The sequence below is a fragment of the Tepidisphaeraceae bacterium genome (assembly GCA_035998445.1).
Taxonomy (GTDB): domain Bacteria; phylum Planctomycetota; class Phycisphaerae; order Tepidisphaerales; family Tepidisphaeraceae; genus DASYHQ01.
In genome coordinates, this window is sequence record DASYHQ010000055.1 from 1 (window position 1) to 56816 (window position 56816).

The following is a 56816-nucleotide window of genomic DNA, read 5'->3' on the forward strand; positions in this document are numbered from 1 at the left end:
CGACGCGATCGAGCCGGCCCCGTCGTTCGGCGGCAGCGTCGACCGCCAGTTCATCCTGGGCATGGGCAAGGTCGGCCAGACCGTCAAGATCCTGCTCGACATCGACAAGGTCCTCGGCGACGACGAGGTCGAGGCGCTGGCGCAACTCGCCACACCGGCGACCACCGCCGCGGCCGCGTAACGAACAACTAGAACCACTTAACTTCATCAATTTCGAGATCAACAAACGAAAAGGGAAACTCCTCATGGCACTTACCATTGGAAAACGCGTCATTGGCGGCTTCGGCCTTCTGCTGGCTCTCACGGGCGGCATCGGCGTCTTCTCGGTCATTCAACTTCGCGGAATCGATAAGAATGCACACTCGCTCGCCGAGGATGCGCTTCCGAGCGTCGTCGTCGCTTCGGCGATCGAGTCGACCTCGAAGGACGGATACGGCTACATGTTGAACCACATCATCTCCGACACGCCCGACGAGATGACGGAGTTCGAGAACCGCATAAAGGAATCTGGCGGTCAGGCGGTGGAGCAAACCCAGAAGTACAAGACGATGATTACCAGTGACGTCGACCGAAAGATCGTCGACGACATGGAAGCGGCGCAAAGCGCCTATCGCGAAAGCCGCGACCGCGTCATCGCGCTTAGCCGTGCGTTAAAGACCAAAGAGGCGTTCGATCTAGTCAAGAAGGAGACGCGCGGGCACTTCAACCGCTACCAGGAACAGGCTCAGAAGCTCGCGAAGTTCAACGTGGAGCTAGGTGACAAAGGTGGAGCGGAGATCATCGCCGCCAGCGCCAGCGCGATCAACGGTGTCATGATCGGTCTCGGCGTCGCCCTATTAGTTGGCGTGGTGGCCGCGGCACTCATCGTCCGCGGCGTCAACAAGGCCCTGACGCGCATCGCCAACACGCTGGGCGAGGGTTCAACGCAGGTCGCGTCGGCCTCCACGCAGGTGTCGGCCGGCAGCCAGTCGCTCGCCCAAGGCGCCAGCGAACAGGCCGCCGCCCTTGAGGAAAGCACCAGCGCCCTCGAGGAGATGTCCTCGATGACGAAGAAGAACTCTGAGACCGCGATTCAGGCCCGCGCCCTGGCCAACGACACGCAGGCTGCCGCCAGCAAGGGCAACGAGGCGATGGCCAAGATGTCGACCGCGATCAACGACATCCAGAAGAGCGCGACCGAGACGAGCAAGATCCTCAAGACGATCGACGAGATCGCCTTCCAGACCAACCTGCTCGCCCTGAATGCCGCAGTGGAAGCCGCCCGTGCCGGTGAGGCGGGCAAGGGCTTCGCCGTGGTCGCCGAGGAAGTTCGCAACCTGGCAATGCGTTCGGCCGAGGCGGCCAAGAACACCGCGACGATGATCGAGGGATCGGTCCAGAACGCCCGCAACGGTGTGGCGATCGTGACCGAGGTCGGCAGTTCGCTGGCCGAGATCACCGAGGCGTCGCAGAAGGTGAACAACTTGGTCGGTGAGATCGCCGCGGCGAGCCAGGAGCAGAGCCAGGGCATCGGTCAGATCAACACGGCCGTGTCGCAGATGGACAAGGTGACCCAGGAGTCCGCCGCCAACGCCGAGGAATCCGCCGCCGCCGCCGAGGAACTCAGCAGCCAGGCCGAGCAGCTGCAGGGTGTGGTGGGCGAATTGGTCGCGCTCGTCGGTGGTTCGGCCCAAGCGGCAAGCCGCGAGCCGGCCCGCAAGGTGAACAAAGCGAAGGCCCCCACCACCGCCCATAAGGCACCGGTGCGGATCAAGCCCAAGTCATCGTCCGCCGAAGCCGCCATCCCGTTCGGTGACGACGGCGACTTCAACGAGTTCAGCAAGGCCGCCTAACGCAGTCCGCTGGCCAACCGCAGCAGTTCGATCGGCGAGTGCTCGAAGGACAGGAGGTCCTTCAGCACTCGCCGATCTTGTTTCATGCGCGGCGCATTGGCACGGTGCGCCGTGGCCATTACGCCCAGTTGATGTTCACGATTTACGCGCGGCGGAAGCGGAACGGAACTGCCTGATGGACCTCGGATCAGAGCTGTCCGAGATCAAGCGGAACCGATCCGCTCGGGTCATCCGAGGTCCGGTTGAGCATGTCCGTAGATCATTTTTGGCGACCGACCCACGACGAACAGGTACGATGTTGCGCACAATTCTGAAGCCTTCCAAGAAACGAATAGCCCGCCATGGCTGCAATGCCGCAGGCGAATGATGCCCTGCACGACGGCCAAATATGCGTGCGTTAGCGAAGCAGTTCAGCGATGCTTCGATAGGAAGACAGGACAGCGCGGGCGGGAAATGAGTCGAAACTACTACGAATACTGTATATTTAGAGTACTCAAACGGAGAGGGGGAGATTCGAACTCCCGTAACCTTTCGGCTAACCGGTTTTCGAAACCGGCGCATTCAACCACTCTGCCACCTCTCCAAGTGGGACCGGAAGATTACAGGATTCCGGGTTGCCCGTCAAAACAGGTTCTTTTTCTGCGATCTCTGGCAGATGGACGCCGTGAAGGATCAATGTGAATCGACGGCCGCGGCCGGGCATTCTCGGAGGTTTGCTGGAGCTCTCACGTGGTGGAGACGCAGAAATAGCTGGAGGCGCTGTGTGAAATAAAGGCAGTTGTCGGTCGACTAGAAATGGCACGACCCGGCGTCGCGTGACACCGGGTCGTTTGAGAAGCGGGTGAAGGGGGTCGAACCCTCGACATTCACGTTGGCAACGTGACGCTCTACCACTGAGCTACACCCGCGGATGGTGAGGCGAGATATTATCGAGTTTGGCGGGCGCGTCAAGAGTGGGGACGCGGGCGGTCAAAATCGGGTCGAGGCTGACCTAATCGACAGCTTCGATCCCCAAGTCTTTCACTTTCTTGTTCAAGGTATTGCGATTGATCCCGAGGAAGTCGGCGGCCTTGGTTTTCACGCCGCCGCACTTGTTCAGGGCGCGGTCGATCAGAGCGTGCTCGATCTGGTCGATCACCAGTTGGTAGATCTCGCCCTCACGCATTTCGTAGTCGACGATGGACTGGTCGGCGAGGCGCTTGGTCAGGGTTTCGATCGACTCACTCGATTGGTTCGTCCGCCGTTGGGCGGCGAACATGCGAACGCTGAGCGGCAGCAGTTCCTCAATGAAGTCTTCGTTGTTGCTCAGGACGACGGCCCGCTCGATCGCGTTTTCCAGCTCGCGCACGTTGCCGGGCCACGGGTAGCGCAGCAGCACGTTCAGCATCTCGCGGCTGATGCGGCGCAACCGGCGGTCGTTGACGGCGTTGTACTTGTCCAGGAAGTAGTCGATCAGCCGGGGGATGTCCTCGCGGCGGTTGCGCAGCGGGGGCAGGTAGATGCTAACGACGTTCAGGCGGTAGAACAGGTCCTCGCGGAAGTTGTTCTTGGCCACCTCTTCCTGCAGATCGACGTTGGTCGCTGCGATCACGCGCACGTCGACCTTTACCACCTGCGTATCACCGACGCGTTCGAACTCGCGCTCCTGCAGCACGCGGAGCAGTTTTACCTGCAGTTGCGGCTCCATCGTGCCGATTTCATCGAGGAAGATCGTGCCACTGTCGGCGGCCTCGAAGCGGCCCATCTTGTCGCGAATGGCGCCGGTGAAGCTGCCCTTCACGTGGCCGAACAACTCGCTTTCCAGCAGCGTGCCCGTCAGTGCGCCGCAGTTGACGCGGACGAACGGCTTATCCTTGCGCGGGCTGTTGTAGTGGATCGCCTTGGCGATCATTTCCTTACCGGTGCCGGTCTCGCCCAGCAGCAGCACCGTCGCGCGACTGTTGGCGACCTGCCCCACCGTCGCGAAGACGTCGTGCATCGCCGGGCTGTCGCCGATGATGTTCTCAAAGCGATACCGGTCGCGTACCTGAGCCCGAAGTTGGGCATTTTCTTCCAGCAGCTCTTCCTTTTGCCGCATGACCATGCGGTTGATCTGGATGGCCTGGGCCAGGAAGGCCGCGATAATCTCAAGGAAGCCGCGATCACTGACCAGCTGCGCTTCGTCCACCAGTGGCTTGTCGACCGACAGGGCACCAGCGGTGCGGTTTTCAATCTTAATCGGGACGCACAGAAAGCTGACGGCCCCCGCCTGGTGGTTGTACCGCCCGGTACGGTTCAGGAAATCTGGTTCACTCCGAATGTCGGCGATCACTCGAGCCCGGCCGGTGGCGACGACGTTTCCGGTGATGCCTTCGCCCAGCGCATACTTGCCGCGTTCGATTTCGTCGGTGGTCATGCCGACTGCCGCCTCAGTGCGCAGGCGACCCGTCGATTCATCCAGCAGAACCAATGCACCGCGGTGCATATGTAGCTTATCGCTAATGATTTGCATAATCCGGCCGAACGCTTCTCGCAATTGAAGCGTGGACGACAGGATCTGCCCGATCTCGGTTAGAACAGCCAATTCCTGATCGGCGTGTCCTGCGGCTGCTTGCAAATTAGGCGTTTCGCCAGAAGGCATGTCGATACTGTAAGCAGGGCCCGCTGCGTTAGCAATCACCCCGTCATTTTTGCATACCCAATCTCCCGCGAGTGCGTTCGATATGAGTGAGACTGAAGCAACCCGCAATTTTCGCCGATAACGATTGTAGCGTACGCACCGGCAAGGAATTGGTTATGGGCGCATGTCTACTCTCAAGCACGCTCCGTCAACTGCGGGACAAGTCACTTCGTTGGCAGTTGGTGGGCCTATGCATGACCGGCACGGCCGCCTGCACGGTGGCCGCTGGCGTTGCGCTGAACTGGGCGCGCTCGCCGGGCGAAGGGACGGGGATCGAACTTCTGCACACGCGGGTCTTCCTGCTGATGCTCTCGCTGGGTGGCATCTGCGCGATCGCCGTCGCGATCGTCGCGGGCAAGATGCTTCGGCCACTTCACCAGATCCGCCAATCCATGTTAAACGTGATGGCCGGCCAGTACGACGTCGCGCCCAAGATCGCCCCCTTCGGGCGCGAGATGGTTCAGCTGGACGACGCGTTCCGCCAGATGGTCGGCTCGCTGCGCGATAAGCACGCCGTGGGCGACGACGCCAAGCTGGTGCTGGCCGCCCGCACGCAAACGGTCGATCGGTTGCTGGAGTTCTCACAGACGATCCAAGGCGCCGGCCGACCGGACCAGGTCTTCCAAACGCTGTCGTACTTCCTGCAGCAGGAGCTTTCACTGGCGGGGCTCATGGTGCTGGCGGTCGAGCCGGGCGCCACGCCGTCCACGCAGGTGAAGGCTTCGTACCCTACCGACCTGAACGTCTCAGAACGCATCATCGCCGACATCGATTCGACCGTCTGCCCCTGCCTGCGGCAGAACCTACCCCGGTTGTTCGCGTGCGAGAAGTCGCCCATCCGCTGCGCGATCGACAGCGTCCTGGCGCTGCCCCCGGCGCACCCGGCGTACTGCATTCCGTTCAACATCCGCAAGAGCCAGTGCGTCGCCCATATGTTGCTGCCGATCGGGCAGACGTGGACGGAGGACCGCAGGCAGCTGGCACAGACGTACATCAACACCGCCCATTCGGCGCTCGTGTCGCTCAACCTGCTGGCGGAAGCGGAAAAGCAGAGCATGACGGACGTGCTGACCGGCCTGTACAACCGCCGGTCGATGGAGAGCCTGCTGGAGCGCGAGGTCGCGTTGGCCGAGCGGCACCAGCACACGCTGTCGATCGTGATGATCGACATGGACAAGTTCAAGGAAGTGAACGACACGCACGGCCACGCCGCCGGCGACTACATGCTGAAGTCGTTCGCCGACTGCGTCCGCATCACGCTGCGCAAGACGGATCTCGCCTTCCGTTACGGCGGTGACGAGTTCTGCATCGCCCTACCGCAGACCCCGATCGAACAGGCCCAGCAGGTCGTGCAGAAGCTACGGCAGGCATACATGTCGGTCGACTTCAGCGACGCGATCGCCAAGCTTGAACACCAGCCCACCCTCAGCATCGGCGTCGCCGAGCGGGCCAAACCGTCGATCCTGACCCTGCAAGCCCTGTTGGCTGCTGCCGACACGGCGCTGTACGACGCGAAGAACAACAACCGCAACTGCATCAAGCTCTACACGCCGCCCAAAGCCGCGTGAGATCCGACGAGACATTCTTCTGTAGGACAGGCATTCCTGCCTGTCTCTCCCTCCGTCTTCTTTATTCTGTGGCACAGGCATTCTTGCATATGTCTCTTCTGTCTTTGCCATTCTCGGCGGCACCGACATTCTTGCATGCCAATCTTTATGCGTTGCGCTTCCACAAATGCAAAAGAGACGCGAAGTCGCGAAGGCGCGAAGCCCGACGCGAAGGAAGACGGAGAGAGTAACGCGAAACGGTATGGCGACGGCGGTCTGGGTAAGGCAAAACGCGATTTCGTGCACCATTGTGCACCATTTTGCACCATCGCGTGATGGCAACGGGGATTCACGACGTCACGCACGTCAGCTATTCGGTTGTCAAAGAGCACGCTATCCATCTCTACGCCCGCGCTGCGCAGTTGAGGGGGTTCTGGCGCAACGCTCTTCGGATTTCTTCGTGTCCTCCTTCGTGTCCTTCGCACCTTCGTGGCTCCCCGCGTTCGATCGCGGCTCCGCCGCGTGGCAGACACGAATGTCCGCCCCACCAATTGGAAAGACAGGATACAGAAGAGACACAGGCAAGAATGCCTGTGCCACAGAATATAGAATACGGGGGGAGAAGCGGACGGGGGGAGGAGACAGGCAGGAATGCCTGTCCTACAGAAGATCAATGCACACAGACTACAACAAGGCGCAGCCGGATCACGCAAGATCAATCGTCACCACTGCGGCCGCCGAGCACAGCGTCCACTACGGGCTTGATCGCCTCATAGTCAAACCCCCGCCGCTGGAGCATGCCGACGAGGCGGCGCTTGGCGACGATCGGGTCCAGCCGCGATAGTCGCGCAGCCTGCTTCTCCGCCAGCGCGCGGGCCTCGGCGACGGGGTCGGTAGCATCGTAGACCTCGTCCAATGCCGCCTTGGCGACGCTGCCCTTCACGCCGGCCCGCATCAGTTCCTGCATCGCGCGGCGTTTGCCGTGGTGCTTGTATTGAGCCGTCGTCGTGGCCTTCGATTTGGCGAAACGCGCATCGTCGATGTAGTTCAGCCGTTCGAGGTCAGTCAGCACCCCTTCAATGACGGCGTCGCCGTACTCGTGCCGGCCTAGCTTCTTCTTCAGTTCCGCCCGGCTGTGCAACCGCCCTTCCAGCAGGCGGATGGCGCGATCAAAGCATTCCTGCCGAACTTCCCCCCGCTCGATCTCCGCCACCTGCTCGGCCGACAGCGACAGCCCCTCGCGCAGCCGAAACGTCGCGACCACGTTCAGGTTCACGCCGAACGCGAACGCGCCATCCAGATAGATGTTCCGCCGATTCTGGCGGCGCTTTTGTTCGGAGATTTGGGTGATGACGGGCATGAGTGCGAATCGATCGTAGTTCGCAACTAAGGGGTGCTTACAACTTCCAGAAATTCCGTTGGCGAAAGTACGCGGAGTGGACCGCCTGCGAATCCATCTGGATCGCGCCTGATGACATGCGTTGCACCGAATCGCTCGCCAGCAAATGCTTGAATAGCGTCCTCGTAATCGACCAGAGGACTTGCGAACGCCTTAGTGAGAATGTCCCCATCAACCGCTGCGATCGGGAACGCCTTCAGCAGGATGTCGACCGCCTCGCGTGCGACGGCGCGATCGCGCGTCTTAGCAATGACGTAGTAAACATTGTTGACGCTTATCGCGGCGACGACACCGTCCGCCCGCCCGGTTTCCAACGCCGCCCAGACATTCACAGCGGGTTCCAAAAAGGGTTGGCGGCGCAGCAAGACGTCCAGTAGCACGTTCGTATCGAGGAGAACCCTCACTTGTTAGCCTCGTACTTATCGAAAAGTGCGTCGGCCAGTATTTCCTTGTAGTCACGGTCGTCCGCCGGTGTTGCACCCTTCAACAATCCTAGAGCGCTCCGGGTGATGGGCGGCAACTTGGTCTCGTCCAACGGCACGTCGCCATGCTCAACGGCGGCGACGAGCAATCGCCGTAACATCGCGTCGACCGTCGTGTTGCGGGCAAGCGCCAGGCGTTCGGCGCGACGGATCAGGTCTTCGTCGGCTTCAACTGTGACTCGTGCTACACCCATGTCAGTACCTCTCTTGCAGGGCCTACCGCTTCTTCTTCTTATTCCGGTCCTTCTTCTCCATGAACCCGCTCTTCTTCGTTCGCAGCGCCGGCGCCCCGCCACCGGCCAGGCCACCGAGGCCGCCGCCCATGATGCTCTTCATAGCGCGCATCTTGCCCATTGCGCCCATGCCGGCGAACGAGCGCATTACGTTGCGCGTCATCTCGAACTGCTTGATGAACTGGCTGACCTCGTGCGGCGCCACGCCCGCGCCCTGCGAGATGCGCCGGCGGCGGTTGCCGTCTAGCAGGTCGGTGTTGCGGCGTTCCTTCTTCGTCATCGAGTCGTAGATCGCCTGCATGCGACCCATCTGGTTCTCGATCAGGCCCTCGTTCTGCCCCAGCGTCTTCGAGAGCTGGTTCATGCCGGGAATCATGCCCATGACCTTGCCCATCGGGCCCAGCTTTTTCACCTGGGTCATCTGGGCCATGTAGTCTTCGAGCGTGAACGTGCCCTTCTCCATCTTTTCCTGGAGCTTGGCCGTCTGTTCCTCGTCGAACTTTTCCATCGCCTCGTTCACGAGGCCGACGATGTCGCCCATGCCGAGGATGCGCTGGGCCATGCCCTCGGCCCGAAACTCTTCGAGCCGATCGAGCTTCTCACCAATGCCGAGGAACTTCACCGGCTTGCCGGTGATGACTTTGGACGACAGCAACGCGCCGCCGCGCGTGTCGGAGTCGAACTTAGTCAAAATCAGGCCGTCGATCTCAAGCTGCTCGTTGAACCGCTTAGCGGATTCGACGGCGTCCTGGCCGGTCATGGCGTCTAAGACGAGGAAGACCTGGTGCGGGTTGAGCTGGGTGTTGACGTCCTTCAGCTCGGCCATCAGGGCGTCGTCGATCGCCAGTCGGCCGGCAGTATCGAGGATGACGATGTCGCGGCCGTTCTGCTTCGCGTACTGCACCGCGGCCTTACACACCGCGGTCGCGGCACCCTTGGCGACCTCGCCGTGCGGGGCGATCTTCGTGTTGTCGAGGTAGACCGGCACGCCCACCTGTTCGCCCACCACGCGCAGCTGTTCGACGGCGGCGGGCCGTTGCAGGTCGGCGGCGGCCAGCATGGGGTTCAGGCCCTTGCCCTTCAGGTAGAGCGCCAGTTTGCCGCAGGTGGTCGTCTTACCGCTACCCTGCAGCCCGCACATCATGATGACGGTGGGCCCGGGCGTAACGGTGTAGATCTTCGTGTCGACCGGGCCCATGAGGTTCACAAGCTCGTCGTAGACGATCTTCACCATCAGCTGGCCCGGCTGAAGGCTCTTGATGACCTCCTGCCCGGCCGCCTTCTCGGTGACGGCGGCGACGAAGTCGTTGACGACCTTGAAGTTCACGTCGGCTTCGAGCAGCGCGGTGCGCACGTCGGCGATGGCGTCGCGCACGTTTTCTTCGGAGATGCGACCCTTGCCGCTCAGGCTGCGCAGGGCGTCGGAAAGCTTGTCGGTTAATGCGTCGAACATAGGCGGATGATTATAGGTCGCGACGCCGTCGGAATACACACGCACGTCCGTCGCGCGACTGGCGCAACTTCGGCAGTGCACGATTGGCAGCGTTGTCGCGGTTCGGCTGTCGCACTTCGTGAAGCAAAGCGCGCAACCACCCCACCGCCGGCGCGAGCCAAGAGATTATCGGATGAAGCGTGCCCAGCCGTACTGGCACGAGCTTTGAGATGAGGAGAACGTCGCAGCAAAGGGGCTGCGACGAGTTGTACGAAAGGTGGAGCAATGCAGAACCTGATGAACCGTCCGACGAAGTCCAGCCACATCATCCTCCGCACCCTCGCCGCCCGCCCGGGCGAGCAACGCCCAACCGCCGCCGAGCGGGCCGCGGTGCGCCAGGCAGTTGAAGAGGGGAAGGACATTCCGGAACGCGCGGTCGATACGATCGTCGATCGGTTGATGAAGGAACTATCATGGTAGCACCACGCGATCGGGTAGCGCGGCCAATGGGTACGCGGCATCAGCAAATAATGCTTATGAATCGGGTGATTTTTCCGTTGTTGCGCCGCGTGAAAGTGGTTCAACTATATGGATGCGACACGCAAACAAACTTCTGGTGTTGATTGCGGCCATAGCGACTCCCTCCCTCGCCATCGCGGGCGAGCAGCCGACCACCCGACCCACTCAAGTCGTGACCTATTACGGGTACGGACATGACGCGGGCGTTCCGCTAAACGACATGTCCCCGCGCACGACAGACGTTGGCGCCGCCAGTCGCCAGTTTGGAGAGCCCAATCCGGACGCGACGCCCGAGCCGTTCACGGAGATAGATAAGCCCGTGTTTACCGTGCCGGGCGTTTACGGCAATTACATCAAGCCGCGGTATCGCAACTACAACCGGGCACTGTCGCCGAACTACGTCCGTCCCCAAAGCAACAATTTCGACGATGGCTCTGGCATGAGCGGCGCGCCGATGCGTTCGAACAACACCCCTGCCGGCGGCACCAACAAGGCCAGCGGTGGCAATTACATGAAACCGCAGCGATAGCTCGGTCTTCCAAAAGAGGTAGCGGCAAACGAAGAAGGCGACCCCGTACAGCGGGTCGCCTTCTTCGTTTACGTCTGCGTGCGGGGTTCATCCAACGAAAAAGATCAAGCCGCCATCGGAAGCGGATCGAACTCGACCGCCAGTCGATACCCGGCGCTGCTTGGTTCGCAGCGCAGCACCTTGCCGTACGCATCCCAGCCACGCTGAGCGCCATGGGGCGGGAAGAAGACGCTGAGGCGCTCTCCCTGCTGCACGGGCGTCTGGCTGATGGCAGATAGGCCGCCGAGCGACAGGTCGCGAAGGGCGAGGCTCAGGTGCGATTGCTGGCGGGCCTCGATCGAGTGGTCCAGACGACGCCCCTCGACACGCGTCCGCAACTCCCTACGTTGGAAGAGGCGGCGGTTGTCGTAGCTCTCCTGGGTATCCCAATCGGACATTCGCAGCATGGCAGCCATAGTTCGCTCCCGGTAAACCTCAGCCGATGTGGCCTACGTCCACCTTTCTCATCGGCATCGCGCACGGCAAGGTTTACCTGAATTGCCATCGGATTTACGGCGTCATTTACCGACACTAGTGATCGGACCCGGACCGCCCTACGATACAGTTCTATGTCCGCGTCTCCTGGATTTGTCTCGCTGGTCGGCGCCGGGCCCGGTGATCCCGGCCTGCTGACCGTTCGCGGCCAAACATTATTGGCCACCGCGGACGTCGTGATGTGCGATGCCCTGGCCAACCCACGGCTGCTGAGCCACTGCCGACCGGAAGCTGAAATCATCTTCGTCGGGAAACGGTCCGGCAAACACGGCATGACGCAGGACGCGATCAACGCCATCCTGGTCGACCGCGCCAAACTTGGCCGACGCGTGGTGCGGTTGAAGGGTGGCGACCCGTTCGTCTTCGGACGCGGCGGCGAAGAATGCCAAGTACTGGCAGCGGCGGGCATCCCGTTCGAAGTTGTGCCCGGCGTGACCGCGGGCATCGCCGTGGCGGCGTACGCGGGCATTCCGATCACCCACCGCGAATTCAACGGCAGCGTGACGTTCATCACCGGGCACGAAGGTCACCGCTGCGCGTCCACGGGTCTTGATGTGGATACGACCGACTGGGCGGCACTGGCCAAATTGCCCTGCATCGCGTTCTACATGGGCACGAAGGCGTTGCCGGACATCTGCGCGAAACTGGTCGCTGGCGGCATGCCACGCACCACCCCCGCCGCCACCGTGTCGCGAGGCACGACACCGCTGCAGCGCACGATCGTCGGTACCATCGCCGACCTGCCCGATCGCGTGGCGGCTGCGCACGTGGCGACGCCGGCGCTGACGATCATCGGCCGGGTCGTCGAGTTGCGCGAGCAACTGAGCTGGTTTGAGTCGCGTCCGCTGTTCGGGCAGACGATCGTGGTGACGCGGGCGCGCACGCAGCAAAGTACGCTCGTCGAACGGCTGGAAGCGCTCGGCGCGAACGTGTTGGAAGCCCCGACCATCGAAATCGCGCCGCTGTCTGACTTCGCGCCGCTCGACCGCGCGTTGCGGTCGCTGCGGCCGCAGGACAGTGCCGGTGGCCCTGGTTGGGTCATCTTCACAAGTGCCAACGCGATCGGCGTCGTCCGCGATCGACTACGTGCCATCGACCTCGACGCTCGCGCGTTCGCGGGCACGCACGTCGCCGCCGTAGGTGAAGCGACTGCCAACGCACTACGCGATGGCCTGGGCTTACGTGCCGACCTTGTCCCCTCCCGCGCCACCGCCGACGCGCTGGTAGACGAGTTGATCCAGCGCGATGCCGTCCGCGACCGCCGACTGCTGCTGTTGCGCGCCGACATCGCCCGGACCGACATCCCCGACCGCCTGCGCCACGCCGGCGGCATCGTTGACGACGTGGCCGTCTACCACACGCGCCCTGCCACCGCCCTGCCCGCCGGCGTCGTTGAGGCGATCGAATCGGGCCGCGTGGACTGGATCACGTTCACTAGCAGCAGCACCGCGACGAATCTATGTTCTTTGCTCGGGCCGCAGTACAGCGACCATTTGGCCAACGTGCGGATCGCGAGCATCGGTCCCGTTACGACCGAGACGCTGCACTGCCTGTCGCTCGAGCCCGCGGTGGTCGCGACCACCTTCAACATCGACGGATTGGTGGATGCGATCGTCACCCATAGTCGAGATCATTCGACCTAAACACCCGCGGGTGAGAAGGCCTCAGGCGATCATCAACACATGTCATCCCGAAGGGAGCGGAAGCGACTTGAGGATCTCGGACTAAGGACGGTTCTCGGCCTTGGGAGATGGGTCAGGTCGGCAAGCCTCCCATCGGGATGACAACGGGGCCATCCGAAAAGGCTCTGGCCCCCTAGCGTCAATCGGACTCGCTGTTTCGTTTCGGCACCTCCCCCTCTAGAATCCCCACCCACCAATGGCCAAGGAGCGCAACGATCTCGTCGACCGCCTGCTGTACGTGCTACTGCGCGCGGTCGCTGCGGCGCTCTACTGCTTCCCGGTGAACGCGAACCTGCGGTCCGCAAAGTTGCTCGGTTCGGCGTTGTATCGGTTGGACCGCAAGCACCGCGAACGGGCGCTTACCAATCTGAAGCGCAGCATGCCGGAACTGTCACCGCGGCAGCGCGAGGCGATGGCCGAGCGGTCGATGCAGGAAGTGTTCATGCTGTTCGTCGAGGTGCTGTTCACCACCCGGCTGATCCGCATCGACACCTGGCCGCGCTACATCACGCTGCACAATTTTGAGCCCGCGCTCGATTTGCTGCTGAAGCGCAAGCAGGGCCTGCTGCTGCTGACGGGCCACTACGGCAACTTTGAGATTCTTGGCTACCTGCTGGCCGTCCTAGGCTTTCCCACCGCCAGCGTCGCGCGACCGTTGGACAACAAATACATCAGCCGCTGGGTGTTCGGCGTGCGCGAGCGGCTCGGACAGCGCATCATCGTGAAAAAAGGGGCGACCGAGGACGTGGTCGACGAGATGGAGCGTCACGGGGCCGTCGGTTTCGTCGCCGACCAGAACGCCGGCGCCAAGGGTATCTTCGTCGACTTCTTCGGCCGAAAGGCCAGCACGTACAAGTCGATCGGCCTGGTCGCGATGCAGTACAACGTGCCGATCGTCATCGGTTACTCGCGCCGGGTAAATGAGAAGTTCCAGTTCGTCGTCGGCGTGCAGGACATCATCTACCCGGCCGACTGGGCCGACCAACCGGACCCGCTGCGCTACGTCACCCAGCGGTACACGAAGGCGATCGAAGACTTCATCCGCGTCGACCCCGGCCAATACTGGTGGGTCCACCGCCGTTGGAAAACGCGGCCGAAGGGGGAGATGCCGGAAGCGTTTGATTAGGTCCGGGATCAGATGCTTCCCGGGCTGGAGGCCCGGGTCACGTGATGCTTAGCATGGGGAGACGTCCTACCATAGTCGTACGGCATTCATCTTCATCCACCCGTACATCATGACGCTTCCAATCCTCAACGAGATCCTGAATCGCACGCGTGCAGGAGAAGCGCTCGCACTATGCGTGGTCGTCTCGACGCGCGGCAGCACACCACAGGGCGCCGGCGCGAAGATGCTCTGCCTGTTGAACGGCACCACCATCGGCACGCTGGGCGGCGGTTGCGTAGAGGCGGAGGTGCGCCGCAAGGCGATGGAGCTGCTGAACGGCGGGCAATCGCAGTTGCTGACCTTCCGGCTCGACTCCGACTACGGTTGGGACGACGGCCTGATCTGTGGCGGCACAATGGACATTCTCGTCCACCTCGTCCGCTCCCCCACCGATGCCGCCGTCTTCGCGCCGCTGGCCGATGCGCTGCAGCAGGGGCAGCCGGCGCAACTGGTCCTGCCATACGAGCGCAACGGCCAGGCGTCCAAGTACATCGAAGACCTCGGGCCGCCGCCTGTGCTCGTGATCGCCGGGGCGGGGCACGTCGGCCAAGCGCTGGCAACGCTGGCCTCGCAGGCGGGGTTCGACGTCGACGTGATCGACGACCGAACCGACTACGCCAACCGCGAGCGCTTCCCCACGGCTCGACAACTGATGTTGGGCGAGATCGAAACAAGTCTTCGCCAGTACCCCACTGACGCCGATACGTACATCGTCATCGTCACCCGCGGCCACCGCAACGATGGCAGGGCGCTGGAAGCCGTCGTTCGATCACCGGCGAAGTACGTCGGCCTGATCGGCTCGAAGAGCAAGATCAAGCTGATCTTCCGCGAAATGCTGGCCAACGGTGTGGCGCTCGACGACCTGCTTCGCGTCCACGCGCCGATCGGCCTGAACATCGGCTCTGTTACCGTCCCCGAAATCGCAATCAGCATCGCCGCCGAGTTGGTCGCGGTACGCCGCGGCGTGCAGGTGGCGGGGGCAATGCGAATGGCCCAGGCGGAACTACGGGTGTGGTTGAAGGGGTGAAGGCATGTCTCAGCCGCGCTGCATCTCGCCACGTAGCGAAAACTAGGTTCACCGCACTACCGCATATCGCCAGTTGTCATCCCGAAGGGAGCCTAAGGCGACCTGAGGGATCTCGACGCGCGGACGGTTCTCGGCCTTGGGAGATCCCTCAGGTCGCTTCCGCTCCCTTCGGGATGACAGTCGTTAGCATGAGGCACGCGACTGGCCCTGCCCCGCACGACCCTCAACCTTTCACCTTCTTTGAGCGCCCGCCCCTTGAACAATGGGGCACCGCATCTTAACATCCGCCGTACCTTCACATGTTGTTCCCGCCTGAAGGTTTGGCAATGGAGTGCCGCCGATGTCACAGAACACCCTGCAGCCGTGCGACGAGTCCACCGACCTGTTCGAACCCGCCAAGCCGCCGCGACGGTACGGTGAAACCGACCTGCACAAGACGCTGAAGAAGGAAGCCTGCCGGTGGCTGTACCGCATGGGCTACCGCTGCATTGCCGCCGAGGTGCGCCTGAAGCCGCTGGGCATCATCGACGCCGTCGGTACGGGCTGCTTTCGCCCGTACCACAACTACAACAATCAGCCGCGCGAGGTGCAGCAGGTCTGCTTCATCGAATGCAAAGCCAGCCGCAGCGACTTCCTGCGCGACATGAGCGACGACGGCCAGCTGAAGCTTTGCCTGATGGAACGCGACCGGAACCGTAAGGCCGAATCCAAACGCCGCAGCCGCAAGCCGCGCGTGTTACGGCAGACGGTCGGCCTGGGCAAGTTCGATTCCTGCCTCATGCAACCGATGGCGAACCTGCATTACGTGTTAGCACCGGTCGGTATGCTGCAGAAGAAAGACCTGCCCGCCCGCTGGGGCCTGCTGGGCTGCGGGCCGGGCGGCATCAACGTCGTCGTGCGGGCCGAGTGGCAGGAAGTCTCGCGGACCGAGTACGTCGAGTCCGCCATCGCCCGCACCCTCACCGGCGACATCTTCCGCGCCGACGACCGCGCCATCAGCTCCGTCAACCGCGCCCTGTTCGCCCAGCAGCAGACATTGGCCGAGCGCATCCGCAGCGTGCGCCCGCAGAGCATCCTGTCGCCCCTGCCGCATGGGCAGGTCGCGGTGGCGCGGCAATAAACATAACGGGCACCGCCGAAGCGAACCTCCCGCGGTGTAAAGGTTCCACCTCTTCTGTAGGACAGGCATTCCTGCCTGTCTCTCCCCCCGTCTGCTTCTCCCCCGTACTCGCGAGATCAAAATCCCAAGCCCCAATGCCAAACAAATGACCAATCACCGAATCCCAATCGGAAAGACTCCCTGCTCTGTGTTTGCCTCTGTGCTCTCTGTGTCCTCTGTGGTTCAACCGCTTCTTCGCGCCACCTATGCGTCTCCTTTGCGGCCTTCGCGTCCAGCCCTTCCGTGAATACGGGGGGAGAGGCGGACAGGGGGGAGACAGGCAGGAATGCCTGTCCTACAGAAGAGGAGTCTCGTGCGTTAATCACGCGATTTCGGTCTACTTCATCAACCCGCGCAACGTCTCCAGATTCACCGTGTCCCAGTCCCGGCCATCCTCATGCTTGGCTTTGGGCGTCTCCAGGATCTTCGGCACGTTCTTGAACGCCTTGTCGCGCACGAACGGCTCAAAGCCTTCCAACCCGATCTGACCATGACCGATGTGTTCATGGCGGTCCACCCGGCTGCCGAGTTCTCGCTTGGAATCATTCAAGTGCAATACGCGCACGCGCTCGACGCCAATCGACTTCTCCAGGTCCTTCCGAAACGCCTTGTACTTCGCTCCGCGGAAGTCGTAGCCGGCCGCGAACAGGTGGGCGGTGTCGAGGCAGACGCCAAGCTTCTCCGGGTGCTTCACGCCATCGAGGATGGTCGCCAAATGCTCGAGCGAGCACCCAAGGCAGCTGCCTTGGCCCGCAGTGATCTCCAGACAAGTGATGACGTTTGGCGCGTCGACTTCACCGAAGAGGATATTCAGCGCCGCCGCCACCCGCGCAAGGCCCGCCTCTTCACCACTGCCGACATGCGCGCCCGGGTGGGTGACGAGGAGCCCGATGCCAAGCTGTTCGCACCGCCGTAGTTCCTCACCGAACAAATCGATGCTCTTCCGCCAAAGCGTTTCGTCCGGCGACGCCAGGTTGATCAGATAACTATCGTGGCTGACCGTATGCTTGAACCCGGATTCCGACAAATGCGATTTCCATAGCGAGATCGCCTCGGCCTCCAGCGGTTTCACCTTCCACTGCTGTTGATTCTTCGTGAAGACTTGAACTGATTCCATGCCAAGCCGCTGGGCTTCCAGGATGGCCTTGTGCATGCCGCCGGCGATGGAGAGGTGGGAACCGAACATGCCGCGGGAGTCTACCTGTCGCCCAGGCGTTTGTCGCATCGGTGCCACGGTCAGCCGCCCGCCTACGGCTGTTGCTTTCCGCCTCCGGTTTCGTAACGTGGCCGACGTGATCGTCACGCACACCATCGCCGAATGCCGCGCGGCCCGCGCCCAGTTGGGGCGCGTCGCGTTCGTGCCCACCATGGGCGCGCTGCACGCCGGCCACATGTCGCTCGTGGAGACCGGCCGCCAGCACGCGCCGCACGTCGCCGTCAGCATCTTCGTCAACCCCACCCAGTTCGGCCCGCGCGAGGATTTCACCAAGTACCCGCGCCCCGTCTTCGAAGACCTGCAGAAGCTGGAAGAGGCCAACGTCGACCTCGTCTTCAACCCCGCGCCCGAGGAGATGTATCGCCCCGGCGTGCCAGACGTGCCAATCGACGTGCCGCAGCTCACCACCATGCTGGAGGGCAAGCACCGCCCGGGGCACTTCAAGGGCGTTTGCCAGGTGGTCGCCAAGCTGTTCAACATCGTGAAGCCCGACGTTGCGCTCTTCGGCCGCAAGGATTTTCAGCAGCTGCGCGTGTTGCAGGCGATGGTGGATGGGCTCGACTTTCCGATCGACGTCATCGGCTGCACCACGCTGCGTGATGCGGACGGCCTCGCCATGAGCAGCCGCAACCAGTACCTGTCGCCTGTCGACCGCGAGCGCGCCCTCTCCATCAGCCGCGCGTTGCGATTAGCCGAGGCGGAGTTCACCAACGGCGCTCGGCAACCCCAGCGGTTGCTGTCGCTGATGAAGCGCACGCTGCTCGAGAAGCATTTGCAGATCGACTACGTCGCCTGCGTCGATGCCGTCACGCTGAAGGATCTGCTCGAAAACATCAGCGCCCCCACCGTCATTGCCATCGCCGCCCGCGTGGGCAACACGCGGCTTATTGATAATGTGACGCTGACCCCCTAGCGTTCACCAACCTCTATGCTGCAGGAACTCTTCCGCATCCCCGGTCTCGACCTCCCGATCTTCAGCTATGGCCTGCTGATGGTCATCGGCTTCCTCTGCGCCACGCAACTGGCCAAGTTCCTCGCGCGCCGAACGGGGTTCAACGGTGAACTGTTCGTGAACGCGGGACTTATCGCGCTGCTCACCGGCGTGGTCGGGGCGCGCCTGTCGCACGTGCTGGAAAACCTGCCCACCTATACCGATGCCAGCCGATCGGTCTGGGCCAACTTCACCGATGCCATCAACATTCGCAGCGGAGGGCTGACTTACTACGGTGGCGTCCTGCTGGGGGTGCCCTGCACGATCGCCTATGGGCTGTGGAAGAAGCTGCCGATCCGCCACGGCATGGACATCATGGCGCCCGCCCTCATGATCGGCCTGGCCTTCGGCCGCATCGGTTGCTTCATGAATGGCTGTTGCTACGGCGCACAGTGCGAGTTGCCCTGGGCCGTCCACTTCCCCTATCACAGCAACGCGTACGTCGATCAGTTTAAAACCGACCAGCTGGCAGTGCCGTCGGAACTGCTCATCACCACGCCAAACGGCCCCATGCTGTCCCCGCCCGAGCGCGTGCAACGCGACCCACTCTTGCGCGAGCTGGCCCGGCAGCAGGTCGCAAACCCGGTTCACCCCGCGCAGCTCTACAGCGCCTTCACCGCGTTCCTGCTGGCGGGCGCACTGCTGGCGCTCTTCACCTTGCCACACGCGCAGGGCAGCATCTTTATGCTGATGCTGATCCTCGAAGGATCTTCGCGTTTTGTGTTGGAACTGCTGCGCGCCGAACCGGCCATCGCCGACACCACGTTTGGCGGCTTCAGCTTCAGCATGATCATCAGCCTTGGCCTGGTGATCGCCGGCATCATCGGCTGGCTCGCCTTCCGTAGAATGCCCCCACGTCAGGACGTCCTCACCTACTCGGCCCCCGCCACTGAAACCAACCACGCCCGCGCCCTTGCGCCACGCGCTTGATCCGAAGAAGAGTTGGGGGGCGCCCCCTGGCCGCCGCTAGCGATTGGCTTGACTCACTTCCTGCCCGCGTTATCGTGCCGGAACCAGCGCCGCTCGATCCCATTTCGATTATGACCACGCTCATCAAAAACGGTCGCATCGTCACCGCGGTTGACGACTACCTCGCCGACGTCTTCATCGACGGCGAGATCATCACCACTATCGGCCGCAACCTCGCCGTGCGGGCCGACAAGGTCATCGACGCCGCTGGCCTGCTCGTTATCCCCGGCGGCATCGATCCGCACGTTCACATGGAACTGCCCTTCGGCGGCACCGTCTCCTCCGACGATTTCACCACCGGCACCATCGCCGCGGCCTTCGGTGGCACCACGACGATCATCGACTTCGCGATTCAGTACAAAGGCAAGACGTTCCAGCAGACGATCGACGACTGGCACGCCAAGGCCGCCGGCCGGTGCGCCATCGATTACGGCTATCACCTGGCCGTCACCGAATATCGCCCCGATCAGGAGAAGGAGTTCGCCAAAGTCGTCGACCAAGGCATTCCGACGTTCAAGCTCTTCCTCGCCTATCCCGGCGTGTTCATGGTCGACGACGCCACCATGTTCCGCGTGATGCGCTCTGCCGGCGCCGCCGGTGGCCTTACGCTCGTTCATGCGGAGAACGGCGACGCCATCCACCTGAAGATCGCCGAGTTGCTGGCCGCCGGGAAGACCGAACCGAAGTATCACGCCCAGTCCCGCCCGCCCGTCATGCAGGCCGACGGCACCGCTCGCGCCCTCCGCGTCGCGGAATTCGCCAACGCCCCCGTCTTCATCGTCCACGTGAGTTGCGAAGCCAGCATGCGCGAGATCGTCCGCGCCCGCGACCGTGGCCTGCCCGCATACGGCGAGACCTGCACGCAATACCTCTTCTTAGATGATTCCTATTACGACCGCCCCAACTTCGAAGGCGCCAAGTACGTCTTCACGCCGCCCCTCGTCGGCAAGGAAAACATCGAACCCCTCTGGACCGCCCTAAAGCTCGGCTACCTTCAAGAAGTCTCCACCGACCACTGCCCCTTCCACTTCAAAACCCAAAAATCCCTCGGCCGCGACACCTTCACCAAGATCCCCAACGGCGGCCCCGGCGTCGAAGACCGCCTCGCCATGGTCTACCACGGCTCGGTCGTCCAGCGCGGCTTCTCGCTCAACAAGTTCGTCGACCTTACCAGCACCGCCAGCGCCAAGATGTTCGGCATGTTCCCCAAGAAGGGCACGATCGCCGTCGGCTCTGATGCCGACATCGTCCTCTTCGATCCCCACAAGCAACAGACCCGCAGCGCCGCCACCCACCACACCAACTGCGACTACAATCTGTTCGAAGGCATGACGATCCAAGGCGTCGTCGAAACGGTTCTATCCCGCGGCAAGACGATCATCGAGAACGGCCACTACACCGGCAGCAAGACCGACGGCCAATTCCTGAAGCGCGGCGCCTGCGCGCAGGCCTAGCGCGACTCACTCTACGAGTACCACGCGTTGCGCGCCGCCCCGTTCAATCGCCCAGTTTCACAGCCGTCGATCCGGCTGGCTGCAAAGGTTGTCGGAACCGGCTTGACCTTCCCCTGCCAAGCCTTACGTTGAGGGCCAATGCTGAAGCGGACAAAACTATCGTTGGGGGTGTTCGGGCTGGCCCTATTCCTGGCCGCGCCATTGCAGGCGGCCATCATGACGCTGACCTTCACCGGCCAGGTCACCGAAGGGAACAACCTCTACTCCGGGATCTCGGTCGGCACACCCTACACCGTCACCGCCGTCTACGACGACACCGCCGCGCCTGCCGCGATCGCGCCGGACATGGGCATGGGCTACTTCCAGCTCTCGTCGCTTCGCCTGCAGATCGCCTCGTTCGACGTGATTTCCACCGGCAGCGAGGTGCACCTGCTGGAGCGCAACGGCGATCGTGCCGCCTTCACCACGGGCAGCCGGCTGTTCAACTACAGCGTGGTCCTGTTCGACCCGACCGGCGAGATGTTCGACATCACCACGATCAACTCGCTCGCCTCGCTCGACGCCACCAAGACCGACCGCTTCCACCCCACGACGGCCTTCTTCATCGAAGGCTACAACGGCTACATCTACGGCAACCTGACCAACCTCACCGTCTCCGCCGTCCCCGAACCCACCATCGCCACCTCCCTCGCCCTGCTCGCCGGCGCCACGCTGCTTCGCCGCCGGTCGCGCTAGTCGGGTAGGGTGTGCGACCGTGCACGGTTGGTCCGCGTCATCATCTCACGCGAACCACCAAACGAGGAAACCGATCAGCGGCAGCGCTACGGTCTCCGGGAATTCTTTGAAGGTCATTTTAATATTCGAGAAGCCTTCCCGAATATCTTTGAGACCCTCTTTGATATTGCGGAAGCCCTCCCGAAATTCTTTCACGCCCTCTTTAATATCTTTGAAGCCTTCCCGAATATCTTTTAGACCTTCCAGGAATTCCGAGAAGCTCTCCCGAAATTCTTTGCAGCCTTCCTTTAATTCTTTTAGACCTTCATTAAATTCTTTACGAGGGTGATTCCTGCGACGCCCTCCCGCATCGTTCGACACCGCCCCATCATTGGTAACACCCCGCCCCCGTGCAGGTCCGCCAACTCAAGCCTCAGTTCGTAGGGTCCGCTGGTACTCCTGCGGACCGATTCATTCCCCCGACGGGAATGGTCCGCAGGAGTACCAGCGGACCCTACGAGACTGCTCGCCGTGCCTACACGAGATGGCCGTGGTTGGCCGAGAATCTGCGTCAGAATGCTTAATGCCCACGTCCTGGGCGCCACGGGTCGCAGCACGCCGAGACCCGTGCTTTGCCACGCAGAAGACACAGATCTGCGCGTAAGCCGACCTGTGGCACCCGGCCCGACGCCGCTTTCACCCACCCCACCGCCCACGCGGCCGCAAGTCCCGCGGACCACGACCCGATGCCCGTGGACCACGACCCAATGCCCGCGGGCATCAGGTCGATTATCGCGGGGTTTGCCCAAAATTCCGGGAGATGCAGCACCGCCGTTGCCGGGTGCCATGGCCACGCCTACGTTTCGCGTCAGTCAGACGAGGCCGTCCGGGCGTGGCCATGCCTGAGGTCAGCAGGAAAGAACATGGCCACGCGGGACCTTAACCCGACGCTCCTGCGACCCCCCACTGCGTGGCCATGCCACCCGCCGCCCATTCGCCCTCACCCCCACCGACCGCCCCGCCGCGCCGATCATCATGCCGCCCCCGCGCCGCCCGCACGATAGCATCCTGTCCAACTTAGCCCGCCCCCGCCCGTAACCCCCCGCTTGACCACCAATTACCGCGTGCGCCTAATAGTCGACGGCGGCACGATGATCGGCGCGCGCCGGTCAGATCAATCACTAGTTATCCGGCACCATGCTGACCGCATTGCACCAACTCGCGTTCCGGCTGTTCCCGGGCGGGTCTGAGATCACGCCTGACCAGATCCGTGTGCGCCAGCGCAGCGGATGGGTGACGATCCCGAAGGACCAAATACACGCGGTGAAAGCGCGGAACGTGAGCCACGTGATTGTCCGCCTGTTCAACGGACAGCGGCTGGTCCTAAACTTCTTTCGGTTCCCCGTTGACGAGTTCCTGCAGCTCTTGAGGGCGCTTCGCGATTCTCAACGAGCGAATGAAGTCGCACGGTCGGCGGAGGGTCGATAAAGGGGTCGGGGTCGATAAAGGGGTCGGGAGTCTTTGATTGTCGACAACAATGACTCCCGACCCCTTTAATCCTCGCTGGAGTTAAAGCTTCCGGTTGTTCAATTCGAACCGCAATTTGTGAGCGGCGTTAACGACATGGAGAAAGCGATGATAGTCGGCTCCGCGGATTTCGACCTCAAAATTGCCGTTTGTGCATGCATCGTGAAGGTCGGCCATCAACTGAATATATTCGGGTGACTTCTTCGCTGCGTATTTCGCCGAATACATTGACAACGCGCCGTTTAGATTTTGCGAGGTACTCTTGACCTTCTGAGCCAGCTTCTTCGCTTCAATACGATTTTCCGCAACGCCAGTCACGCCCTTCGAACAGTCGATTGACCAGTATTCCAGCGTCTCGTCAACAAGCCTGTGAATTTGGTCGGTCAGGTATTGGATCAGCGAAGCCTCGTTTGACTTTCTCACCCAGTATCGCTGGACAAGGATCCCGCCCAAAACTACGCCAGTGACCACCGGTGCCACATGCCATGCGAACGCCTCGATACTATTCAGCAGCCACCAGACGATCGACCAGCCCATACGGTCCTGCCTTCAATTCACTTTTCCCGTTTGGCACGCCGGATATAGCGCCAGATAAGTTCACGATGCATTTCAAAAGCCGTATCATCCAATACGATCTGGAGTTTCTTCTCGAGCTCGCTGGCGGTGAAGTACCCTTTGCGCACTAGGCCGCCAAATGCTTCTTCGAGAAATGATGAACCGTAGCCTTCGACTTCGTCTATTTTGACTCTTACGAGCTTGTAGTCCTGAATCGCGGGCCGCAACATGTCTTCACGGAATGCCTCTCCGCTGAAATCGTTATCTTCTCGGTAGCGACCGAGCGGGGTCTCTGAGAAATCCTTAGCAATGTTAATCGTCGTCATGTGATGGCAGCCTGACGGACCACTCGATCAATGTTCCATTGATGGACGTTGTGTGGTCACGAAAGACCCTCTCGTCTTTATGGCCTTTTCGATGGACCATCTGGTATACGCCGCGGTTGCTGTAGATTGACAGCCTACCCTCGTCGTATGCCCGAGCAAACAGTTCAAGTTCGACCAACCCTTTTCCACGCTCCGGACGGCCGGTGGAACTCTTCCCGTACCGCATGGCGGTCTTAATCTTGTACGAATCGGTCCAACCCAGCACGCGGTCACGGAATTGCGAGAAAAATCCCTTTCGCACCAGCGTGGCTGGGATACCGACGCCTTGGTCGAACGCAATAACTGTGAGTTGATTTGTGTTTTTAGAGTACGCTGCCGATAGCCACCACCGTTTTCTTGCCCGCACCTGACCTAGGGTGGGATACGCATGATCCGTTACGTTTGCGATGGCTTCGGACACGCCCGTAAACAGCGAGTGCTTCTCTATCTCTCGCCCAACAAGCGACTCGATTTGAATCCTTAGTTGTTTCGCGATCTTACCCTTGTCGCGCTCCTCTGAGAGCCCCGCGATGAACTTCAGGAAGACATTGCTCCCTGGTGCCTCGGGCGGAAGAGGTCGCTCTAGGTCTAACAACTCAAAGTACCCCATTTCGCACAACAACCGCTTTACGTCCTCATGCCACCTGTCCGGCTGTGCTCGTAATCTAAATCCGGTCGTCCGATTCCATTCATCGACCTCGCTCGCCAGTACGAGTGCCGCCGCCGGTGAAACGTGCGTGAGCTGATCAAAGTGGAGATACCGTATCTTTAACTTGGTGCGTGATGCGCGTCGAATAGGGAGCAATGCACTAGTTGACTCCTCGTAATTATCTTCGAAATCGAGTCGTGTCGGCAACTTTACGAATACCGCCTCGTTGGGTGCTTGCGCGATCAGCTTTCGGTTGAACCTATTTACCGCGCCGTAGCGAGCGGCAACAGTTGGATAAGAATAAGTTCGCTCTCTAGGGCGAAGGAAATCACGGCGCGCTTTACGCAACTGCCACTGCTTACGATGGTGGCGCCGTGCTCGATTGCCGGCTGATCTTCCCGCTTTTCTCTGACTCATGCGTCCCAAGATCGGAGAATTCCCCTGCCCCTCAGATTTGCCCCCGCGTGAATGCTTCTTGATGGTTGCGATCCTAATCAGCCTCTACCTGTGGTGCAAGTTTTGTAGGGTCCGCTGGTATGCCGGCGGACCATTCTCTTGGCAGACCACGGAAACGAAAAAGGTGACGTCCGTCATTACTCACGTTAGCAGCGCAGGTTCCTTCTCCCCTATTCCCAACCCTTCAATCTCCCCCAGCGTCTTCCCGGCAATTCCCTGCAGTTCGCCGTACATGCCGACGGTGGCTTCCATGACGCGGGTGATTTGTTCCTCGCGTTTGGACCACTGCTTGAGGATGACCTTTTTCTCCTTCGTGAGGTCGTCGCTCATGGCAGAAAAAGCCTCGACGATGGCCTGGACGCGGAGGCGGAACTTGGGGCCGGTGAGGTAGTGGTAGATCATCTCCATCTTGGTCTGCTGGCCCTCGCCGGCCTGGCGGGCGCAGTGGACCTCGATGAGCATGTGGCTGACGTCGTCCCCCGCCAACGGTTCAGATGGGACCGGTTGAATATAGCCGGGCGATTCGGTGGGGCAAGGGATTATCTTTTCGAGGAACCGCGTGCGTCGCCCGTGGACGGCCGACACGGGTTCGAGGGCGAACCGGCACCGCCCGTGGCGGACGTGACGCGGTGAATCTTGCCAAGGGCGACGCGTTTGTGGATGATCGTTCGTAACCACCGCCCCCGTTGTTTCCATTCAGATGATGTCCAGCAACACAACGCACGCTAGCCCGTCGCAGGCCGTCGCCGCCGACTTTGTCGAGTTGGGGGAGGACGTGTCGGGGTCGCCGTTGTGGAACAAGGATCTGGCCCCCACCACCCTTGCGCAGCGGACGTGGAGCACGTGGAACATCGCGGCGTTGTGGATCGGGATGAGCGTGGTCATCTCCACGTACACCATTGCCGGCGGGATGATCGCCGACGGCATGACGTGGTGGCAGGCGATGGGGACCGTGCTGCTGGGGAACGCGCTGGTGCTGATTCCCATGTGCCTCAACGCGCACGCGGGCACGAAGTATGGGCTGAGCTTTCCGGTGTTGCTCCGCAGCAGCTTCGGCACCGTGGGGGCCAACGTGCCGGCGATTATGCGGGCGATCGTGGCGTGCGGGTGGTTTGGGATTCAGACGTGGATCGGCGGGATGGCGATCGACGGTTGCCTGAGGGCGCTGTCGCCCGGGTGGGCGAGCCAGCCGGGGCACTTGTGGATCGCGTTCTTCGCGTTCTGGGCGATTCAGGTTTACTTCGTGGTGCGCGGGCTGGAGGGGATCAAGCGGCTGCAGAGCTTTTCGGCGCCGCTGCTGTTGTTGGGCGGCATCGCGCTGCTGTGGTGGGCGACGAGGGAGGCGGGCGGCATGGGCCGCGTGCTGAGCGAGAGCGACAGGCTGCACGTAAACGCCAAGCCGTTCTGGTCGATCTTTCCGGCCTACCTCACCGCAAGCGTGAGCTACTGGGCGACGCTGAGTTTGAACATCCCGGACTTCACGCGGTTCGCCAAGAGCCAGCGCAGCCAGATGGTCGGGCAGGCGCTGGGGCTGCCGTTGACGATGGCGGGGCTGGCGTTCATTGGCGTGGCGGTGACGAGCGCGACGATGATCATCTATGGCCGCGCGATCGCCGACCCGGTGGAGCTGTTGGGCGAGTTCAAGAGCTTGCCGGTGATCCTGTTCGCCACGGTGATCATCTTCCTGGCGCAGCTGAGCACGAACATGGCGGCCAACGTGGTGTCGCCGAGCAACGACTTTTCAAACCTGAACCCGCGGGTGATCTCGTACGTGACGGGCGGGTTGATTACGGCGGTGATCGGGGTGCTGATGATGCCGTGGAAGCTGTATGGCTCGCTGGGGGCGTACATCTTCACCTGGCTTGTGGGATACGGCGTGCTGATGGGGGCCATCGGCGGGATCATGATCTGCGACTACTGGATCATTCGAAAGCGCAAGCTCGACCTGGCGGAACTCTTCAACCCGCGCGGGCAATACAGCTATGGCGGCGGCGGGATCAACTGGCGCGCCATGGCGGCGCTGGCGATCGCGATCTCGCCGTGCGTGCCGGGCTTCATTCGCGCCGCCACCACGCCGGGCGGCAACGTGGCGGACGCGAACTTCTTCGATCGGCTGTATCATTACGCGTACTTCGTGACGTTCGGGCTCGGCATGCTCGTCTACGGTGTGCTGATGTGGGGCCAACGGCGAGGAACGCAGGAGAGTTAACCACGAAGACACGAAGGTATGGAAGCCGTATGGAGATTGCAGCTTCGTCATCCTGAGGTACTCCGAAGGATCTCTTTCGTCCTGAGGCGAGTACGGGGGGAGATCCTTCGGAGTACCTCAGGATGACGGGACTTGGCGTTTCGCACTTACGTGAAGACGCGGGACTGACGGAAATCGCTTCGCGCCTTCGTGCCTTCGTGGTTCGATTTGTTTTTCAGGACGTACGATATGCCCACACTCGAAACGACCGTCGATGGCATCAAGCTGCCCAACCCGTTCCTGATCGGTTCCGGCCCGCCTGGCACGAACGCGAACGTGGTGGGCAAGGCGCTGGAGGAGGGCTGGGGCGGGGTGATCATCAAGACGATCAGCCTGGACGCGTCGAAGGTGGTCAACGTCGCGCCGCGCTATGCGCGGCTGCGCACGGGGACGAAGGAAGTCATCGGCTGGCAGAACATCGAACTGATCAGCGACCGGCCGTTCGAGACCTGGATCGACGAGCTGAAGCTGCTGAAGGACAAGTACCCGGACGGCGTGGTGATCGCGTCGATCATGGAGGAGTATCACAAGGACCGCTGGATCGAAATCGTCGAGCGTGTGCAGGCGACCGGCGTGGCGGGGTTTGAGTTGAACTTTTCGTGCCCGCACGGCCTGCCCGAGCGCAAGATGGGGGCGGCCATGGGGCAGGACTGCAACATCATGGGCGAGGTGTGCGGCTGGGTGATGGAAGCGGCGAAGGTGCCCGTGTGGGCGAAGCTGACGCCGAACGTTACCAGCATCGCGCAGGGTGCGGAGGCGGCGCTGGCGGCGGGTTGCCAGGGTGTGGCGGCGATCAACACGATCCTGAGCGTGATGAGCGTCGACCTCGAGACGCTGCGCCCGGAGCCGACCGTGGAGGGCTACACCGTGCCGGGCGGTTACTCGTGCATCGCCATGCGGCCGATCGCGCTGCGCATGGTGAAGGAATGCGCCGAGGTGATCAGGGACAAGTTCCCCGGGCGCAGCCTGAGCGCCATTGGCGGGATTGAGACAGGTAAGGACGCGGCCCAGTTCATCCTTTTGGGTGGCGATACGGCCCAGGTCTGCACCGGTGTGATGAAGCACGGCTACGGCATGGTGCGGGCGATGAAGGACGATCTGCTGGCGTTCATGGCCAAGCACAACTTCGAGACGATCTCCGACTTCAAGGGGCACAGCCTGCAGTACTTCACCACGCACGCGGATCTGGTGAAGCGCCAGGCCGAGGCCAAGGCCGCCGCGGCCGCCAAGGTGAAGGGCATGGTCGTGAAGGACGCGGAATGGCAAGGGGACCAGTTCGTGAAGCAGAGCGACGCGCTGGCGCGGAATTAGCAGGCGTGGTGTTGCTACTCGTTCATATCGTTTAGCCGCGGGCTTGCCCGCGATGGGTATTTCGTTAGGTGTGTCCAGAAAAAGTTCATCGCGGGCAAGCCCGCGGCTAAACAAAAATTGAAGGGATTGTGCGCGCCCGGATTGACTGCAGACCTGATTACATTGACAGGAAATTAATCTCCCCGCCGCAGCAGCTGAATCTGTTCGGGGGTGAGGATCGCGCGAACGGATTCGACGTTGGCCGCGAGAGCAGTTTTGGTGGGCTCGAGGTTCTTCTGTTCCAGATTGCTTAGCACTTCCAGCAGTTTGGCCTTCGGTTCCTCTCGTTGCTCGGGCGGGGCTTTCTCGAACGCTTCGAAGGCGGCGCGGAGGGCGGCCTCGTCCTCGGGCGACATGGCCATGCCGCGCTGCGGGCGCACTTTGCGAAGCGACTCGATCTGCTCCGGCGTCAGCTTGAGACGCTTGGCCTGTTCTTCCCGACCGACGGCCGCGGTGGCCCGGAGGACGCTCAGCTGATCCGCGGGCATGAGTTGCGAGCGGTAGAAGACGACGAGGCTGTACGGATTGTTGTCGCGCCGGCGGGCGGCCATCTGAAGGGTGCCGGTGCGGGCCATGAAACCGTTGTTCGTCTGACGAACATCATTGTTCCACTCCGGGCGCGGTTGCGGTTGCTGGCGGTTCTGCTGGCCACCAGGCCTTCGCGGGGCCGGTTCGCTCAATGCGACGGTGACCACTTTGGGCGGCGCCGTGAAGTACCACCACACCAGTGCCCCGCCGCCTCCGACGCTGAGCAGCACAACCAGCGCGACAAGCCACGTGGGAAGGTCGCCAGTGTTGCGGCGCGCATTGGCGTTGTCGCCGTGCTGATAGTTGGTGTCGCTCATTGTTCGTTAAAAGGCCCAGGGATTGAACGCCTGATCTTCCGCTTTCGACTTCACCAGTTCGACGTGGCCATCGAAAAAGAGGTAGTTCGACCCCTTGCCCCGGCCGTGCCGCTCCTGCTCGACGACGCGCTCGAATTCGGTCTTTGTCGGGTCCAGCGTGCTGGACCCAGCATCGTAGATGCCGATCTCCATGTAGTAGTCGGCCGCGACCGTGGTCTTCTCACCGGCGACGATCAGCTCGGTCGGGCCCTTCGAGCCTGCCTTGCCGCCGAAGCGCAGCAACTTCTCCTGGTTCTGCACCAGCAGTTTGTTGACGATGTATGAATGGGCGCCGCGCGGTTCAAGGTCGGCTTGGCAGACCATTACTGAAGGCGTCCAAGGCTTGATGTCCGAATCGATGTAGTCGCCGTCCGCCAACTGGGGCGCGTAGGTCGGCGTGGGATCGAGCGGCGGGTGCGAGAACTTGAACACGTGCATCGGCCAACGCTCGTGGGGTTGAACGTTCGAACCGAGCGACTTGTACTCGGTGCCGGTCCATTCCCCCACCGGGAAGATCCACCCACGGTACTGGTCGCCGTACATGATCAGGTTCATGCCCAGCTGCCGCAGGTTCGAGGCGCACGCGACGGCGTTGGCAGTCTGCTTGGCGCGGGTGAGCGCGGGCAGCAGCATCGAGATCAGCAGCGCGATGATCCCGATGACCACGAGCAGTTCAACGAGCGAGAAGCCCTTACGGCGAGCAATCTTGCGATTCATATACGTCATCCTTTAGAAGCCGCCAACCCTTGGTGGCTCCGTCAATTCATACAGCCGTCCGGCACCACCGTTGCAAGGAAACCGCGGCCACCGGTGCGATCGTTCCGCTGGAAACGGATGCGTGCCGAGCGCAAACGCGCACCCGTCGTGCAGCTCTTCCGCGGTGCCTACGGATTGCTTAACGGCTCTTTGGCCAAAATCTTCCGAAATTCTTCCCGGAAATCGAATTTTGGCACCCAATCGAGCTTTTCCTTCGCTTTTGTCGTCAAAACCGGACTTCTGAACGCCGGCCAATCCGTGGGCACCGTCGGCCAGTCGGGGCGGAAGCGACGCAGCAAATCGGAAAGCGGTTCGTTGATGAGCAGGTCGTCGGCGACCAGATGGTAGGTCTCGCATCCCGGCAGAGCCCGCTCGATGGCCTGCGCGTAGGCGGTGGCGGCGTCGGTTGCGTGCAGGTAGGTGCCGAGCTCGTTCGGCATCTCGGTCGCGGGCCTGTCGATGTGCATCGCCCACGACTCGTGAAACCGCCGGAACACCATGGGCAAGCGGAAGATGGATACCGACAGACCGAACTGCGCGCTCACCCACTGGGCGTACATCTCGTTGGCGACCTTGCTCAGCGCGTAGTGGTTCTGCGGCTGGGTCGGGTGCGTCTCGTCCATCGGCAGGAACTTCGGCGCCAAGTTGGGCCAGCCCCACGTGCCGTATACCTGGCACGAACTGGTGTAGACCACGTGCCGCAGCTTCAGGTCGGCCACCGTCTGCAGCACGACCGAACCGATGCGGGTATTTGTGTAGAAGAGCTCGTCCTGGCTGATCGGCGCGCCGGGATTGGGAATCTCACCCAGATGGCAGACGGCGTCGACGGTCTCCAGGATCGGTTGAATCAGCTCGCGCTGGCGCAAATCGACGTAGACGAACCGCGCCCCCTCCACCGGATGCCGTGGCCCCCGGCGATCCAGGTTCAACACCTGGTGGCCCCGCGCGATCAATTCACGACAGACGGATGTCCCGATCTGCCCACTGCCACCGGTCACCGCCACCCGCAATCCGTTGCTCATATGGGCGGGGATTGTAGCGGCGCGACCGCCGGATGCGAGGGCGGCACTTTCCCTGAGGGCTCGGCCACAATTTCCCGCCGCTTCCGCGTCACCCGCACGGCGCCGGGGAAGTCCGCTCGCCGGCCTGAGGCAGCGTCGTCCATCATCTGCAGCAATCGCGCCGCCACCCGGTCGTTCAAATCGTCCACCGGCACGCCCGCACTCGCCAGCCACGTTCGGGCCGCCTGCTCGCGCACGAGGGGTGGAAGTCCGTCCAACCCGTCGATCGGCAACGAAGTGGGCAGCGCCGGCGTTGTACGCTGTAGCCAGTCGCTCAGGCCGTCGCACGTGTGGCCCAGCGCCAGAAGCGCGTCGATCAGCGCCGGATCGGCGTTCAGCAAGTTCCGCACGCGGTTCCGCCGATAGCACGGCGACGCGTTGCTCGCATCCTCTCGCCAAGGTTGCCCCAGTTGCGCCAGATACGCCCGCAGCGACTGAGGTGGTACCGCGAGCAGTGGGCGAAGCAGCGTTAAGTCGCCATTTGCGCTAACGGCCGCCATCCCGCGCAGTCCGGCGGGCCCGGCGCCGCGCATCAGGCGCAGGAGGAGCGTCTCAGCCTGATCGAGCCGATGATGTGCGAGGATCACACCATGCAGCTTGTTCTCGCGCACCACATCCCGAAAAAGCATCAGCCGCGCCGCCCGGAACATCGCGCTTCGGTTGGCCGGCAGTGGTGAAATGCGCGGCAGCACGCGATGCAGCCGGTCGACCGTCACCGGCAGCTGCAACTGTTTCACCAGTGCATCGACAAACGCCGCGTCGGCATCAGAGTGTTCGCCGCGCGTTTCGTGGTTCAGGTGCACAACGTGCAGGCGAAGGTCTGGCCGATGCGCGTGCAGCAACCGCAGCAGCGCCACACTGTCGGCCCCCCCGCTCACCCCCACCGCCCAGGCGCCGGCGGGCACCGATTCGATTGAAGATTGCAACGCCGGCTGGGTCATCCGGTAGTATTGTAACGAAGCCAACGCGTCCGTGGATCTTCATCCGCGACGTTTGTCGGCCGGTTGCAAACAGATGATGCGTACCACCCCATATTCGCTCCCGCACGTTACGCTGCTGCTAGCCTGCGTTGCATCTGGCATCGCGCTCGCAGCCAAGCCCACCACGGCGCCGGCCGACGACGCGATCGACTTCATCCTGAACGCCAGCGCCCCCACCACCGCCCCCGCTGTGCCGACCACGACGACCACCGCGCCCGCTTCACCGTTCACCGCCACGGCCGACGCCGCCGCGCGCAAGGGCACGTTTACGTTCAGCGATGGCAAGATTATCAGTGGCACGGTTACGACCACGCTCGACAAGCCGCTGCGCATCTGGGTGCCGGCGGATAAGGAGTTCGTCGACGTCTCGTTCGAGAACGTCCGCTCGGCCGAGGCGCAGGTGCTGTGGGAGCGCGACCAGCGCGAGTACCAGTTCCTGACGAGCGGGTCGGACATCAAAACCTACACCGGCCGCACGTATCCGGCGCGCGAGACGGCGTACGCCTTTACACTGAGCGACGGCCGCACGATAACCGGCAGCATCGTCGCGCCGTTCGACGTGCGAACCGCCGACGGTGGCGACAAGCTGATCGTGCTGGGCAAGCGCGACAAGGGGCCGGTGGGCGCGACGCTGAACGATCTGGTCTACGTGACGAAGCTCGAGTTTCACCATTAACCTCCCTCGCCAGCCGGAAGGATCTCCTAATCGAATGCAAGTTGAATTCCCTGCCGAGATCCCTGCGGTCCCGACGTCGTCAGACCGTTCGCGCGCAAATCGGTCGAGCGCCCGCTGGGCGCTGGCGCGGCGCGTCGCGACGTTGCTGCTGATGGCGTTCATCGTGGTGGCTTCGGTTTACGCCGGCTTCAAGCTTCGCCGCTGGACGTGGGAGATGACCGACCCGATCCACTTCCGGGGCGACATCAACCGCGGCTACAACTGGGGCCGCGAGGCAGCCACGAACGGCTACGTGAACCTGTACGAGAAGATGAGCGTGCAGGAGGCCCACTGGGGCAACTGGCTCGACTACGCGCCGCTTCGCCTTGCGGTGATGACCGGCTGGGGCCATTGGACCAAGAGCAGGTTCCCCGAAGCCACGCGCTGGCAGGACGACTGGGAATTCAACAAGTTCGTCCTGCTGTTCAACACCGGCATGGAACTGCTTGGCGCGATCTGCGCGTTCCTGCTGGTGCGACTTTGGCTCGTGCGGGCGCACGGGTCGGCCAAGCCCTTCACCGGCTGGGGCGCGGGTCTGGCGGCAGGCCTGTTGTTCTGGTTCAACCCCGCCACGATCCTCAGCGCACACGGTTGGCCGACGTGGGACATGTGGATCATGCCGATGTACCTGCTGGCGATCCTGCTGGCCAGCCACAACTGGTGGTTCGCTGCGGGCGTGACGGTGGCGGCGGGCGCGCTGTTCAAGGGACAGCAGTTGACGGTCGCGCCGATCTTCCTCATCTGGCCGCTGATCATGTGGCGGTTCGACGCGATGGCAAAGTGGGCCGCCGGGCTCGTCTTCGGCATCGGCCTGCTGGCTTCCCCCTGGCTGGTGACGTACGTGCCCGCCGACGCGCTGGCCGCGATGCGTGCAGAGCAGGCAACGTATCGCGAGCCATGGGTGGTCTCGGATCTCAAGCTGCCCGACCGCCTCGTTGACGTGCCGGCGATCGCGTGGGTGATCGGCATCGCAATCGCCGCGACCGTCCTGCCGTTGCTGATGGCTCGCTTGCGTCGAGGGCGGTCGGACGGGCTTATCGACGGGCCCGACGGGCCCGACGGGCCCGATGATGCCGCCGACGTGCCAAATCGTTTCCGTTCTCCGCCCACCGCACTTCGGCTGGCAGCGGCGCGGTTTGAGGACAGTGGCGTGTGGCGCTACGTGGCGCTTGCCGTGGTGGCGGTGATCGCGGTGCTGTCGTTCGCGCTGATCCGGGCCGGCGGGGCGTCGCCCGCGGTGTGGTTCTGGCATGCGATGTTCGGCGTCGCGTGCATCACCAGCCTTGCGGTGGCAGTGGCAATCTCACCGCACGCCGCGATGTGGCCCGTGCGCGCCGGTGGCGCGTTGGTGGCGGTCGGCGTCGTCGTGTGGCCGTGGCTACGGGGTGACCACGGCGCGGCCTGGACCGACGGCCTGCTGCTCGCGACGCTGTTCGCGGTCGTGCTGCTGATCATCCGGCTGCGAAACGTCGGCATTCTGGCGGCGGCAGGCGTCGGAGCGTCGCTGTTGCTTTGCTCGACGCTGTTTAACGGTAGCGACGCGTGGTGGATCTGCGGGTGGAAGTACGGCACGTTTCACTGGCCATGGATGATCATGGGCCTGACCAGCAACCTGCCGGGCCTGCTCGCCGAGCGATTCAACTGGCCCAAGCAGGACACCACGACCGTTGTGTTCCAGTTGCCGGCCGAACTGCTGCTGGGGTACCCGAAGTTCGCGATCGACGTAACGATCAAGCAGTTCCTGGCCGCCCTTTATGCCGTCACACTGCTGCTGTCGGCGATCGGCGTCGGCCTGCAGGCGCGGCGGCGCGACCCGCGCATTCTGATCGCGTTCACGGCGCCATGGCTGATGTTCTTCTGCTTCCCGGTGCAGATCCACGAGCGCTACCTGCTGTACGCCGCCGGCGTCGGCGCGATTACCATCGGCGCGGGCGTGGGGCCGGCGTTGCTGACGGTGCTGCTGAGCATCTTCACGTGGATCATGACGATGCACGTGATGCTCGGCGGTGGTCGTGGGCGCGGCGTCAACGAGTTTGGCCGGCTGCTCGCCGAGACCTACCCGTCGCTGTTCTCGCCGACCGCTGGCCGCACGCTGCACAGCTTCATCCGCGGCACCCACCCCGACATCGCCTGGGCCATCCTGCTGATCGCCGGGATCTTCCTCTACCTGTCGCTGATGCCCTCGCGCCCGCGCGTGCGCCGCGACGGACTGATTCAGCCGGTGGAGTAAAGGTGGCCTTCTTCCCGTAGCATGGGCGTCTCGCCCATGCCTGTGGATTGGAATGAGGGTCGTGATTAGTGGCAAGCAGCGCTGATTAAGCGATCAGCCACTAATCCAATCTTTTGGCCTCACTCAATGCATGGGCGAGACGCCCATGCCACGGGAAGAACCCATTGCCACGATGTCGGCAACAGCTAACATCGGGTGCCTATGCGATATCTCGCCTCGTTGATGCTGGCCGTCTGTTGGGCGCTGTGGTTCGGGGGCATCATCATGCTGCTGATCGGCGTGATGGCGGTGTTCAAGGAGTTCCCACCCGAGCAGCGCACCACCGCCAGCAAGGCGACGGCGGCCATGTTCCGGGCGTACGGGTTTTACGAGCTGGCCGTCGCCAGTGGCGCGCTGATCGCGGCCGTCGTGCTGCGCCTCATTCAGCCGGCGAAGCTGCGGACGGCAATATTCGTACTGCTGGCGCTGGCGGCGCTGTTGGCGGCGGTCACGACCGGCATCGTCACGCCGAACATGGAAAAGCTGCGAATGGCCGGCGAAGGCACGACCGACGCGTTCCGCTCGCTGCACGGTCAGGCGATGATGCTGTTTTCAAGCCGCACGCTGTTGCTGCTGGTTGCAGGTGTGCTGCTGCCACTGGCGATTCAGCGGGAACCGCGCGACGCGTCAAACAGCGCCAGCAGTTGATCGGCCGCGATTTCCTCCGGCCGGCGCTTGGGGTCGAGCCCGACTTTCGCCAGCAGCTCATCCGCAGGCAGATCCGCATTCAGCAGCGCATTCCGCAGCGTCTTCCTGCGGGCGGCGAAGACCTGCTGTACGAAACGGCTGAACGCATTGCCGTTCTCGCCCAGCCGATCGCGCCGCACGAGCCGCACGAGCGCCGAATCGATCTTCGGCGCCGGCCAGAACGCCTGCGGCGGCAGCGTGCGCAGCACCTCGACGTCCGACAGCATGTTCACCACCACCGACAACGGCCCGTACGCTTCATCGTTGGCCACCGCGCGCAGTCGGTCAGCGACCTCTTTTTGCACCGTGAACGCCAGCGACGCCACCCCCACCAGCAGCAGTTCAATCACCAGCGGCGACGCGATGTTGTACGGTAAGTTCGCCACCAGCCGAACCACCTGCCCATTTGCCTGAGCCGCGCGAATGACCACCAGCAGATCGTCGTTCAACGCGTGCTTGCCCGCCAGCGCGTCGCCTTCGATTAAACGAAACGTTGCGCGGTCGGCGTAACGCTCGCGCAACATACCCGCCAGGTCGCGATCGATCTCGACGGCCACCACCTGCCCCGCGCGGGCGAGCAGTTCATCGGTAAGCGTGCCAGTGCCGGGGCCGACCTCGATCACCACGTCGTTCGGTCCGATCATGCCGGCATCGGCGATGAGGCGAACGAGGTTCTGGTCGATCATGAAGTTCTGACCGAACCGGTGCCGTGGGTGCGAGCCGGCCTGCGCGAGAAGCGATTGGATATCTTGCTTTGATTGGGCCACAGGGGAAGGAATCTAACCGGGAACCCCGCGCGACGCGATGCGCGAAACCCAAGCCCTTACCGGACTGGCCACTCCAGTGGCCAGTACGAATGACGGAAGAGCTTCGATGGTAGCGCTCACCTCGAACGTTTGGAATCACGTGCCAATGCGACGATATCGCGAGAGCACAAACTGGTACGCGCCATAGGCAATCAGGCCCAGCGCCACCAGGCCCAAGAGCCACGGGCCGAACGGTTGGCGTTCGAGCGTCGCCAGCGCGCCGCCCAAACCCTTGGCTTCGCTTGCGTCATACTGCCACGCAGCCACGATCAGCAGCGAGCCGATGATCGAGAAGACCACGCCGCGCGCGGCCAGTCCGAATCGGCTCACCTTGCGGACGATATCGCGCGTCCCGTTGCTCAGGTCGTCCAGGACCATCTGATCGCTCAGCTTCGCTTTCCAAGCGCGGACGAATTGAGCGATCCCGTACACGATGATCCCCACACCGATGGCCGCGATCAGCCACCGACCAAGCGGATACTCCATGATGGTTGCGGTCCACGATTGCGCGCCTGAGTCCTCTCCACCACCGCTCGACCGCCCCACCAGCATTCGCGCAGCGGCCAGAAAGAGCGACGCGTGGATCACGCCACTGATGAAGAACCCGGCCCGCTTCAGCATGGCCTTGCGGTCGTTCCCTTCTTGCTCGGGATCTTCAACGGCCCGCACGAACTGGAAGATCGAGTACCCGATCAACCCCACCGCCACGACGCCCAGAAGAAATTTGCCGAACGGCTGTTCGATCAGTGTCTGCAGCGCCCCCCGCGAACCGGTCGCCCGACCACCAACTCCCAACGCACTCGCAGCGGCAAGCAAACCCACCACGACGTAGAGCGTCCCTTTGGCCGCGTATCCGATGCGTGCGAGCTTGGCGAGGAACGGACGAGCGTGATGCCGGGCATCACGCGCGTGCGACGCGATTTGCGATGGAATCGTGGACATCGGCGTCCTCCTTAAACGTAGACGTGAGGGAACCAGTCGCTGCACGCAACCCATGCATTTTGCGTGCCAACGCGGTTCAGCCTGCCCAGGAGGTCATCTTGCTGATGTACTTTGATCGACCGCGACAGTTCAGGAACGCCTTCGTCGCAACTGACGCAGCCGAGCCTGCTAGGGATTTGTGGCCCCCGTGTAGCTCCCAGCCAGGATGATGGTGCCCGTCACCTCGTCTACCACCGTAAACAAAAATGGGCGATTGGCGGTGAAATTGACCGGTTGGCCGATCGCGCCGACGTCGTACATCGCCCCTTCAGAGGTCGCATGGCCTGCGCCAGCCTCGTTGATTGAGAGGCTGCATCCTTGTGCGAAGGTGACCTGTCCCGATTCGTCACTGCCCTTCATCGCGGCGCGGGGCGACCGCACGACGAAGCGCGGCAGCGCGAGCGTGACGGCCTTCACGGGGTAGGTCGCCACCCAGCGCTCTCGAACGGCCTCGTTGTCGCTCTCCGGTGACGCCGCCTCCCACGCCGCCAGCGCTTCCTTGGACGCGGTCGCCTCCTTCATCCACTGCTGCAACCGCTCGGCAGACAGCGTCGCGCGCAGCTTCGTCAGGTCGCCACCGGCCAGCGGCATCATCACGACCAGCTTGTAGTGCGGCTCTGAATCATCATCCACCGCAGCGGTGAACGGGACGGCGGTCAGCTCGACATCCGCATTCTTCAGGTACGGCAGGTTCGCAAGGCGGTGCATAAAGGGCAGCTCAACCGTTGTGCCGTCGGCATTGGTGAACGGCGCGGGCTTGGTTTGGGCCGGGTCGAAGCGGTCCGCCCAGGCGGCGCGGAAGATGACGCCGTCGGTCACCAGCGTTGTGGGAAGGCCGGCCAACCGGCCCGGCTGCGACACCTCGTCGCGCGTGTTCTGCAACACCCAGCTATCCACCTCACCGGCGGCCACACCTCTATTGCTAAGGTCCAGCGGACGCGCCATGACGCCAAGCAACTTCTCGAGTCGGGCAGCCTGAGCCTTGTCCACGATGCGTGGGTTCACCGACGACCAGAACGCCGTCGCCAACTGCAGTTGCGGCATGCGATCCGCCTGCCCGTCGAGCGCCAGGAAATCGCAAAGCACCTTTAACGGGGCTGGCTCGACCGGCCCCTTCTTGTCCAGGCGCTGCGCGATCTCGGCCGCCTTTGCGTAGCCGATGGGTGAGAAGACCGTCCCAGCTTCCGCCCCTGACTGCGCCGCCCACAGCCCCACGCCAATGCGGTTCGCGTGCACGGCCGAGTTAGTCAGCGTCGGCTTTCCGCTTGGCGACAGCGTGGCACTGGCGAGTCGCGCGCCCGGCCCCTTGCTTGGCTTGGCTTCATCGGAGAAGACGCTCTGCCCCAACGACAACGAGGCGGAGAGTCCAAGGACCGCACAAGCCACGGCAGTTCGAATCATGGTGAGGACTCCAGAGGTGCAAAATTGGACGGTGGTCGACCGGCGCCGCGCCACCCTCCAAACATACCTCACGGAATCGTCGCCCGCTTTACGATTCACGCCATCGGTCTGCCCATTTCGCGTCCGGCGGATCAGCGGGTATCATTTGCGGTTAACGATGAAATCTCACGAGGTCATTCGGCAGGCGGTGGACGAACCGGGGGTAAAGGCAGTGGCGGCGGCACTGAAGGTGTCGGCGGCGCTCGTCTATAAGTGGTGCGAGGCACCGGCGGCCAGTGACGACCCGGACCAGTCCGGCGCGCGCAACCCGCTCGACCGCGTCCGCGACATGTACCACCTGACCAAGGACATCCGCCTGATCCGCTGGCTCTGCAACGAGGCCGGTGGCTTCTACGTCGCCAACCCGGTGCCGCAGACCGCCCCGGACATCGACGCCGCCATCTTCGGCGAGACGCGCGGCATGGTCCGCGACTTCTCGGAACTGCTCGATGTCGTCACCAGTTCAATCGAGCACGACTCCCACATCGACGCGAAGGAAGCCGACGAGATCCGCCAGAAGTGGGAAGACCTGAAGGCCTGCGTCGAACGGTTCGTCATCAGCTCTGAAAAGGGACACTACCGCACCGAGCGCTAGTCGGCCCTGCAGTTGGGCGGAAATGCTCGTGCGCCAGCAGCCGTAGATGTAATATCGACGGCGCGCTTGTTGATCAGTTTCTATCGACCGGAACGCTCGGGTCTTCCATGGGCGCGTCGGTCTCGCGCGGTTTCGATGGCGCGTCGACCGCGGCCTTCATCATTTGACCGTGCAGCAGCGTCAGCACCTCGCGCATCGAGCGATGCCGGTCGGCCCGAATGTCGACCGCCAGCGCGTTCAACACCGTGGCCTGACGGGTGATGCCACCCACTCGGCCTTCGATCGCGCCGGAGTTCTCGGCGTTCGATAGCGTCCCGATCACCACCTGCCAGCCGTCGGCTGCGCGGCGAAGCACGACGGGGGGCTCATTGGGTTGGCCGAGGGTCGCGGTGTCGCCGGTGATCTGCTCGTTGGCGGACTCGATGCGGTCCAGGGCGGCGGCGTGGACGGTGTCGGGGTTGTTTAGGGCAAGGTCGGCCTCGGCCTTTCCGAATTGCACTTCCGCCGCCTGCCGAAAGCTTGCCAGTGCGACGGCCAGTTCGATCGTCGCGTCGACCATCCGCCGATCGACTTCCGACCCGTTGAAGATCAAGCCGCGCAACGCATCGGCATCCCCCTGATGCAGCGCCACCGCAAACGAGCGAACCGTCGACCGCGGCGACGAACGGTCGACCGCGACCGGAGCGGTCGTCGCGGCTTGCGTCGCAGGTTGGGTTGCGGCGGATTGCGCGACCGCAGTCGAACCGGCGATTCCCACCGTAAGAAAAACGGCGCAGGGGCGAGCGATAAGCGATAAAAGGCGTCCGCGGAATGTCATTGGCTTACCTTGGTTTGTAGCGGATCGGGTGGGAACGGTCCACATGGATTATCCGCTCGCTGCGCGCATCGCGTGGCGGCCGCCACCGACGTGGCGACCCCCGGGTGCCGAGCATTGGCCGCCCCCTCGCGCGAGGGCATCGTCGGAGGTAGTTGTGTCGGGACGGCAGGCACAGTATGATTCCCTGCCCGTTTTGTGCGGGTCTGAATCTTGCTGAATAGAGGTTGATATGTCGCTGGATCGTAGTTTGAAGAGCGCCAGCTCGCTGGTTCGTCACCGTAACGTGCTGAGCCGCGCCGAGCGCCTGGACATCCTGAAGGACGCGGAGAAGTGGGACGAGAGCAAGCCGGTCTACGGCCTGCCCAAGGTCGGCCACCGCAAGCAGACGGTCGGTAAGGCCGTGAAGAAGGAAGCAGAGGGCGATGAGGCCGCAGCCCCCGCCAAGGGTGGCAAGGGTGGCAAGGCCGCTCCCGCCGCCGCTGCGGCACCTGCTGCTGGCGCCAAGGGCGCCGCTGCTGCCCCCGCGAAGAAGGGCAAGTAGGTCGATCGGGTTATGGGGTTGAGCGTGGTGTGCGCGATGCTGCCCGGTTGCTTGCCATAAAAGTGGCAGGTCCGGTCGATGCGACACGACCGTTCGACTTGTTCACCCGTCTCCGTCTATCTCGCTAGCGCCATTCGCCGACGCCGGGCTTGCCGCTTCAGCGGTGAGCATCTTCGAGGTCACCCGACCTCCCCGCGTCGCGTGATCCGCCAGCGTACATAAGGCGCGAGGACCGACGATTGAATTAGACAGAGGACCGTCCCCATGCTTGGCATCGCCAGCGTGGGGACGGTCCTCTGTCGTCAATGGTTGGTTCCTCGCGAACGTCTATGCGTTCCCCAGCCGACTTTGTCTCTCGCCGCGCGATGGGTGTCGATGCCTCGGGCATCCGCAAGGTCTTCGACCTCGCCGCCAAGATGAAGGACCCGATCAACCTCTCGATCGGCCTGCCCGACTTCGACGTCCCCGAGATCGCCAAAGACGCCGCCATCGAGGCCATCCGCAGCGGCCAGAACCGCTACACGCAGACCCAGGGCATCGCCCCACTGCGCGATCGGTTGCGGGCCGACCTGTCGACCGAGTTTGGCCGGGATGTGGGGGACGTGCTGATCACCAGTGGCGTGTCGGGTGGCCTGCTGCTGGCGATGCTGGCCATCGTAGACCCCGGCGACGAGGTCGTCTTCCTCGACCCCTACTTCGTCATGTACAAGCACCTGGTGACGATGGCCGGCGGCAAGTCGGTGGTCGTCAACAGCTACCCGAGCTTTACGTTCCCCGCCGACGAGGTTGAAAAGACCATCACGCCGCGCACGAAGGTGTTGATCCTGAACTCACCCAGCAACCCGACCGGCACGGTGATGAGCGAGACCGACGTGCGGGCCGCCGTCGAGATCGCGCGCCGGCACGACTTGCTGCTGCTGTCCGACGAGATCTACGAGCCCTTCCTGTACGACCAGACGCGCGGCCTGCCCAGCCCGGCGAAGTCGTACGAGAACACGCTGGTGCTGCGCGGCTTTTCCAAGAGCCACGCGATGACCGGCTGGCGCCTCGGTTACGCCGCCGGGCCGGAACAGATCATCTCGCAGATGACCAAGCTGCAGCAGTACACGTTCGTCTGCCCGCCCAGCCCCTTGCAGTGGGCGGCACTGAAGGCGATGGACGTGGACATGAAGCCGCACGTCGACGCTTACCGGCACAAGCGCGACATCGCCTACGACATGCTCTCGGGCAAGTTCGAGGTCGAACGGCCGGGCGGCGCATTCTACATCTTCCCCAAAGCCCCCGCCGGTGTGACCGCCAGCGAGTTCGTCGCCAAGGCAATCGAGAACAACGTCCTGATCATCCCCGGCAACGTTTTCAGCGACCGCGACACCCACTTCCGCATCAGCTACGCGACGACGGACGATCGGCTGAAACAGGGCTGCGAGATCCTGCGCAGCCTGGCTTGAAGCTGACTCCTGGGTGTTTCGCGGGCTCCGACCGTGGCATGGGCGTCTCGCCCATGCGTGTCATGAAGCCAAGCGATTGACTTGGTTCATTGCCGCGCTGTCGAAGCAGACCCCACCAATAGAGTCGCTTGTTCCCACCGCATGCGCGGGCGAGACGCCCATGCCACGGGAAGACAGCCCAAAGACTGGCGGACTAAACATGTCGCTTCGCGCGCAAATGTCATCCCGATGGGAGCCTCAGGCGACCTGAGGGATCTCGAATCACGGGCGGTTCTGGGCCGCGAGAGATGGGTCAGGTCGGCAAGCCTCCCATCGGGATGACACGTCCCTCGATAACGAAGGGGGTTCGTCCGGTGGCCTTGAGGCCTCCATCGGGATGACACCGGTAAATGATCCCGCTAGGGGTTCGGTCCGCTGGCTTCCCTCAAGGGCAGCCGCTCGCCCAGTAGGTCGCATCTACCCCACCGTGCCCATCCGCTTCCAGTTCGGTTGAAAAGCGACGTTCGGGGGTGGAATTTCCCCGGCGTATGCCCGTATCATGGATGTTCGCCTAATGGCGAGAGGCACGGCTGGCGCAACGACTTGCCGTGCGGGACTTAAGGAAGACCAATCTATGTCCGAGCAACGCCCCGATCGTCAACAGCCACCGCGCAAGCCGGGTCGTCCCGGCACCACCCCCGCCGGACTTAAGTTCCGCGGGCTCTTTGGGTGGTTCCTGTTCATCGCGCTGGGCATCATGTTCGTGGTCCTCGTCAACAAGAGCGACAACAAGCACAAGGCCGTCGACCTCAGCCAGTTCAATCAAGCGTTGGTCAGCGGCAACGTGAAGGTCGTCGAGATCGAAGGCGACATCGTCCGCGGTCAGTTCGTCACGCCGATCAAGGTGCAGTTGGCCGGCTCGACGCAGATCGAAGACGTCGAGTTCTTCCAGACCGCAGTGCCGCAGGGCGTCTCGACGTCGTGGCAGTTCTCGCAGTACATCTTGGACAAGGCCGGAGCGGCGACGCAGGTGAAGGCGCGGAACCCCGACACGTTCCTCGTGAACCTGCTCATCAACATGATCCCCTGGCTGTTGATCCTGCTCTTTATCTGGTTCTTCGTCTTCCGCCAGTTGCGCAGCAACGGTGGCGCCGGTGGAATGCTCGGCAACTTCGGGCGCAGCAAGCACAAGATCACCAGCAAGGAACACACGAACGTCACCTTCGACGACGTGGCCGGCATTGAGGAGGCCAAGGACGAGGTGATGGAGATCGTCGAGTTCCTGAAGAACCCGAAGAAGTTCCAGCGTCTCGGTGGCCGCATCCCGCGCGGCGTCATGCTCGTAGGCGAGCCCGGCACCGGTAAAACCCTGCTCGCCAAGGCGATCGCCGGCGAGGCGGACGTGCCGTTCTTCAGCATCAGTGGTTCGGACTTCGTCGAGATGTTCGTCGGCGTGGGCGCCAGCCGCGTGCGCGACTTGTTCAAGCAGGCGAAAGACAACTCGCCGTGCATCATCTTCCTGGACGAAATCGACGCCGTCGGCCGTCGCCGTGGCAGTGGGTTTAGCAGCGGTGGTCACGATGAGCGCGAGCAGACGCTGAACGCGATCCTCGTCGAGATGGACGGCTTCGATACGAACGATCAGGTCATCCTCGTCGCCAGCACCAACCGCGTGGACGTGCTCGACCCCGCCCTCACTCGCCCAGGTCGTTTCGACCGCCAGGTGACGGTTCCACTGCCCGACGTGAAGGGCCGCCTGGAAATCCTGAAGGTTCACAGCCGCAAGGTAAAGCTTGGGCCGCAGACCGATCTGGCCCGCTTGGCCAAGGCCACGCCCGGCTTCAGTGGCGCGGACCTGGCCGCCATCATCAACGAAGCCGCGCTGGGCGCGACGCTAGCGGGCAAGGAATACATCGAGCAGGACGACATGGAAGAGGCCCGCGACAAGGTGCGCTGGGGCCGGGCCAAGAAGAGCCGCGTGATCGACGAGAAGGACAAGGTCGCCACCGCGTATCACGAGGCCGGCCACGCCGTCATCCAGCATTTGCTGCGTCCGGATTCCGATCCGATTCACAAGGTCACGATCATCCCGCGCGGCAACTACGGTGGCGCGACGATGGCGCTGCCCGAGAAGGACCGCACCAGCTACAGCAAGAAGTGGTGCCTTGCCTTCATGAAGGTCTGCTTCGCCGGCCGCATTGCCGAGCAGCTATTCTGTGGCGACATCAACACCGGCGCAATCGGTGACATTCGCCAGGCCACCGGCGTCGCCCGCCGAATGGTGCGTGACTGGGGCATGAACGACCGCCTGGGCTTCGTCTACTACGGTGACGACGACAGCAAGCCGTCCATGTTCGGTGAGTTCGGCGGCAACCGTGAGTACAGCGAAGAGGTCGCCAAGCAGATTGACGAAGAGGTCAAGAAATTGATCGACACGCTGTACGAAGAGACGCGCGTGATGATCGAAGCGAATCGCGACCGCGTCGACGCGTTGGCCAAGGCGTTGGTCCGCTACGAGACGCTGGACACGAACGACGTCGACCGCATCATGCGTGGCGACAACCTGACCAAGCCGACCGTCTCCGATTTGCTCGAGATGGAAGGCCGCCGCGGCACAGTGATTCAACCCGGCCCCACCGACGCCGCCCCGGACATCAACCCGGGCTTGGGTGGCGGTCCGCTGCCGAGCCCTGGTTGATAGCAGGTTGGCAACTCTTGAATGACAGGTACTGGGACGAACGGCAACGTTCGTCCCTTTTTCGTTAGCGAGGCTCGCCACCGACCAGTTGTCATCCCGAAGGGAGCGGTAGCGACCTGAGGGATCCCCACGGCCGCGAACCGTCCGAAGTTCGAGCTCCCTCAGGTCGCCTGAGGCTCCCTTCGGGATGACAACCGGGCGCGAGGGGACAGACAGAGTTTCGTCCGCCAGCTTTAAGTCTGCGTTCGAAGTGACAGTCTGCTTGAGCCTCGCAGCCGCCGGACCTCCGAAGGCCTCCCTCGACTCCCACATCCCACGACTCGCGCAGATGATTCCGCCCCCGTTTTCGCTACAATGCGGTTGCGCTCAAGAGAAAAGGAAGACTGCATTGGCCCAGGCCGACATCATCATCGCAGACGACAAGCTGCTGCCGCAGGCGGTGGAGCTTTACAACTCCGTGTTTCGCCCGAAGCGCGAGTTGGACTTCTTCAAACGGCGGTTCATGGGTCGCTACAACCCGCTGACGCTGATTGCCCGCGTCGACGATCGGCCGGTGGGGTTCTGGATCGGCTTTGAGCTGAAGCCGGGCATGTTTTATCACTGGCTGGGCGCCGTCGCGCCCGACTTCCGCCGAAAGGGCATCGGCCGGCAGTTGCAGGAAGCGCAGCAGGCGTGGGCGAAGGATCACGGGTACGAGTACGTGCGCTGCGAGTGCATGAACCATCAGCGGGAGTTCACGCACTTCGCGATAACGATGGGGTACGACATCGTCGGCGTACGGTGGGACTCGACGCACGCCGACAATTTGATCGTCTTCGAGAAGAACCTAATCGAGTAGCGACGCCTGCTCGGCATGCAACGTCGCCGCGGGTGCCTCGACCGGTTGCGCAGCGACCATCGGTCGGTCGGACGACGGGCGGAGGTGACGCTCGACCTCGGCCTCACCCGACCGGGCCATCGCCATGGCGTAGACGCTGCCAACGATGGCGAGCACGGTCAGGGGAAACAACAGTTCGCGAAGCCGATCCATCATGGTCAATCCGATCTTAACGAAACGTTAACACGCGTGTAAGGTTGAAACCGGACGCATTTCCATCCTGGCTGCGCTGTTCGAACGGCCCGCGTCGCCCACTGGTGATGGGCGTGCTGAACGTGACGCCCGACAGCTTCAGCGACGGGGGCCGCTACGCCGACCCTACGATCGCCATCGCCACCGCGGCGCAGATGGTCACCGACGGCGCCGATCTGATCGACATCGGTGGCGAGTCGACGCGGCCGGGCTCACAGCCCGTGCCCGCAGCCGAGCAGATCCGCCGGGTGACACCGGTCATCGCCGGCATTATGGCGGCCGGTCTGCCTGTCACCCTCTCTATCGACACAACGCGGGCCGAGGTTGGGCAGGCGGCGCTGGACGCCGGCGCGACGGTGCTGAACGACATCTCCGCCGGTCTGGACGACCCCCAAATGCTGCATTTGGCGGCCAAGCGGCGGGTGCCGATCGTCCTGATGCACATGAAGGGCACCCCCGCCGACATGCAGGCGTCACCGAGTTATTCGGACGTGGTGGCGGAGGTTTCGCAGTTCCTGCTCGCCCGCGCCACCGCGGCCATCCACGCGGGTGTGCCGGTCGAGCATGTGCTGCTCGACCCCGGCATTGGGTTCGGGAAGACGATGACGCACAACCTGCAGCTACTGGCGGCGCTGCCAAGGCTTGCGGCGTTGGGCCATCCGTTACTGGTCGGCACGAGCCGGAAGAAATTTATCGGGACGTTGACCGGTGACGACCACCCCGCCGACCGCGTCTTCGGCACCGCGGCGTCGGTCGGTTGGGCCATTGCCAACGGTGCCGCGGTCGTCCGCGTGCACGACGTCGGCGCGATGGTGAAGGTCGTACGTGTCGTGCGCGCGATCCTCGATCCGGCGCAGGCGGATCAAATCGTTGATAATCGATAAGACCGTGACGCCATCGATTTCGAATCGAAGACCACGGGCAAGCCCGTGGCCATGTGGGGGAAACGGGCGTTGCGCCGGTTCAAACGTCTTACCGCGTGGCGTTATCTCGCGTTGCTGGCTATGATTCCGCACGATTTCGGCGTCACTTTGCCGATCATAAATTTGCGACGGGCGCCTTGCGTGGCGCCGGCCGTCCTCTGATCGTCTGCCCGGGTGCAATGAAAGAGCTGTTCCGCAACCTCGAGAACTACATCCGCTCCGTCGGCTACTACGGCTGGGGCGCGGTCTTCATCGAACTGCTGCTGATCGGCACGGTCGTCTACTACATCCTGCGCTTCCTGCGGGGCACGCGCGGGGCGCGCATGCTCAAGGGCATCGCCCTGCTGCTGATCGTCCTCTTCGTCGTCGTGCGGCTCGGCGACCAGCGGTTCGGCCTGGAACGGCTCGACTTCCTCTTCCGCCAGTTCCTGGGCATCGCCTCGATCGCGGTCATCGTCGTCTTCCAACCCGAACTCCGCCGGGCGCTCATGCGCCTCGGCGAGACGCGCCTGTTCCGCGGTTTCAGCAAGCAGTTGGACGAGGAGATCGAAGCGCTCGTAGAATCGGCGACGTTCCTCAGCAAGCGCAAGATCGGGGCCCTGGTCGCGATCGAGCGCGACGTCGGCCTCGGTGGTATAGCCGAGAGCGGCACGAAGCTGAACGCCGATTTGTCGTCGGACCTGTTGAACACGATCTTCTGGCCCAACAGCCCGCTGCACGACCTGGGCGTCATCGTCAGCCAGGGTCGCATCGCGTACGCGGGCGTGCAGTTCCCGTTGGCCGAGTCGGGCGATCTGGAAAAGGACCTCGGCAGCCGCCACCGCGCCGCGGTGGGCATGAGCCAGGAAAGCGACGCGGTCATCATGATCGTCTCCGAAGAGTCGGGCGACATCAGCATTGCCGAGCGCGGCATCCTGTTCCGCAAGCTCACGGTCGACGCGCTGCGTGGCATGCTGACCGACCTGCTCGGCCGGGCCGTCACGAGCGACGATCCGCAGTTGAAGACCGCCAACGAGGCTTCGCACGAGGATTGAGACGACTTAGAATCGGATTTGCGGTAACGACGTTCCTGTCATCCCCATGGCCAAGCAAGACCTCCCATCCTCTGCCGTCAGCTTCGCCCGTCGAGCGCGGCGAAGCGCGCGCTCGTGGGCGCGCACGCGGTTCACGCGCGAGCAGGTCTGGAGCACCACCAAGAGCCTGGCGTGGATCACGCCGCTCACGATCCTGATCTGGGTGTACGCCGAGCGCGAGCAGGTGCGCCCCCCGGTCAAGCAGGCCATCCCGTTCCAGATCCGCACGTCCGACGCACGGCAGGTCGTCACCGTGCTGCGCCCCGAAGGTGAACAGACGATCTTGGCCGAGCTGCAAGGCCCGCAGCAGGCGATTGAAAACGTCGTGCGCAACCTGGTGCCCAGCGACGCCGGCCCCGGCCCGGTCATCGTGCTGCCAAGCACCCTGCTCGGGCAGCGTGAGATCCCGACGTCGCTCATCCGCGAGTCCGACTTCTTCCAGAACAGCGGCGTGCTGATCTCCAACGAGTCACCCCTGACGCTGCTGGTGCGTGTGGACAAACTGGTGGACGTGGAACTGGAGGTCCGCCCACCGGAAGGCATGGACAACTTCATCACGCCACCGAAGTTTGAGCCGCGCTACGTGAGGGTGACGCTGCCGCAATCGGTGAAGGACCAAGCCGCCGCCGACAACCCCCTGACCGCCGTCGCCGAACTGGGACGGTTCGACGCCATCCGCACGCCCGGCGCCAAGACGTTGACGGACGTGCCGGTTTCCATCGTGGGCATGCGCGACGTGCCGAGCATCACCATCGACCCCCAGCGCGTCACGGCCCACGTGAACGTGCGCAACGCGGAACGCGAGTTCAAGATTTCGTCGGTGCCGGTCTGGGCGCTCTACCCGCCGGTACTTCAGGGTAAGTACGTCGCCCGCATTTCGCCGGACTTCGAGTTCATTCGGGACGTGGTGGTGACGGGCCCGGAAGACATCATCAAAGCGATCGAAGCCAACAACACCGACCTTCGCCCCAAGGCGATCCTCGACGTGCTGCCGGAAGACATCAACAAGGACGTCATCGAACGCGAGGTGCGCTTCGACATGCCGCCCGGCGTGAACGTTCAGAACAAGCAGCAGAAGGTGACCTTCAGGTTAGAACCCATCCCCGTCGTGCCGTAGCTTAGCCATCTCGCAGCCAAGTCGCAGAGCTCCCCTCCGGTCCCTCTCCCGGTACTCCGGGAGAGGTTAGGTGAGGTTGATTTCGAACTGCAGAGGGCCCACGAATAGGCACGCCTCTTAGCTTCCACGGCCGATCGGTATACAATCGGGGGACATGGACGACGCTCAGACCTACGTGCAAACTCTCGGAAAGTCCGCCCGCCGGGCCGCGGCGCAGTTGGCGACGCTGAACGGCGACGCGAAGGTCGCCGCCCTTACCGCGATGGCGGCGGCGCTGCGCGCGTCGAAGGCAGCGCTGATCGAGGCCAACGCCAAGGACTTCGCCGCCGCCGAGGCCGCCGATCTGGCGCCGGCGCTGGTGAAGCGCCTGCTGCTGGACGACAAGAAGGTCGAATCGATGGCCAAGGGCGTCGAGGAGATCGCCGCCCAGGTCGATCCGGTCGGGCAGGTGATTGAGGGGTTCAACCGGCCCAACGGGCTGCGCATCACGAAGGTGCGCGTGCCACTGGGCGTCGTGCTGTTCTTCTACGAAAGCCGCCCAAACGTGACGAGCGACGCGGCCGCCCTTTGCATCAAGAGCGGCAACGCGATCATCCTGCGTGGTGGCAAAGAGGCGTTCCACTCGAACAAGGCGATCACCGCCATCATCGCTGCCGCGCTCGATAAGGCCGGCATCGATCCGGCGGCCGTCCAACTGGTGGAATCGACCGACCGCGCGCTCGTGCCGCAGCTATTGAAGCTCGACAAGTACATCGACCTGGTCATCCCACGCGGCGGTGAGAACCTCATACGCGCCGTCGTAAAAGATTCGACCATTCCCGTGCTGAAGCACTACACCGGCAACTGCCACATTTACGTCGACATCGCCGCCCGGCAGTCCGAAAAGCTCGTGCGCGACGTTTGCGTGAACTCCAAGACCAGCTACCCCGGTGGCGCGGTCTGCAACGCCGTCGAGCACCTGCTGTTCCACAAGGACGTCGCTGCCGAACTACTGCCGAAGGTCTGCGCGGACCTGGCCGCCAAAGGCGTTGAAGTGCGCGGCGACGACCGCTCGCGGCAACTCTGGAAGGACGCCAAGCCCACGACCAGCGAGGACTGGGACACGGAATACCTGGCGTTCATCGTCAGCACAAAGATCGTCGACAGCATGGACGACGCCATCGCCCACATCAACGAGCACGGCAGCCACCACACCGATGCCATCCTCACCACCGACCTGTCGGCCGCCCAGCGGTTCGTCCAGCAGGTCGACAGCGCCAGCGTCATGGTCAACGCCAGCACCCGCTTCGCCGACGGTGGCGAGTACGGCCTGGGCGCCGAAATCGGCATCAGCACCGACAAACTCCACGCCCGCGGCCCGATGGGCGCCAACGACCTGACGACCTACAAGTGGGTCGTCACCGGCGAAGGTCATGTGCGGTAAGAGACTCATCCCTGGTGTGAGTCATCCCGTTCAAACACCGTCATCCTAACGAACACGGCCGCGTCCGGTCTTCACCGTAGCATGGGCGTCTCGCCCATGGTGTCGGTACACCGACACGTCGGATGGTACACCATCCGAAACAGCAATCGCGCCAGCGAAGGATTTGCCAGCACCAATGGACTTGAAGATCGCTAGCGCTCGTTCCTCGGACGGCGTACCGTCCGACACCGCGGGGTACCGCGGCTCCATGGGCGGGACGCCCATGCTACGGTCGGAGCGGACCCGGCACCGTTCTTAACACCCTCTTAGGATGACGATCAGTGGCAGGGTCGCGTCAATCTCATTCGATCGCATGGGTTTCTCGGCCCCAGATGACCGAGCAGAACCACAAAGCCGCAAAGACACGAAGGATGCACGAAGGTCATCTTTGAGATTCGGTGCCTGGGGTTTGTTTGGCATTGGGGCTTGGGATTCCGAGTCTCCCTCCCTTCCTGTCACCGATCTGAAATTTTGTTGACATAGGTAATCTGCGCCATATCCTATCCCTGTCACTTGAGGTGATTTTCATTGCCGAGAGTGACAATGGGCTGGCCGGCCACTGCAGGGATGCAAGAAGTGGCTGGTTTATATTCGAATGGGCTTCGGGGCGGTGACCGCCTTGCTCGGCTCCCCCTCCCCGAAAATTGACTGGCTTGCATTGTCGACCGATCGCAGCGGGCAACACTGCGATCATCGCTACGGCGCGGCGTGCGGGTTCGTCGGGGCATTTCGTATCATGGCACGAAATCCAATTCTGGATCTTCCCTTAAGCGACGTCATGCGATCGGAGATCGCGCTGCCGTTGCAACACGTTTTGAACCTCTACACGGTCGGCAACTTCCTCAACGCGTGGCGCAACCCGCGTAACCACGCCGGCATCGAGCGCGTCTTCGACACGCCGCACCAGGCCCGGCACGCCGTCGCCGTGTGCGCCGCGTGGCTCGGCATCAACACGCACGCGTCGGTCGAATCCGTCCCCGCGTGGTGGGTGCAGGACACGACCGCCCCCGCGACCGGCAACGGCCTGAGCGCCTAAAGGCTGGCGGACGAAACCCACGCTGCGTTGATCAGGGACGTGTCATCCCGACGGGAGGATTGCCGACCTGAGGGATCTCCCCCGGCCGAGAACTGCCATCGATTGAGATCCCTCTGGTCGCCTGAGGCTCCGATCGGGATGACAAGTGCGCGGGAGGCGACAGAGTTTCGTCCGCCAGCCCAAGGTTCTCGATCCCCAAACTGACCGATCGTCCGCATCCTGTGATTCTACGGGACCGCCACCCCTGCGCCCCGCCGTCGCTCTTCTGTAGGACAGGCATTCCTGCCTGTCTTTCCCCCGTCTGCTTCTCCCCCCGTATTCTTTTTTCTTCTGTGGCACAGGCATTCTTGCCTGTGTCTCTTTCTGTCTCTCCTTTTCGTGGGACGGACATTCTTGTCCGCCAAGCCGCGGAGCCGCGACGGTGAAGAGGCAGAGACGCGAAGGCGCGAAGGACACGAAGGCGGACGCGAAGAAATGCGGATGGTGTTGCGCCGAACCCGGGTCTTCTGCGCAGCGCATCCGTGGAGATGGATAGCGTGTTCTTTGACAACCGAATAGCCGACGCGCGTTACATGTCGCACCCCATTCTCCCCACCCGATGTTGCACAATGGTGCATAATGGTGCCCGGTTTCGCGTTTTGCCTTACCCAAACCGCCGTCATGACACGGGGGCCCCTGATTTTTTCGCCCTACTTCGCGTCCTGCTTCGCGCCTTCGCGTCTCTGTTGCATTTATGAAAGCGCAACGCGTAAAGAGAAACAGACAAGAATGTCCATCCCGCCGGGAAAGGGAAGGCAGAAGAGACACAGGCAAGAATGCCTTTGGCACGGAATACGGGGGAGAGGAAGACTGGGGGAGAGACAGGCAGGAATGCCTGTCCTACAGAAGAGGATAGGAGAAAGAGAAGCGCCGCCGCGCGATACTCGGTCGCGAGAGTTACTGACCGTCACCGAACCGGCGGACGAGGTCCACGAACATCCGCATCCCGACTTCCACCGCGCCATCCGCGAAGTTGAAGTGCTCGTTGTGCAGCGGATATGACACCTTCGCCTCGACGGCTTCAACACCGATCAGAAAGAAACAGCCGGGCACTTGCTGCAGGTAGTACGCGAAGTCCTCACCGCCCATGCTCGGCCGGCCGACGGGCAGGAAGTGAGCGGCGCCAACCGTCGTTCGCGCGACGCGTGCGACGTAGTCGGCCATCTGCGGGTCGTTGATCGTGGGTGGGTAACCTTCGGCCCATTCGAACTGCAGCGTGCAGTCGTTGGCGGCGGCGATGTGGTGACAGCGGCGTTGGATCGATCGCGCGATCGCAACGCGCTGCTCGGGCAACAGCGTGCGGGCGGTGCCTTGGATGGTGGCGCTATCCGGGATGATGTTCGTGGCGCTACCTGCGCGGATGACGCCGACGGTAACCACTGCCGACGCACCCGGGTCGGTCTCACGGCTGACGAACTGCTGGAGGTTCAGAACCGCCTCGCACGCGGTGACGATCGGGTCGCGACCGAGGTGTGGAAACGCGCCGTGACACCCCCGGCCGACGAACGTCGCGCGGAAGTTGTCCGTCGCCGCCAGCAACGGGCCCGGCTTCGTCGCGACCGTACCCACCGGCAGCCCCGGCCAACCGTGCAGCCCGAAGATTGCGGTCACCTTCGGGCCGATGCGACCGTCCAACACACCTGCATCGCAAAGCACCTCACCCCCACCGCCGCCCTCTTCGGCCGGTTGAAAGATGAGCTTCACGCAGACCGGCAGTTCGTGCTCGCGCGACTTCAGGACGGCAGCCGCGCCGAGCAGCGTCGCGGTGTGACCATCGTGCCCGCAGGCGTGCATTCGCCCCTCGTGGATGCTGGCGTAAGGAACGCCGGTCCGTTCGACGATCGGCAGCGCATCGATGTCGGCCCGCAGCGCGACGCACGGCTTGGCGGTGTCACCGAACCACGCGATCGTCGCCGTCTCCGCCTCGGGCACACCGTCGACGTGGTGGATGTTCAGCCGATCCAGCTCCGCCCGAATCGCAGTGGCGGTTTTGAATTCCTGATAGCCCAGTTCCGGAATGCGATGCAGTTGATGGCGCAGCTCGACCGCGTGCTGGACCGCAGAGGTGAACAGGGTGTCGGTCGTCATCGGCAAACCTCTCGCAGCAGACTCACCGTCAGAAAAATATCATCCCGCGGCCGCCGCGGTCATACGCCTGCTTCCCCTTACGCCATCGGCAGTTCCGCCTGTATCAGCGCTGGTCGCCCCGGCCGCTCGAATAGCCGTGTTTTATACGTCGGAATCGTCACCATCGGTGAATTCCGAAGCTCACCATCATCCAGCTTGAACGCCCAACCGTGCCACGGGCAGACGGCACAACCGGCATCGATATAACCGGCCGACATTGCCCCACCGGCGTGCGGGCAGGCGTTGTCCATCACGAACGGTTTGCCATCCTGCACGAAGACGGCCAGCTGAAAACCGTCGATCTCGACGTACTTCCCCTCGCCGGCCGGCACCTCGTCGACGTCGCATAGTGACACCCATGCCATGACCGGAGCCTACGGCATATCCCCACCCACAGGCAAGCCGGTCGGAAAAACAGCAGGTTCAACGGTTTGCGTTTTGGCGCGTATCTTTGCAAACTATCTCGCCGAACAGGCCGGTAAACCAATATTTCTCACAAGGATAACTGCACATGGCAGAGAAGAGCGTATCGACGGACTCCCTGGCGATGGAGAAGAAGCAGGAGTTTAAGGGCAAGAAGTTCCGCATTGCGATGATCGGTTGCGGTGGCATCGCGCAGACCCACCTGGGCGCCTTGAAGGAAATGCCCGACGTGGAGGTCGTCGCCGGCGTCGATATCGACACCGATCGGTTGAAGGTGATGGAGGACAAGTGGGGCGTCTCCCAGAACTACACCGACTGGAAGAAGATGCTGAAGGAAGTGCGGCCCGACGCCGTCAGCATCTGCACGCCCAACGGCCTGCACAGCGCCCCCGCCATCGACGCCGCCAACGCCGGTTGTCACGTCATCGTTGAGAAGCCGATGGCGATGAAGCCCGCCGAGTGCGAGAAGATGATCGCCGCCTCGAAGAAGGCCGGCAAGAAGCTCGTGATCGGCTTCCAGTACCGCTACCACCCCAACAGTGAGTTCCTCGTGCGCGCCCGTGAGGACGGTCGTTTCGGGAACATCATGTTCGTGAAGTGCCAGGCGCTGCGCCGCCGCGGCATTCCGAACTGGGGCGTCTTCGGTCGCAAGGAGATGCAGGGTGGCGGGCCGATGATCGACATCGGCGTGCACGTGATCGAGATGGCCCACTACGTCATGGGCAGCCCCAAGCCCGTCGCCGCCATGGGCAACACCTGGACGTACATGGGCAACAAGCCCAGCAACACCGTCAGCCAGTGGCCGAACTGGGATCACAAGACCTACACGGTCGAAGACCTGGCGATCGGTCAGATCCGCTTCGAGAACGGCGCGATCCTGCACATCGAATCGATGTTCGCCGGCCACATCGAGAAGGACGTGTGGAACTTCAACCTGATCGGCGACAAGGGTGGCTGCAACTGGGACCCGGCCATGATCTTCACCGATCGCGCCGGCACCATGACCAACGAGGTGCCCGCGTTCCTGCCCAACCAAACCGGCTTCAGCTACCTGTTCGGCCGCAAGCTGCGCAACTTCGTCGACGGCTGCACGAAGGGCACCCCCCTGACGGCCCCCGGTGAAGCCGGCCTGGCCATCCAGAAGATCCTCGACGGCGTCTACCGCTCCGCCGAATCGGGTGGCCGCGAGGTCGCGATCAAGTAAGTCGTTCGCTTGACCATAAAACGCAGAACGGGCCGATCTCTCGCGAGATCGGCCCGTTCTCATTCGCCGTCTTACTAAAGTACCACTGCTCCGCTTCAAGTGTCATCCCGACGGGAGGCTTGCTGACCTGACCCATCTCCCAAGGCCGAGAAACGTCCGTCGTTCGAGATCCCTCGGGGTCGCCTTAGGCTCCCTTCGGGATGACACGTGGGAGCGAACTCCCACTGCGCCCAATTACCCCACCTGCGATACCTTGATCGGCATCCGTTCTTTCGCGCTGATCGCCGCCGCCTCGAGCACCTGCTGCGTCTTATAAGCGTCCTCAAAATCGGGCAGCGGCACGACGGGTTCCTTGCCGCCGAGGATCTGCATCATGTCGTACGTCTGGTTGACGAACGCATGCTCGTAACCACCGGGGTGGGCGGTGGGCCAGTAGGCGAAGGCGTAGGGGTGTTCGCCGGGCACGCTGGCTTGAATCTTCGTCCAGCCCTGCACCTTGCGGGGCTGGGTGGCGTCGAAGTACATGAGGTTATTGAGGTCTTCGAAGTCGAAGTAGATCGATCCGTTCTCGCCGTTCACTTCCAGGCCGTTCTTGTTCTCGCGACCGGTAGCGAAGCGGGTCGATTCGAACGATGCGACCGCCCCACCCTTGAAGCGCGCCAGGAACAGCACGGTGTCGTCGACCGTCACCTTGCCCTTCTTGCCGCTGCCGCCCTTGGCGCCGCTGGCGATGCCCGCGCCGGCGACACCGGTGGGAATGACGCGTTCCTTGATGAACGTCTCGGAGATCGCGCCGCTGACTTCCACGATTTCGTCACCCGTGACGAAGCGGGCCATATCGATGATGTGCGCGCCAAGGTCGCCATGCGACCCCGAGCCAGCGGCCTCCTTGTCAAACCGCCAGACGAGCGGGATGTCCGGCGAGCTCGCCCAGCCCTGCAGGTAGAACGCCCGCACGTGGTAGATGCGACCCAACCGCCCTTCCTTGGCCAA

53 protein-coding genes and 2 tRNA genes (1 of these 55 running past the window's edge) are annotated in these 56816 nt (G+C 62.9%); 29 read left to right on the forward strand and 26 right to left on the reverse strand.

The window, feature by feature from the left end:
* Nucleotides 1-181 (forward strand): hypothetical protein (locus tag VGN72_20855; protein ID HEV7301800.1); only part of this gene is annotated, 181 nt, incomplete at its 5' end.
* A gap of 64 nt (nt 182-245) precedes the next feature.
* Nucleotides 246-1832 carry a methyl-accepting chemotaxis protein gene (locus VGN72_20860; GenBank protein HEV7301801.1) on the forward strand — a complete coding sequence of 529 codons (1587 nt, stop codon included), beginning with the start codon at nt 246-248 and terminating at the stop codon, nt 1830-1832.
* A 498-nt stretch (nt 1833-2330) separates the two neighbouring features.
* Here the strand turns inward: VGN72_20860 and VGN72_20865 are convergent.
* The 3 genes from VGN72_20865 to VGN72_20875 all read right to left on the reverse strand — a co-directional run bounded on the left by VGN72_20865 (nt 2331) and on the right by VGN72_20875 (nt 4452).
* Nucleotides 2331-2415, reverse strand: a tRNA-Ser gene (locus VGN72_20865).
* A 253-nt stretch (nt 2416-2668) separates the two neighbouring features.
* Nucleotides 2669-2740, reverse strand: a tRNA-Gly gene (locus VGN72_20870).
* Between the two features lie 83 nt (nt 2741-2823).
* Nucleotides 2824-4452, reverse strand: coding sequence for a sigma 54-interacting transcriptional regulator (locus VGN72_20875; GenBank protein HEV7301802.1), 1629 nt, complete (start codon nt 4450-4452; stop codon nt 2824-2826).
* Nucleotides 4453-4607: 155 nt separating this feature from the next.
* Between VGN72_20875 and VGN72_20880 the strand changes: the two genes are divergently transcribed.
* Nucleotides 4608-6059, forward strand: coding sequence for a sensor domain-containing diguanylate cyclase (locus tag VGN72_20880; GenBank protein ID HEV7301803.1), 1452 nt, complete (start codon nt 4608-4610; stop codon nt 6057-6059).
* A 694-nt stretch (nt 6060-6753) separates the two neighbouring features.
* On the opposite strand, the gene VGN72_20885 is transcribed toward VGN72_20880, so the two are convergent.
* From VGN72_20885 to ffh, 4 genes are read right to left on the reverse strand one after another with little or no spacing between them, the layout of a single operon-like run.
* Nucleotides 6754-7398: a RecX family transcriptional regulator gene (locus tag VGN72_20885; GenBank protein HEV7301804.1), complete on the reverse strand. Its 645-nt coding sequence runs from the start codon at nt 7396-7398 to the stop codon at nt 6754-6756.
* 26 nt (nt 7399-7424) lie between these two features.
* A complete protein-coding gene (locus VGN72_20890; protein ID HEV7301805.1) occupies nt 7425-7841 on the reverse strand; it encodes a PIN domain-containing protein in 417 nt (138 codons plus the stop codon).
* Complete coding sequence (locus VGN72_20895) at nt 7838-8113, reverse strand: hypothetical protein (GenBank protein ID HEV7301806.1); 276 nt, start codon at nt 8111-8113, stop codon at nt 7838-7840. Before VGN72_20895 ends, VGN72_20890 begins: the two co-directional genes overlap by 4 nt.
* A 22-nt stretch (nt 8114-8135) precedes the next feature.
* Nucleotides 8136-9605: a signal recognition particle protein gene (gene ffh / locus VGN72_20900; GenBank protein ID HEV7301807.1), complete on the reverse strand. Its 1470-nt coding sequence runs from the start codon at nt 9603-9605 to the stop codon at nt 8136-8138.
* Between the two features lie 264 nt (nt 9606-9869).
* Here ffh and VGN72_20905 point away from each other — a divergent pair, with 264 nt between their 5' ends.
* Nucleotides 9870-10064, forward strand: coding sequence for a hypothetical protein (locus VGN72_20905; protein ID HEV7301808.1), 195 nt, complete (start codon nt 9870-9872; stop codon nt 10062-10064).
* A 259-nt stretch (nt 10065-10323) separates the two neighbouring features.
* A complete protein-coding gene (locus VGN72_20910) occupies nt 10324-10632 on the forward strand; it encodes a hypothetical protein (GenBank protein ID HEV7301809.1) in 309 nt (102 codons plus the stop codon).
* Between the two features lie 104 nt (nt 10633-10736).
* On the opposite strand, the gene VGN72_20915 is transcribed toward VGN72_20910, so the two are convergent.
* The gene (locus tag VGN72_20915; GenBank protein ID HEV7301810.1) at nt 10737-11087 is read right to left on the reverse strand and encodes a PilZ domain-containing protein; all 351 of its coding nucleotides are present in this window, start codon (nt 11085-11087) and stop codon (nt 10737-10739) included.
* Between the two features lie 153 nt (nt 11088-11240).
* On the opposite strand from VGN72_20915, the gene cobA reads away from it, so the two are divergent.
* The 4 genes from cobA to VGN72_20935 all read left to right on the forward strand — a co-directional run bounded on the left by cobA (nt 11241) and on the right by VGN72_20935 (nt 16160).
* On the forward strand, nt 11241-12809 hold the full coding sequence (gene cobA / locus VGN72_20920; protein HEV7301811.1) for a uroporphyrinogen-III C-methyltransferase: 1569 nt from the start codon (nt 11241-11243) through the stop codon (nt 12807-12809).
* 235 nt (nt 12810-13044) lie between these two features.
* Nucleotides 13045-13974, forward strand: a complete 930-nt coding sequence (locus tag VGN72_20925; GenBank protein ID HEV7301812.1) for a hypothetical protein — start codon at nt 13045-13047, stop codon at nt 13972-13974.
* A 109-nt stretch (nt 13975-14083) separates the two neighbouring features.
* Nucleotides 14084-15040, forward strand: coding sequence for an XdhC/CoxI family protein (locus VGN72_20930; GenBank protein HEV7301813.1), 957 nt, complete (start codon nt 14084-14086; stop codon nt 15038-15040).
* 340 nt (nt 15041-15380) lie between these two features.
* Entirely contained in the window at nt 15381-16160 is a 780-nt protein-coding gene (locus VGN72_20935) for a hypothetical protein (protein HEV7301814.1), read from the forward strand.
* Between the two features lie 376 nt (nt 16161-16536).
* On the opposite strand, the gene VGN72_20940 is transcribed toward VGN72_20935, so the two are convergent.
* Nucleotides 16537-17385: a deoxyribonuclease IV gene (locus VGN72_20940; GenBank protein HEV7301815.1), complete on the reverse strand. Its 849-nt coding sequence runs from the start codon at nt 17383-17385 to the stop codon at nt 16537-16539.
* Nucleotides 17386-17482: 97 nt separating this feature from the next.
* Here VGN72_20940 and panC point away from each other — a divergent pair, with 97 nt between their 5' ends.
* From panC to VGN72_20960, 4 genes are all read left to right on the forward strand, one after another.
* Nucleotides 17483-18328 carry a pantoate--beta-alanine ligase gene (gene panC, locus VGN72_20945; GenBank protein ID HEV7301816.1) on the forward strand — a complete coding sequence of 282 codons (846 nt, stop codon included), beginning with the start codon at nt 17483-17485 and terminating at the stop codon, nt 18326-18328.
* Between the two features lie 15 nt (nt 18329-18343).
* The gene (locus VGN72_20950; protein HEV7301817.1) at nt 18344-19336 is read left to right on the forward strand and encodes a prolipoprotein diacylglyceryl transferase; all 993 of its coding nucleotides are present in this window, start codon (nt 18344-18346) and stop codon (nt 19334-19336) included.
* A 110-nt stretch (nt 19337-19446) separates the two neighbouring features.
* On the forward strand, nt 19447-20829 hold the full coding sequence (hydA, locus tag VGN72_20955; GenBank protein HEV7301818.1) for a dihydropyrimidinase: 1383 nt from the start codon (nt 19447-19449) through the stop codon (nt 20827-20829).
* A gap of 138 nt (nt 20830-20967) precedes the next feature.
* A complete protein-coding gene (locus VGN72_20960; GenBank protein HEV7301819.1) occupies nt 20968-21564 on the forward strand; it encodes a PEP-CTERM sorting domain-containing protein in 597 nt (198 codons plus the stop codon).
* A gap of 45 nt (nt 21565-21609) precedes the next feature.
* On the opposite strand, the gene VGN72_20965 is transcribed toward VGN72_20960, so the two are convergent.
* From VGN72_20965 to VGN72_20985, 5 genes are all read right to left on the reverse strand, one after another.
* Nucleotides 21610-21924, reverse strand: coding sequence for a hypothetical protein (locus tag VGN72_20965; protein ID HEV7301820.1), 315 nt, complete (start codon nt 21922-21924; stop codon nt 21610-21612).
* A gap of 1188 nt (nt 21925-23112) precedes the next feature.
* Nucleotides 23113-23607: a hypothetical protein gene (locus VGN72_20970; protein ID HEV7301821.1), complete on the reverse strand. Its 495-nt coding sequence runs from the start codon at nt 23605-23607 to the stop codon at nt 23113-23115.
* Nucleotides 23608-23624: 17 nt separating this feature from the next.
* On the reverse strand, nt 23625-23951 hold the full coding sequence (locus VGN72_20975) for an STAS-like domain-containing protein (protein ID HEV7301822.1): 327 nt from the start codon (nt 23949-23951) through the stop codon (nt 23625-23627).
* Nucleotides 23938-25056: a hypothetical protein gene (locus VGN72_20980; protein ID HEV7301823.1), complete on the reverse strand. Its 1119-nt coding sequence runs from the start codon at nt 25054-25056 to the stop codon at nt 23938-23940. Before VGN72_20980 ends, VGN72_20975 begins: the two co-directional genes overlap by 14 nt.
* A gap of 180 nt (nt 25057-25236) precedes the next feature.
* A complete protein-coding gene (locus VGN72_20985; protein HEV7301824.1) occupies nt 25237-25557 on the reverse strand; it encodes a DUF2130 domain-containing protein in 321 nt (106 codons plus the stop codon).
* 241 nt (nt 25558-25798) lie between these two features.
* Between VGN72_20985 and VGN72_20990 the strand changes: the two genes are divergently transcribed.
* Both VGN72_20990 and preA read left to right on the forward strand, forming a co-directional pair.
* Nucleotides 25799-27304, forward strand: coding sequence for an NCS1 family nucleobase:cation symporter-1 (locus VGN72_20990; GenBank protein HEV7301825.1), 1506 nt, complete (start codon nt 25799-25801; stop codon nt 27302-27304).
* A 228-nt stretch (nt 27305-27532) separates the two neighbouring features.
* Nucleotides 27533-28654 carry an NAD-dependent dihydropyrimidine dehydrogenase subunit PreA gene (gene preA, locus VGN72_20995; GenBank protein ID HEV7301826.1) on the forward strand — a complete coding sequence of 374 codons (1122 nt, stop codon included), beginning with the start codon at nt 27533-27535 and terminating at the stop codon, nt 28652-28654.
* A gap of 173 nt (nt 28655-28827) precedes the next feature.
* On the opposite strand, the gene VGN72_21000 is transcribed toward preA, so the two are convergent.
* The 4 genes from VGN72_21000 to tilS form a co-directional block, all read right to left on the reverse strand.
* Nucleotides 28828-29538 (reverse strand): hypothetical protein, encoded by a 711-nt coding sequence (locus VGN72_21000; GenBank protein ID HEV7301827.1) that lies wholly within the window; start codon nt 29536-29538, stop codon nt 28828-28830.
* 6 nt (nt 29539-29544) lie between these two features.
* Complete coding sequence (locus VGN72_21005) at nt 29545-30294, reverse strand: prepilin-type N-terminal cleavage/methylation domain-containing protein (protein HEV7301828.1); 750 nt, start codon at nt 30292-30294, stop codon at nt 29545-29547.
* Between the two features lie 167 nt (nt 30295-30461).
* The gene (locus tag VGN72_21010; protein ID HEV7301829.1) at nt 30462-31355 is read right to left on the reverse strand and encodes an NAD(P)-dependent oxidoreductase; all 894 of its coding nucleotides are present in this window, start codon (nt 31353-31355) and stop codon (nt 30462-30464) included.
* Nucleotides 31352-32359, reverse strand: coding sequence for a tRNA lysidine(34) synthetase TilS (gene tilS / locus VGN72_21015; protein HEV7301830.1), 1008 nt, complete (start codon nt 32357-32359; stop codon nt 31352-31354). The genes VGN72_21010 and tilS overlap by 4 nt, the downstream gene beginning before the upstream one ends.
* A gap of 49 nt (nt 32360-32408) precedes the next feature.
* On the opposite strand from tilS, the gene VGN72_21020 reads away from it, so the two are divergent.
* From VGN72_21020 to VGN72_21030, 3 genes are all read left to right on the forward strand, one after another.
* Nucleotides 32409-33050, forward strand: a complete 642-nt coding sequence (locus VGN72_21020; GenBank protein HEV7301831.1) for a hypothetical protein — start codon at nt 32409-32411, stop codon at nt 33048-33050.
* A 34-nt stretch (nt 33051-33084) separates the two neighbouring features.
* Nucleotides 33085-35319: a hypothetical protein gene (locus VGN72_21025; GenBank protein HEV7301832.1), complete on the forward strand. Its 2235-nt coding sequence runs from the start codon at nt 33085-33087 to the stop codon at nt 35317-35319.
* 201 nt (nt 35320-35520) lie between these two features.
* A complete protein-coding gene (locus VGN72_21030) occupies nt 35521-36006 on the forward strand; it encodes a DUF4149 domain-containing protein (protein HEV7301833.1) in 486 nt (161 codons plus the stop codon).
* On the opposite strand, the gene rsmA is transcribed toward VGN72_21030, so the two are convergent.
* The 3 genes from rsmA to VGN72_21045 form a co-directional block, all read right to left on the reverse strand.
* The gene (gene rsmA / locus VGN72_21035) at nt 35964-36812 is read right to left on the reverse strand and encodes a 16S rRNA (adenine(1518)-N(6)/adenine(1519)-N(6))-dimethyltransferase RsmA (protein ID HEV7301834.1); all 849 of its coding nucleotides are present in this window, start codon (nt 36810-36812) and stop codon (nt 35964-35966) included. The two genes, VGN72_21030 and rsmA, sit on opposite strands and share 43 nt — an antisense overlap.
* 135 nt (nt 36813-36947) lie before the next feature.
* Nucleotides 36948-37793: a DUF1206 domain-containing protein gene (locus VGN72_21040; GenBank protein HEV7301835.1), complete on the reverse strand. Its 846-nt coding sequence runs from the start codon at nt 37791-37793 to the stop codon at nt 36948-36950.
* A 168-nt stretch (nt 37794-37961) separates the two neighbouring features.
* On the reverse strand, nt 37962-39233 hold the full coding sequence (locus tag VGN72_21045) for a serpin family protein (protein ID HEV7301836.1): 1272 nt from the start codon (nt 39231-39233) through the stop codon (nt 37962-37964).
* A 157-nt stretch (nt 39234-39390) separates the two neighbouring features.
* Here VGN72_21045 and VGN72_21050 point away from each other — a divergent pair, with 157 nt between their 5' ends.
* A complete protein-coding gene (locus VGN72_21050) occupies nt 39391-39867 on the forward strand; it encodes a hypothetical protein (protein HEV7301837.1) in 477 nt (158 codons plus the stop codon).
* Between the two features lie 73 nt (nt 39868-39940).
* Here VGN72_21050 and VGN72_21055 read toward each other — a convergent pair whose 3' ends face one another.
* Nucleotides 39941-40684 carry a hypothetical protein gene (locus VGN72_21055; protein HEV7301838.1) on the reverse strand — a complete coding sequence of 248 codons (744 nt, stop codon included), beginning with the start codon at nt 40682-40684 and terminating at the stop codon, nt 39941-39943.
* Nucleotides 40685-40913: 229 nt separating this feature from the next.
* On the opposite strand from VGN72_21055, the gene VGN72_21060 reads away from it, so the two are divergent.
* The 4 genes from VGN72_21060 to VGN72_21075 all read left to right on the forward strand — a co-directional run bounded on the left by VGN72_21060 (nt 40914) and on the right by VGN72_21075 (nt 46188).
* Nucleotides 40914-41225: a small basic protein gene (locus tag VGN72_21060; protein ID HEV7301839.1), complete on the forward strand. Its 312-nt coding sequence runs from the start codon at nt 40914-40916 to the stop codon at nt 41223-41225.
* 329 nt (nt 41226-41554) lie between these two features.
* Nucleotides 41555-42673 (forward strand): aminotransferase class I/II-fold pyridoxal phosphate-dependent enzyme, encoded by a 1119-nt coding sequence (locus VGN72_21065; GenBank protein HEV7301840.1) that lies wholly within the window; start codon nt 41555-41557, stop codon nt 42671-42673.
* Nucleotides 42674-43286: 613 nt separating this feature from the next.
* The gene (gene ftsH / locus VGN72_21070; protein ID HEV7301841.1) at nt 43287-45350 is read left to right on the forward strand and encodes an ATP-dependent zinc metalloprotease FtsH; all 2064 of its coding nucleotides are present in this window, start codon (nt 43287-43289) and stop codon (nt 45348-45350) included.
* Nucleotides 45351-45738: 388 nt separating this feature from the next.
* Complete coding sequence (locus VGN72_21075; protein ID HEV7301842.1) at nt 45739-46188, forward strand: GNAT family N-acetyltransferase; 450 nt, start codon at nt 45739-45741, stop codon at nt 46186-46188.
* Here VGN72_21075 and VGN72_21080 read toward each other — a convergent pair.
* On the reverse strand, nt 46177-46383 hold the full coding sequence (locus VGN72_21080) for a hypothetical protein (protein HEV7301843.1): 207 nt from the start codon (nt 46381-46383) through the stop codon (nt 46177-46179). The genes VGN72_21075 and VGN72_21080 overlap by 12 nt on opposite strands.
* 41 nt (nt 46384-46424) lie before the next feature.
* On the opposite strand from VGN72_21080, the gene folP reads away from it, so the two are divergent.
* The 5 genes from folP (at nt 46425) to VGN72_21105 (ending at nt 52030) form a co-directional block, all read left to right on the forward strand.
* Nucleotides 46425-47303, forward strand: a complete 879-nt coding sequence (folP, locus tag VGN72_21085; GenBank protein HEV7301844.1) for a dihydropteroate synthase — start codon at nt 46425-46427, stop codon at nt 47301-47303.
* A gap of 218 nt (nt 47304-47521) precedes the next feature.
* Nucleotides 47522-48376, forward strand: a complete 855-nt coding sequence (gene cdaA / locus VGN72_21090) for a diadenylate cyclase CdaA (protein ID HEV7301845.1) — start codon at nt 47522-47524, stop codon at nt 48374-48376.
* Nucleotides 48377-48422: 46 nt separating this feature from the next.
* Nucleotides 48423-49532 carry a hypothetical protein gene (locus tag VGN72_21095; GenBank protein ID HEV7301846.1) on the forward strand — a complete coding sequence of 370 codons (1110 nt, stop codon included), beginning with the start codon at nt 48423-48425 and terminating at the stop codon, nt 49530-49532.
* Nucleotides 49533-49686: 154 nt separating this feature from the next.
* Nucleotides 49687-50955: a glutamate-5-semialdehyde dehydrogenase gene (locus VGN72_21100; GenBank protein HEV7301847.1), complete on the forward strand. Its 1269-nt coding sequence runs from the start codon at nt 49687-49689 to the stop codon at nt 50953-50955.
* An 817-nt stretch (nt 50956-51772) separates the two neighbouring features.
* Nucleotides 51773-52030: a hypothetical protein gene (locus VGN72_21105; protein ID HEV7301848.1), complete on the forward strand. Its 258-nt coding sequence runs from the start codon at nt 51773-51775 to the stop codon at nt 52028-52030.
* A gap of 936 nt (nt 52031-52966) precedes the next feature.
* Here VGN72_21105 and VGN72_21110 read toward each other — a convergent pair.
* Nucleotides 52967-54157, reverse strand: coding sequence for a M20 family metallopeptidase (locus tag VGN72_21110; GenBank protein HEV7301849.1), 1191 nt, complete (start codon nt 54155-54157; stop codon nt 52967-52969).
* 77 nt (nt 54158-54234) lie between these two features.
* Complete coding sequence (locus VGN72_21115) at nt 54235-54561, reverse strand: Rieske (2Fe-2S) protein (protein HEV7301850.1); 327 nt, start codon at nt 54559-54561, stop codon at nt 54235-54237.
* 146 nt (nt 54562-54707) lie between these two features.
* Between VGN72_21115 and VGN72_21120 the strand changes: the two genes are divergently transcribed.
* Nucleotides 54708-55823, forward strand: coding sequence for a Gfo/Idh/MocA family oxidoreductase (locus tag VGN72_21120; GenBank protein ID HEV7301851.1), 1116 nt, complete (start codon nt 54708-54710; stop codon nt 55821-55823).
* 234 nt (nt 55824-56057) lie between these two features.
* Here the strand turns inward: VGN72_21120 and VGN72_21125 are convergent, their stop codons facing one another.
* On the reverse strand, nt 56058-56816 hold the 3' portion of the coding sequence (locus tag VGN72_21125) for a Gfo/Idh/MocA family oxidoreductase (GenBank protein HEV7301852.1). Its footprint extends 441 nt past the window's final position; only the last 759 of its 1200 coding nucleotides appear in the window; the start codon falls outside the window, past its right edge — the gene reads right to left on this strand; the stop codon is at nt 56058-56060.

Coding starts and splice junctions, on each gene's coding strand:
- VGN72_20860 (HEV7301801.1), top strand. CDS start 246: ATGGCACTTACCATTGGAAAACGCGTCATTGGCGGCTTCGGCCTTCTG.
- VGN72_20875 (HEV7301802.1), bottom strand. CDS start 4,452: ATGCCTTCTGGCGAAACGCCTAATTTGCAAGCAGCCGCAGGACACGCC.
- VGN72_20880 (HEV7301803.1), top strand. CDS start 4,608: ATGGGCGCATGTCTACTCTCAAGCACGCTCCGTCAACTGCGGGACAAG.
- VGN72_20885 (HEV7301804.1), bottom strand. CDS start 7,398: ATGCCCGTCATCACCCAAATCTCCGAACAAAAGCGCCGCCAGAATCGG.
- VGN72_20895 (HEV7301806.1), bottom strand. CDS start 8,113: ATGGGTGTAGCACGAGTCACAGTTGAAGCCGACGAAGACCTGATCCGT.
- ffh (HEV7301807.1), bottom strand. CDS start 9,605: ATGTTCGACGCATTAACCGACAAGCTTTCCGACGCCCTGCGCAGCCTG.
- VGN72_20905 (HEV7301808.1), top strand. CDS start 9,870: ATGCAGAACCTGATGAACCGTCCGACGAAGTCCAGCCACATCATCCTC.
- VGN72_20910 (HEV7301809.1), top strand. CDS start 10,324: ATGTCCCCGCGCACGACAGACGTTGGCGCCGCCAGTCGCCAGTTTGGA.
- VGN72_20915 (HEV7301810.1), bottom strand. CDS start 11,087: ATGGCTGCCATGCTGCGAATGTCCGATTGGGATACCCAGGAGAGCTAC.
- cobA (HEV7301811.1), top strand. CDS start 11,241: ATGTCCGCGTCTCCTGGATTTGTCTCGCTGGTCGGCGCCGGGCCCGGT.
- VGN72_20925 (HEV7301812.1), top strand. CDS start 13,045: ATGGCCAAGGAGCGCAACGATCTCGTCGACCGCCTGCTGTACGTGCTA.
- VGN72_20930 (HEV7301813.1), top strand. CDS start 14,084: ATGACGCTTCCAATCCTCAACGAGATCCTGAATCGCACGCGTGCAGGA.
- VGN72_20935 (HEV7301814.1), top strand. CDS start 15,381: ATGTCACAGAACACCCTGCAGCCGTGCGACGAGTCCACCGACCTGTTC.
- VGN72_20940 (HEV7301815.1), bottom strand. CDS start 17,385: ATGTTCGGTTCCCACCTCTCCATCGCCGGCGGCATGCACAAGGCCATC.
- VGN72_20950 (HEV7301817.1), top strand. CDS start 18,344: ATGCTGCAGGAACTCTTCCGCATCCCCGGTCTCGACCTCCCGATCTTC.
- hydA (HEV7301818.1), top strand. CDS start 19,447: ATGACCACGCTCATCAAAAACGGTCGCATCGTCACCGCGGTTGACGAC.
- VGN72_20960 (HEV7301819.1), top strand. CDS start 20,968: ATGCTGAAGCGGACAAAACTATCGTTGGGGGTGTTCGGGCTGGCCCTA.
- VGN72_20970 (HEV7301821.1), bottom strand. CDS start 23,607: ATGGGCTGGTCGATCGTCTGGTGGCTGCTGAATAGTATCGAGGCGTTC.
- VGN72_20975 (HEV7301822.1), bottom strand. CDS start 23,951: ATGACGACGATTAACATTGCTAAGGATTTCTCAGAGACCCCGCTCGGT.
- VGN72_20980 (HEV7301823.1), bottom strand. CDS start 25,056: ATGAGTCAGAGAAAAGCGGGAAGATCAGCCGGCAATCGAGCACGGCGC.
- VGN72_20985 (HEV7301824.1), bottom strand. CDS start 25,557: ATGCTCATCGAGGTCCACTGCGCCCGCCAGGCCGGCGAGGGCCAGCAG.
- VGN72_20990 (HEV7301825.1), top strand. CDS start 25,799: ATGTCCAGCAACACAACGCACGCTAGCCCGTCGCAGGCCGTCGCCGCC.
- preA (HEV7301826.1), top strand. CDS start 27,533: ATGCCCACACTCGAAACGACCGTCGATGGCATCAAGCTGCCCAACCCG.
- VGN72_21000 (HEV7301827.1), bottom strand. CDS start 29,538: ATGAGCGACACCAACTATCAGCACGGCGACAACGCCAATGCGCGCCGC.
- VGN72_21005 (HEV7301828.1), bottom strand. CDS start 30,294: ATGAATCGCAAGATTGCTCGCCGTAAGGGCTTCTCGCTCGTTGAACTG.
- VGN72_21010 (HEV7301829.1), bottom strand. CDS start 31,355: ATGAGCAACGGATTGCGGGTGGCGGTGACCGGTGGCAGTGGGCAGATC.
- VGN72_21020 (HEV7301831.1), top strand. CDS start 32,409: ATGATGCGTACCACCCCATATTCGCTCCCGCACGTTACGCTGCTGCTA.
- VGN72_21025 (HEV7301832.1), top strand. CDS start 33,085: ATGCAAGTTGAATTCCCTGCCGAGATCCCTGCGGTCCCGACGTCGTCA.
- VGN72_21030 (HEV7301833.1), top strand. CDS start 35,521: ATGCGATATCTCGCCTCGTTGATGCTGGCCGTCTGTTGGGCGCTGTGG.
- VGN72_21040 (HEV7301835.1), bottom strand. CDS start 37,793: ATGTCCACGATTCCATCGCAAATCGCGTCGCACGCGCGTGATGCCCGG.
- VGN72_21045 (HEV7301836.1), bottom strand. CDS start 39,233: ATGATTCGAACTGCCGTGGCTTGTGCGGTCCTTGGACTCTCCGCCTCG.
- VGN72_21050 (HEV7301837.1), top strand. CDS start 39,391: ATGAAATCTCACGAGGTCATTCGGCAGGCGGTGGACGAACCGGGGGTA.
- VGN72_21055 (HEV7301838.1), bottom strand. CDS start 40,684: ATGACATTCCGCGGACGCCTTTTATCGCTTATCGCTCGCCCCTGCGCC.
- VGN72_21060 (HEV7301839.1), top strand. CDS start 40,914: ATGTCGCTGGATCGTAGTTTGAAGAGCGCCAGCTCGCTGGTTCGTCAC.
- VGN72_21065 (HEV7301840.1), top strand. CDS start 41,555: ATGCGTTCCCCAGCCGACTTTGTCTCTCGCCGCGCGATGGGTGTCGAT.
- ftsH (HEV7301841.1), top strand. CDS start 43,287: ATGTCCGAGCAACGCCCCGATCGTCAACAGCCACCGCGCAAGCCGGGT.
- VGN72_21080 (HEV7301843.1), bottom strand. CDS start 46,383: ATGATGGATCGGCTTCGCGAACTGTTGTTTCCCCTGACCGTGCTCGCC.
- cdaA (HEV7301845.1), top strand. CDS start 47,522: ATGAAAGAGCTGTTCCGCAACCTCGAGAACTACATCCGCTCCGTCGGC.
- VGN72_21095 (HEV7301846.1), top strand. CDS start 48,423: ATGGCCAAGCAAGACCTCCCATCCTCTGCCGTCAGCTTCGCCCGTCGA.
- VGN72_21100 (HEV7301847.1), top strand. CDS start 49,687: ATGGACGACGCTCAGACCTACGTGCAAACTCTCGGAAAGTCCGCCCGC.
- VGN72_21105 (HEV7301848.1), top strand. CDS start 51,773: ATGCGATCGGAGATCGCGCTGCCGTTGCAACACGTTTTGAACCTCTAC.
- VGN72_21110 (HEV7301849.1), bottom strand. CDS start 54,157: ATGACGACCGACACCCTGTTCACCTCTGCGGTCCAGCACGCGGTCGAG.
- VGN72_21115 (HEV7301850.1), bottom strand. CDS start 54,561: ATGGCATGGGTGTCACTATGCGACGTCGACGAGGTGCCGGCCGGCGAG.
- VGN72_21120 (HEV7301851.1), top strand. CDS start 54,708: ATGGCAGAGAAGAGCGTATCGACGGACTCCCTGGCGATGGAGAAGAAG.